Origin of the sequence: Agrobacterium sp. OT33 (genome assembly GCF_017313365.1) — a bacterium.
Lineage (GTDB): Bacteria > Pseudomonadota > Alphaproteobacteria > Rhizobiales > Rhizobiaceae > Agrobacterium > Agrobacterium rhizogenes_A.
Genome location: NZ_JAFLMZ010000003.1, coordinates 168397 through 225573, shown reverse-complemented (window position 1 = coordinate 225573; position 57177 = coordinate 168397). Strand labels below are relative to the sequence as shown.

The 57177-nt window shown below is 59.6% G+C and carries 49 protein-coding genes and 1 tRNA gene (1 of these 50 only partly in view); 22 read left to right on the top strand and 28 right to left on the bottom strand.

Translation table 11 applies throughout. The annotated features are described in order from the left end of the window. Positions 1–35: 35 nt before the first annotated feature. Both JZX88_RS08615 and JZX88_RS08610 read right to left on the bottom strand, forming a co-directional pair. Positions 36–347: a hypothetical protein gene (locus JZX88_RS08615; RefSeq protein ID WP_110756035.1), complete on the bottom strand. Its 312-nt coding sequence runs from the start codon at positions 345–347 to the stop codon at positions 36–38. A 144-nt stretch (positions 348–491) separates the two neighbouring features. Beyond that, complete coding sequence (locus tag JZX88_RS08610) at positions 492–1421, bottom strand: EAL domain-containing protein (protein ID WP_110756033.1); 930 nt, start codon at positions 1419–1421, stop codon at positions 492–494. A 211-nt stretch (positions 1422–1632) separates the two neighbouring features. On the opposite strand from JZX88_RS08610, the gene JZX88_RS08605 reads away from it, so the two are divergent. Further along, positions 1633–2835, top strand: a complete 1203-nt coding sequence (locus JZX88_RS08605; protein ID WP_065113841.1) for a pyridoxal phosphate-dependent aminotransferase — start codon at positions 1633–1635, stop codon at positions 2833–2835. A 59-nt stretch (positions 2836–2894) separates the two neighbouring features. Here the strand turns inward: JZX88_RS08605 and JZX88_RS08600 are convergent, their stop codons facing one another. Then, positions 2895–4001 (bottom strand): calcium:proton antiporter, encoded by a 1107-nt coding sequence (locus tag JZX88_RS08600; RefSeq protein WP_065113840.1) that lies wholly within the window; start codon positions 3999–4001, stop codon positions 2895–2897. Positions 4002–4195: 194 nt separating this feature from the next. Here JZX88_RS08600 and JZX88_RS08595 point away from each other — a divergent pair, with 194 nt between their 5' ends. Further along, positions 4196–4462 carry a DUF2188 domain-containing protein gene (locus tag JZX88_RS08595; protein WP_065113839.1) on the top strand — a complete coding sequence of 89 codons (267 nt, stop codon included), beginning with the start codon at positions 4196–4198 and terminating at the stop codon, positions 4460–4462. A 104-nt stretch (positions 4463–4566) separates the two neighbouring features. Here the strand turns inward: JZX88_RS08595 and JZX88_RS08590 are convergent, their stop codons facing one another. After that, on the bottom strand, positions 4567–5511 hold the full coding sequence (locus JZX88_RS08590) for a LysR family transcriptional regulator (RefSeq protein WP_065113838.1): 945 nt from the start codon (positions 5509–5511) through the stop codon (positions 4567–4569). 88 nt (positions 5512–5599) lie between these two features. On the opposite strand from JZX88_RS08590, the gene JZX88_RS08585 reads away from it, so the two are divergent. Both JZX88_RS08585 and JZX88_RS08580 read left to right on the top strand, forming a co-directional pair. After that, a complete protein-coding gene (locus JZX88_RS08585; protein ID WP_206913277.1) occupies positions 5600–6637 on the top strand; it encodes an NAD(P)H-binding protein in 1038 nt (345 codons plus the stop codon). Continuing rightward, positions 6637–7026: a DUF6220 domain-containing protein gene (locus JZX88_RS08580; protein ID WP_206913276.1), complete on the top strand. Its 390-nt coding sequence runs from the start codon at positions 6637–6639 to the stop codon at positions 7024–7026. The genes JZX88_RS08585 and JZX88_RS08580 overlap by 1 nt, the downstream gene beginning before the upstream one ends. 53 nt (positions 7027–7079) lie before the next feature. On the opposite strand, the gene JZX88_RS08575 is transcribed toward JZX88_RS08580, so the two are convergent. The 4 genes from JZX88_RS08575 to trxB all read right to left on the bottom strand — a co-directional run bounded on the left by JZX88_RS08575 (position 7080) and on the right by trxB (position 11097). Next, complete coding sequence (locus JZX88_RS08575) at positions 7080–8192, bottom strand: alkene reductase (protein ID WP_110756025.1); 1113 nt, start codon at positions 8190–8192, stop codon at positions 7080–7082. Positions 8193–8317: 125 nt separating this feature from the next. Then, entirely contained in the window at positions 8318–8608 is a 291-nt protein-coding gene (locus JZX88_RS08570; RefSeq protein WP_003513408.1) for a helix-turn-helix transcriptional regulator, read from the bottom strand. Between the two features lie 593 nt (positions 8609–9201). After that, positions 9202–10098, bottom strand: coding sequence for a LysR family transcriptional regulator VtlR (locus JZX88_RS08565; RefSeq protein ID WP_034498849.1), 897 nt, complete (start codon positions 10096–10098; stop codon positions 9202–9204). 24 nt (positions 10099–10122) lie between these two features. Continuing rightward, entirely contained in the window at positions 10123–11097 is a 975-nt protein-coding gene (gene trxB, locus JZX88_RS08560; RefSeq protein WP_065113834.1) for a thioredoxin-disulfide reductase, read from the bottom strand. A gap of 251 nt (positions 11098–11348) precedes the next feature. On the opposite strand from trxB, the gene JZX88_RS08555 reads away from it, so the two are divergent. Further along, on the top strand, positions 11349–11816 hold the full coding sequence (locus tag JZX88_RS08555) for an Lrp/AsnC family transcriptional regulator (protein WP_020811379.1): 468 nt from the start codon (positions 11349–11351) through the stop codon (positions 11814–11816). Between the two features lie 21 nt (positions 11817–11837). On the opposite strand, the gene JZX88_RS08550 is transcribed toward JZX88_RS08555, so the two are convergent. Then, positions 11838–12893, bottom strand: coding sequence for a glycosyltransferase family 4 protein (locus tag JZX88_RS08550; protein WP_206913275.1), 1056 nt, complete (start codon positions 12891–12893; stop codon positions 11838–11840). Positions 12894–12981: 88 nt separating this feature from the next. Then, positions 12982–13458, bottom strand: a complete 477-nt coding sequence (gene greA / locus JZX88_RS08545) for a transcription elongation factor GreA (RefSeq protein WP_003522847.1) — start codon at positions 13456–13458, stop codon at positions 12982–12984. 221 nt (positions 13459–13679) lie between these two features. Between greA and JZX88_RS08540 the strand changes: the two genes are divergently transcribed. The 3 genes from JZX88_RS08540 to JZX88_RS08530 all read left to right on the top strand — a co-directional run bounded on the left by JZX88_RS08540 (position 13680) and on the right by JZX88_RS08530 (position 17652). Further along, positions 13680–14912 (top strand): putative DNA modification/repair radical SAM protein, encoded by a 1233-nt coding sequence (locus JZX88_RS08540; RefSeq protein ID WP_142857081.1) that lies wholly within the window; start codon positions 13680–13682, stop codon positions 14910–14912. Next, positions 14909–16363 carry a UdgX family uracil-DNA binding protein gene (locus JZX88_RS08535; protein ID WP_206913274.1) on the top strand — a complete coding sequence of 485 codons (1455 nt, stop codon included), beginning with the start codon at positions 14909–14911 and terminating at the stop codon, positions 16361–16363. The genes JZX88_RS08540 and JZX88_RS08535 overlap by 4 nt, the downstream gene beginning before the upstream one ends. A gap of 149 nt (positions 16364–16512) precedes the next feature. Next, complete coding sequence (locus JZX88_RS08530) at positions 16513–17652, top strand: GGDEF domain-containing protein (protein ID WP_206913523.1); 1140 nt, start codon at positions 16513–16515, stop codon at positions 17650–17652. Between the two features lie 76 nt (positions 17653–17728). On the opposite strand, the gene JZX88_RS08525 is transcribed toward JZX88_RS08530, so the two are convergent. The 4 genes from JZX88_RS08525 to JZX88_RS08510 form a co-directional block, all read right to left on the bottom strand. Then, positions 17729–17917, bottom strand: coding sequence for a hypothetical protein (locus JZX88_RS08525; protein ID WP_065113829.1), 189 nt, complete (start codon positions 17915–17917; stop codon positions 17729–17731). Positions 17918–17921: 4 nt separating this feature from the next. Beyond that, positions 17922–18059 (bottom strand): hypothetical protein, encoded by a 138-nt coding sequence (locus JZX88_RS08520; protein ID WP_206913273.1) that lies wholly within the window; start codon positions 18057–18059, stop codon positions 17922–17924. A 145-nt stretch (positions 18060–18204) separates the two neighbouring features. Next, on the bottom strand, positions 18205–21693 hold the full coding sequence (gene carB, locus JZX88_RS08515) for a carbamoyl-phosphate synthase large subunit (protein WP_065113828.1): 3489 nt from the start codon (positions 21691–21693) through the stop codon (positions 18205–18207). Between the two features lie 158 nt (positions 21694–21851). Next, complete coding sequence (locus tag JZX88_RS08510) at positions 21852–22673, bottom strand: LytTR family DNA-binding domain-containing protein (RefSeq protein WP_371741107.1); 822 nt, start codon at positions 22671–22673, stop codon at positions 21852–21854. Between the two features lie 92 nt (positions 22674–22765). Here JZX88_RS08510 and JZX88_RS08505 point away from each other — a divergent pair, with 92 nt between their 5' ends. Then, on the top strand, positions 22766–23254 hold the full coding sequence (locus tag JZX88_RS08505; protein ID WP_206913270.1) for a DUF2306 domain-containing protein: 489 nt from the start codon (positions 22766–22768) through the stop codon (positions 23252–23254). A gap of 98 nt (positions 23255–23352) precedes the next feature. Continuing rightward, complete coding sequence (locus tag JZX88_RS08500; protein WP_065113825.1) at positions 23353–24285, top strand: neutral zinc metallopeptidase; 933 nt, start codon at positions 23353–23355, stop codon at positions 24283–24285. A gap of 39 nt (positions 24286–24324) precedes the next feature. Here JZX88_RS08500 and JZX88_RS08495 read toward each other — a convergent pair whose 3' ends face one another. Both JZX88_RS08495 and JZX88_RS08490 read right to left on the bottom strand, forming a co-directional pair. Continuing rightward, on the bottom strand, positions 24325–24804 hold the full coding sequence (locus JZX88_RS08495) for a DUF2938 domain-containing protein (RefSeq protein ID WP_110756440.1): 480 nt from the start codon (positions 24802–24804) through the stop codon (positions 24325–24327). 291 nt (positions 24805–25095) lie between these two features. After that, positions 25096–27186, bottom strand: a complete 2091-nt coding sequence (locus tag JZX88_RS08490; RefSeq protein WP_206913269.1) for a methyl-accepting chemotaxis protein — start codon at positions 27184–27186, stop codon at positions 25096–25098. A 329-nt stretch (positions 27187–27515) separates the two neighbouring features. On the opposite strand from JZX88_RS08490, the gene JZX88_RS08485 reads away from it, so the two are divergent. Next, positions 27516–28913 carry an MATE family efflux transporter gene (locus JZX88_RS08485; protein ID WP_065113822.1) on the top strand — a complete coding sequence of 466 codons (1398 nt, stop codon included), beginning with the start codon at positions 27516–27518 and terminating at the stop codon, positions 28911–28913. A 38-nt stretch (positions 28914–28951) separates the two neighbouring features. Here the strand turns inward: JZX88_RS08485 and carA are convergent, their stop codons facing one another. Next, complete coding sequence (gene carA, locus JZX88_RS08480; RefSeq protein WP_206913268.1) at positions 28952–30157, bottom strand: glutamine-hydrolyzing carbamoyl-phosphate synthase small subunit; 1206 nt, start codon at positions 30155–30157, stop codon at positions 28952–28954. Between the two features lie 335 nt (positions 30158–30492). Here carA and JZX88_RS08475 point away from each other — a divergent pair, with 335 nt between their 5' ends. From JZX88_RS08475 to JZX88_RS08460, 4 genes are all read left to right on the top strand, one after another. Then, positions 30493–30945: a GatB/YqeY domain-containing protein gene (locus JZX88_RS08475; RefSeq protein WP_065113820.1), complete on the top strand. Its 453-nt coding sequence runs from the start codon at positions 30493–30495 to the stop codon at positions 30943–30945. A gap of 381 nt (positions 30946–31326) precedes the next feature. Continuing rightward, entirely contained in the window at positions 31327–33312 is a 1986-nt protein-coding gene (dnaG, locus tag JZX88_RS08470) for a DNA primase (RefSeq protein WP_142857069.1), read from the top strand. 393 nt (positions 33313–33705) lie between these two features. Continuing rightward, the gene (gene rpoD / locus JZX88_RS08465) at positions 33706–35760 is read left to right on the top strand and encodes an RNA polymerase sigma factor RpoD (RefSeq protein ID WP_065113818.1); all 2055 of its coding nucleotides are present in this window, start codon (positions 33706–33708) and stop codon (positions 35758–35760) included. A gap of 187 nt (positions 35761–35947) precedes the next feature. Continuing rightward, positions 35948–36868, top strand: a complete 921-nt coding sequence (locus JZX88_RS08460; protein WP_206913267.1) for a DUF930 domain-containing protein — start codon at positions 35948–35950, stop codon at positions 36866–36868. Between the two features lie 113 nt (positions 36869–36981). On the opposite strand, the gene JZX88_RS08455 is transcribed toward JZX88_RS08460, so the two are convergent. Next, a complete protein-coding gene (locus tag JZX88_RS08455) occupies positions 36982–39534 on the bottom strand; it encodes an HWE histidine kinase domain-containing protein (RefSeq protein ID WP_206913266.1) in 2553 nt (850 codons plus the stop codon). Between the two features lie 254 nt (positions 39535–39788). Between JZX88_RS08455 and JZX88_RS08450 the strand changes: the two genes are divergently transcribed. After that, entirely contained in the window at positions 39789–40211 is a 423-nt protein-coding gene (locus JZX88_RS08450) for a secondary thiamine-phosphate synthase enzyme YjbQ (RefSeq protein WP_174029898.1), read from the top strand. Between the two features lie 150 nt (positions 40212–40361). Beyond that, entirely contained in the window at positions 40362–40703 is a 342-nt protein-coding gene (locus JZX88_RS08445; protein ID WP_065113815.1) for a hypothetical protein, read from the top strand. A 166-nt stretch (positions 40704–40869) separates the two neighbouring features. Here JZX88_RS08445 and JZX88_RS08440 read toward each other — a convergent pair whose 3' ends face one another. Further along, positions 40870–41613: an SIMPL domain-containing protein gene (locus JZX88_RS08440; protein ID WP_065113814.1), complete on the bottom strand. Its 744-nt coding sequence runs from the start codon at positions 41611–41613 to the stop codon at positions 40870–40872. 180 nt (positions 41614–41793) lie between these two features. On the opposite strand from JZX88_RS08440, the gene JZX88_RS08435 reads away from it, so the two are divergent. Beyond that, positions 41794–41869, top strand: a tRNA-Ile gene (locus JZX88_RS08435). A gap of 148 nt (positions 41870–42017) precedes the next feature. Here JZX88_RS08435 and JZX88_RS08430 read toward each other — a convergent pair. Further along, positions 42018–42389: a hypothetical protein gene (locus JZX88_RS08430; RefSeq protein ID WP_065113813.1), complete on the bottom strand. Its 372-nt coding sequence runs from the start codon at positions 42387–42389 to the stop codon at positions 42018–42020. 214 nt (positions 42390–42603) lie between these two features. Next, positions 42604–43236, bottom strand: a complete 633-nt coding sequence (locus tag JZX88_RS08425; RefSeq protein WP_065113812.1) for an outer membrane protein — start codon at positions 43234–43236, stop codon at positions 42604–42606. 445 nt (positions 43237–43681) lie between these two features. Here JZX88_RS08425 and JZX88_RS08420 point away from each other — a divergent pair, with 445 nt between their 5' ends. Next, positions 43682–44134, top strand: coding sequence for a hypothetical protein (locus JZX88_RS08420; RefSeq protein WP_174029896.1), 453 nt, complete (start codon positions 43682–43684; stop codon positions 44132–44134). 200 nt (positions 44135–44334) lie between these two features. Continuing rightward, a complete protein-coding gene (locus JZX88_RS08415; RefSeq protein ID WP_065116018.1) occupies positions 44335–44895 on the top strand; it encodes a dual specificity protein phosphatase family protein in 561 nt (186 codons plus the stop codon). A 160-nt stretch (positions 44896–45055) separates the two neighbouring features. Here the strand turns inward: JZX88_RS08415 and JZX88_RS08410 are convergent, their stop codons facing one another. After that, complete coding sequence (locus tag JZX88_RS08410; RefSeq protein ID WP_206913265.1) at positions 45056–46303, bottom strand: AGE family epimerase/isomerase; 1248 nt, start codon at positions 46301–46303, stop codon at positions 45056–45058. A gap of 192 nt (positions 46304–46495) precedes the next feature. Between JZX88_RS08410 and metH the strand changes: the two genes are divergently transcribed. Further along, positions 46496–50269, top strand: a complete 3774-nt coding sequence (gene metH, locus JZX88_RS08405) for a methionine synthase (protein ID WP_206913264.1) — start codon at positions 46496–46498, stop codon at positions 50267–50269. 68 nt (positions 50270–50337) lie between these two features. Here metH and JZX88_RS08400 read toward each other — a convergent pair whose 3' ends face one another. Beyond that, the gene (locus tag JZX88_RS08400; RefSeq protein ID WP_142857053.1) at positions 50338–51669 is read right to left on the bottom strand and encodes an MFS transporter; all 1332 of its coding nucleotides are present in this window, start codon (positions 51667–51669) and stop codon (positions 50338–50340) included. Positions 51670–51747: 78 nt separating this feature from the next. Then, positions 51748–52524 carry an AAA family ATPase gene (locus JZX88_RS08395; protein ID WP_065113807.1) on the bottom strand — a complete coding sequence of 259 codons (777 nt, stop codon included), beginning with the start codon at positions 52522–52524 and terminating at the stop codon, positions 51748–51750. Between the two features lie 335 nt (positions 52525–52859). Here JZX88_RS08395 and JZX88_RS08390 point away from each other — a divergent pair, with 335 nt between their 5' ends. Beyond that, the gene (locus JZX88_RS08390; RefSeq protein ID WP_206913262.1) at positions 52860–53498 is read left to right on the top strand and encodes a hypothetical protein; all 639 of its coding nucleotides are present in this window, start codon (positions 52860–52862) and stop codon (positions 53496–53498) included. A 42-nt stretch (positions 53499–53540) separates the two neighbouring features. Here the strand turns inward: JZX88_RS08390 and JZX88_RS08385 are convergent, their stop codons facing one another. The 4 genes from JZX88_RS08385 to JZX88_RS08370 form a co-directional block, all read right to left on the bottom strand. After that, a complete protein-coding gene (locus JZX88_RS08385) occupies positions 53541–54584 on the bottom strand; it encodes a zinc-dependent alcohol dehydrogenase family protein (RefSeq protein ID WP_110760239.1) in 1044 nt (347 codons plus the stop codon). A gap of 406 nt (positions 54585–54990) precedes the next feature. Next, a complete protein-coding gene (locus tag JZX88_RS08380; protein ID WP_110760152.1) occupies positions 54991–56049 on the bottom strand; it encodes an ABC transporter ATP-binding protein in 1059 nt (352 codons plus the stop codon). 13 nt (positions 56050–56062) lie between these two features. Continuing rightward, positions 56063–56845 (bottom strand): iron ABC transporter permease, encoded by a 783-nt coding sequence (locus tag JZX88_RS08375; protein WP_206913260.1) that lies wholly within the window; start codon positions 56843–56845, stop codon positions 56063–56065. Then, positions 56842–57177, bottom strand: the 3' portion of a protein-coding gene (locus tag JZX88_RS08370; RefSeq protein ID WP_110760154.1) for an ABC transporter permease subunit. Its footprint extends 549 nt past the window's final position; the window shows 336 of its 885 coding nt (coding positions 550–885); its start codon lies beyond the right edge, outside the window; the stop codon is at positions 56842–56844. The genes JZX88_RS08375 and JZX88_RS08370 overlap by 4 nt, the downstream gene beginning before the upstream one ends.

The window sequence follows — 57177 nt, the reverse complement described above, 5'->3', positions numbered from 1 at the left end:
CGGTGGCCGGCAGGCATCGGCTGTCGGGCAACGGCCTATTTGTAGCGGCGGGCCTCATCCTTGAGGCTTCGCCGGGTGAGCGTGAGGCCGCCTATGCCGAGACCGATGAAGGCCGCGGCCGAAAGGATGATGAGCAGCAGCATGTGGCCGCCCGCCCGCGATGTCGCTGCTTGCGGGATTGCGGCGGTGTGCAGCGTATCGACGGCCTGCGTTGCCGCGTTGGCGGATGTCGCGATACCAGCGGCCATGGTGACGATGACAAGAAAGGCAGCCACTGCCATCCAGAGGGAAAACAGCGTTCTCTGCGCCCTTAACCTTTCAACGGAAGTCCGGTCGTTGGTAAACATGGCGATCGCCTCTTGTCCTTGCTCCTGAAGGATAAAAGGCTTCGAAATGGACGGCTTGGCGACCGAATTCTGGCGTTCCGCGGTATTTATTGCGGCAATATTGTGGCAGTGGTTACTGCGGAGCCTGCTTCGCCGGGAATGGCCTCAAAGACCGCGTTTTCCGAAGGTCCGGGTCTGGCGCAGGGGGTGGGGGTCGGCGGGGCGCTCTTCCCGGAAAAATGGCGGTATCGTGCCTGGCCTGTCGGTTCGCGGTGGGGCGTTGAAATAGGCGCTGCCGAGTTCGGGAAAGCGCGCGTCGAAACTTGTGGGGGCGAGTTCGGGCTTGGCCAGAACGTAGCCCTGCATCAGCAGGACGCCGAGTTCTTCGCACAGATCGACCTGCCAGCCTGTCTCCAGCCCTTCGAATACCGGTTCTATTCCATCCTCGCGGAACTGGCGGACGATGACGCGCAGAAGGGCGGCGCCTGCCGAATTCTGCATGAAATCGCGTACCCAGGCCGCTTCGAATTTCACATAATCCGGCTTGATGAGCTTTACCCGGTCGATGTCGGAATCACCGGCGCCATAATCGTCCAGCGCCACACGAAAGCCGATGTCGTGCATGTGGTAGGCGAAGTCGGCGACGATCTGCGTGTCGGATGCCTTTTTTTCCGAGATTTCGCAGACGATGCGCTCCGCCGTCATGCCGGCCTCGTGGGCGGCAAGCCGCATACGCTCCACTTCCTGCCGCATCTTGGCCGGTGTCTGGAACAGGCCCGGATGGAAGTTGACGAAGATGCGGGCGCGGGAACGGTTGAGCCTGCCGGTGTTGAGAATATGGATCGTGCGCAGGATGCTATCGATGTTTTCGATGTCTTCCGACGCCACCAGCGAGAAGAATTCACCGGGGGTCACCGGTTCGCCATTGCGATGGGGCCGCACCAGACCCTCGAAGGAATCGATATCGAGCGCGCCGCTTGCCGTTCGCCGGAAGATGGGTTGCAGGGCCGATTTCAGGTTGAAGGTTTGATAGGCCGTGGACCATGTGCCATCGACCTCGCGGACAAGACTGGAAAAGATGCTTTTGGGCGCCATTTTTCAACCAGCTATAGAGATACGACCCCTAGGCTCGCGAATGTAGCGTATCAAGCGTTACTTCCGGGTTAAGGAAGACTTAAATTCTCCGCTGCTGCACATAAGCCGGCTTTTGACCTTGAAAGAAGGCCTGTCTTTCGACATAGAAAGTGCCGCAGAAGACAAGTTTTCCAGCCTCTGCTGATGTCAACCCCAATAGGACCGATTAAAAATGGCCTTCCTTGCCGACATTCTCTCCCGCGTAAAGCCATCCGCCACCATCGCCGTTACCCAGAAAGCCCGTGAGCTGAAAGCGCAGGGCCGCGATGTGATCAGCCTTGGCGCCGGCGAGCCGGATTTCGATACGCCCGACAACATCAAGGAAGCGGCCATCGACGCGATCAAACGCGGCGAGACCAAATACACCCCCATTTCCGGCATTCCGGAACTGCGCAAGGCGATTGCCGACAAGTTCAAGCGTGAAAACGGCCTGGACTACAAGCCGGAACAGACGATTGTCGGCACCGGCGGCAAGCAGATCCTCTTCAACGCTTTCATGGCCACGCTGAACCCGGGTGATGAAGTCGTTATCCCGGCGCCTTACTGGGTCAGCTATCCGGAAATGGTGGCGATCTGCGGCGGCACGCCGGTTTTTGTCGACGCCACGCTCGAAGACAATTTCAAACTGAAGCCGGAAGCGCTGGAAAAGGCGATCACGCCGAAGACCAAGTGGTTCGTCTTCAACTCGCCGTCCAACCCCTCGGGTGCCGCCTATTCGCATGACGAGCTGAAGGCGCTGACCGACGTGCTGGTCAAGCACCCGCATGTCTGGGTGCTGACGGACGACATGTATGAGCACCTGACCTATGGCGATTTCAAATTCGTCACCCCGGTCGAAGTCGAGCCTGCGCTTTATGACCGCACGCTGACGATGAACGGCGTTTCCAAGGCCTATGCCATGACCGGCTGGCGTATCGGTTATGCTGCCGGCCCGCTGCCGCTGATCAAGGCCATGGACATGATTCAGGGCCAGCAGACTTCGGGCGCCAGCTCGATCGCGCAATGGGCCGCTGTCGAAGCCCTGAACGGTACGCAGGATTTCATTCCCGCCAACAAGAAGATCTTCGAAGGCCGCCGCGATCTCGTCGTTTCCATGCTCAACCAGGCCAAGGGCATCAGCTGCCCGGCTCCGGAAGGCGCGTTCTACGTCTATCCGTCCTGCGCCGGCCTGATCGGCAAGACCGCGCCTTCGGGCAAGGTCATCGAAACGGATGCGGATTTCGTCTCCGAGCTTCTGGAAGCCGAAGGCGTTGCCGTCGTGCAGGGATCGGCTTTCGGCCTTGGCCCGAACTTCCGCATTTCCTACGCCACGTCGGAAGCGCTTCTGGAAGAAGCCTGCAAGCGCATTCAGCGTTTCTGCGCTGATTGCCGCTGATCGGCCTGCGATCTTGAACGAGGAAGCCCGGCAGCGATGCCGGGCTTTTTTCATTTCGGCTAAAGCCCCAGAAACAGCAGCATGATGAAGGTGGCGAAGAGAATGAAATGCGTCATTCCCTCGATTGCGTTGGTCTCACCGTCATTGAGGTTGATGGCTGCGGCAATGAGGGTGATGAAGACCATGACGGTCTGAACCGGCGTCATCGCCATGATGAAGGGCTGGCCGGTATAGAGCGCGATACCCTCCATGACAGGCACGGTCAGGATCACCGTCGAGAGCGATGCGCCCATGGCGATATTGACCACGGCCTGCATGCGGTTGCGCAAGGCGGACCGGAGCGCGGTGAGGATTTCCGGCGATGCCGAGATCGTCGCCACCACCACCGCCATCAGCGCCGGCGGTGCGCTCGTGCCCTCGAGGCTTTCGCTGAGGAAGGCCGACATGAATTCGGCCAGTGCGCCGATCAGCACCACACCGGCGATGATGAGGCCGATGGAGAGCGGCACGCTGCCCTCGTCCTCCTCTTCCGCATGGCTGTCAGACGGCTGACCGGCCGGATGCGCCTTGCGGGGATAGGCGTAGCTGAAGAAGTAGCTGTGCGGGCCGACCTGCATTTTGAGGAAAAGCGCATATAGCGCGATCATCGCGACGATGGTGAAGGCGGAATAGACGTGCCAGCTCTGTTGCGGAATGAATTCCGGCACGATCATCGATATGCCCATCGCCGTCAGGATCATCACGCCGTAGGTCTTGCCGGAATCGTCATTATAGGGCTGCTCGCCGTGGCGAAGGCCACCGAGAAGCGCCGCAAGGCCGAGAATGCCGTTGATGTCGATCATCACGGCGGAATAGATCGTATCGCGCACCAGCGTGGGCGAACTGGATTCACTCATGATGATGGCGAGGATCAGCACTTCCACGGCGACCGCCGAGAGCGTCAGGATCATGGTGCCATAGGGGTCGCCGACCTTGGCGGCGAGAATCTCGGCATGATGGGCAACCCGCATCGAGACGAGAACGATAAGCCCGATGAGCACGACCGCGGCGATGAGTGCCGCCGTTTTTCCGGCTTCGAATATTGCATGTTCGGCCAAGTAGGCGACGATTGCCGCCGGTATCGCGAGCAGCAGCATCCGCTCCTGTTTCAGAATAGAACCCGCCATTGATTTCCCTTCCCCTGTCAGTCGCAGGCTGTGACGTATCGTCCTCCAGATCAAGCAGGATTTGCGCTTGAATGCTTTTGGTAGGATAGTGATGTCGCAGGACATGCTGCTCATGCCGCGGTGTCCCCGTCGGGTGCAATGCTTGAAGCGCGGTTGTGGTTGCCATGTCGCCTACCGAAACAGGAGGAACATGCATGACCAAAGTGGTGTATGAAATCGTCGAACATGACGGGGGCTTCGCTTACCGCATGAATGGTGCCTATTCCGAAACCTTCCCTTCCTATGCCGATGCCGTCGAAGCCGCACGCATCGTTGCCGCCGAACAGCAGGTGGGTGGCGATGACGAGGAAATCAGCTATCAGGACGAGCGCGGCCAATGGCACGAGGAATATAGCCAGGGCGGAGACCGGCCGGAAGCCGAGGTGGTGGACAAGACTTCGCAGCAGGCCGAACCGTTTTGACGGGAAGGTTGGAAATTCCCGGTGAAAACGGTATGGCCCTCCCTGTCCCGCCGGTTTGCTCTGCGCGATTGCGCGCGGCCGCGTGATCCAATGTCCGGACAGCCTCAGCGCCGCTGCGGCGGGGCGTTCGGGTCGGTTTCCTTGAGATGGGCTTTCAGGCCTTCGACCAGGGCGCTGAAAACGGCGCGACATCGCGGTGAGGTCTTGAGATTTTCATGCATCGCCACCCATGTGTGCAACGGAATGTCGATTTTCGGAAGAACCTGCACCAGCCGCGGGTCCTTGCGCGCCAGGCCGATCTGACAGACGCCGATGCCGGCGCTGGCGCGGATCATGGCAAGCTGGGCGAGATTGCTGTCCGCGCGGATTTCGAAGCAGATGTCTTCAACGTCAGGTATTTCCGGATCCAGGGCGCGCATCCGCTGGATGGCAGCCCTGATGAACGGCGTCTTGCGGTCGAAACCGACCATCCGGTGCCCGTTCAGTTCCTCCATGACCTTTGGGATGCCGGCTTTCGCCAGATAATCGCGCGTCGCGTGAAAGCCCAGACGGAAATTGCCGATGTAGCGCATGACAATCGCATCCTGCTGCGGTTCGGTCATGCGGATGGCGATATCGGCTTCGCGCCGCAGCAGGTCTTCCAGCGTATCGGACAGCGAAAGCTCTATTTCGAGCCGCGGGTGCACGTCCTGCAGTGTCGCGATGATGGGCGGAAGCATTTCCACGCCAATGATATCAGACGCGCTGATGCGCACCGTGCCTTCGATCTTGCCGACCTCGCCGGAGGCCGCGCGCATGAGGGCGGCGGCCGTTGCCGCCAGATTTTCCGCATAGGGCCGGAGCGCAAGCGCTGCTTCCGTCGGCATCAGCCCGTGCGGTGAGCGGATGAACAGCGGAAAGCCGACGGCCTCTTCCAGCGCGCCGATATGGCGCCCCGCGGTAGGTTGGGTGATGCCCAGTTCACGCGCGGCGGCGGACAGCGAGCCGTCACGCAGAACGCTGAGGAAGGTGCGATAAAAATCCCAACTGACATCCCGGCTTTTGATCATAAATTTTTGTATATCTGATCCACTCATTTCGACAATTTCGTATATTGCAGGACGGGACGATACTCCAGTCAGAAAAGGAGTTTCGGTGATGATATATGAAAACCACGCGAATACAGCAGAGAATGACAAACCTCTGGCCCTGATCGTCGGGGCAAACGGCGGCGTCGGCAGTCACGTGGCGAAGATGTTGCTGCAACGGGGCTGGCGGCTGAGGGCGCTGACACGCCATCTGGCATCGGCAGCCATGGCGGATGGCATGGAACGCGTGAAAGGCGATGCCATGAACCGGCAGGATGTGGCGGAGGCTGCAAAAGGCGCTTCGCTCATCGTCCATGCGGTCAATCCTCCCGGATATCGCGATTGGGACGGCCAGGTACTGCCGATGCTGGACAACACCATCGCCGCCGCCGAGGGCTGCGGAGCGCGGGTCGTCTTTCCCGGTAGCGTCTATAATTTCGGGGCCGACGCCTTTCCGCTTCTGACGGAGGATAGCCCGCAAAAGCCCTTTACCCGCAAGGGTGCCCTGCGCGTGGAAATGGAACGGCGGCTGAAAATGGCGTCGATGCGCGGTGTACCGGTCCTGATCGTCCGTGCCGGCGATTTCTTTGGGCCGGATGCGAAAAACAACTGGTTTTCACAGATGCTGGTGCGGCCGGGAAAGCCGGTCCGCAGTGTCCAGAATCCTGCGGCGCCCCATGCCGGGCATCAATGGGCCTATCTGCCTGATGTGGCTGAAACGATCGGGCGGTTGCTTGATCGTTCGGGCGAACTCCCCGCTTTCGCCGTTTATCACATGGAAGGTTTCTGGGATTTCGACGGGCTGCAACTGGTCGGGGCGATCGAGCGGGCCGCCGGTCGTCCGGTCAAGATGCGTCGGCTTTTCTGGCCGGGCATAAGGCTGGCCGCACCCTTCGTTCCGTTGTTCCGGGAAGTGCTGGAAATGCAATATCTCTGGCAGATGCCGATCCGCATGAGCAATCGCAAGCTTGTGGATTTTCTTGGGGCAGAGCCGAAAACCCCTGTTGATATTGCGGTATCGGCGACACTGGCAAGCCTTGGCTGCCTTGAGCAGACACGGGAGCCGGCCGGTCTTCACCGTTCGGCCGATACCGGGGGCAGGGTGTGATGGCGACGGTGGCGAATGGGCTATCTCCACGGCGTCGCGTGTTCGCTGTGATTTCGGCGGGTGTGCCGGTCCTGATTTTCGCGCAGGTGCTGCTGGCCGGGCTATCGATCTATTATGACGGGTCGCTGCTTTCGGTGCACAAGGGGCTCGGCATCTTTATCGCGGTTCCCGTTGCGTCGCTTGTGGTCCTCGCGTTGCGCCATGAAGAGGTGCGGCCGAACCTTGGCCGCGCGCTCGTGCTGCTCGCCCTCTATTGTCTGCAGGTGGCATTGATGAGCATCGGCCGGGAAACGGGCAACGGCTTTCTGCAGGCGCTTCATGTTGCCAATGCCTTTGTCATGGGCGCGTTTTCCGATTACGCCGCGCGGCAGGCCCGCGCCTTATCCTGAAACGGAAAACGCCGCACTGCGGAAAAGCAGCGCGGCGTCTGGTTTATCGACTATCAGCCAAGTGCCGGATAGTCGGTATAGCCCTCGGCGCCGCCGCCATAGAAGGTCGGCTGGTTCGGCTCGTTCAGCGGCGCGTCGTTTTTCAGGCGGCGCACCAGATCCGGATTGGCGATGAAGGCCTTGCCAAAGGCCACAGCGTCGACCTTGCCGCTTTCCACGGCTTCGATGGCGCTCCCACGGTCATAGCCATTATTGGCGATCCACAGGCCCTTGCCGCCGGCATTGCGATAAGCGCCCTTGAAAGCCGCGTAATCGAAGGGCTTGTCGCCCTGCTTGAAATCACGCGGGCCGCCCGTTGCCCCCTCCACAACGTGGATGAAGGCGAGATTGCGCTTGCCGAGCTGTTCGGCCACGTAATCATAAAGCGGCTGAGGATCGGCCTCGAAAATGTCGTTGGCAGGGGTGACCGGCGAAAGGCGGATGCCGGTGCGGCCTGCGCCGATCTCTTCCGCCACCGCATCGACAACTTCCAGCAGGAAGCGGGCGCGGTTTTCGATCGAGCCGCCGTAATCGTCTGTGCGCTGGTTGGTGCTGGATTTCAGGAACTGCTCGATCAGATAACCGTTGGCGGCATGGATTTCGACACCGTCGAAACCGGCCTCCAGCGCTGCGCGTGCGCCGCTGCGGTAATCCTCGAGGATGAGGCCGATATCGTCGATGGTGAGCGCGCGGGGCTCGGAGGTTTCGGCAAAGGCGCCGGTGCCGTCATCATTGATGATATAGGTCTTCGACTTGGCGGGGATGGCGGAAGGGGCAACCGGCTGGCCGCCATGTGGCTGCAGCGAGGTGTGGGAAATGCGGCCCACGTGCCAGATCTGCGCGACGATCTTGCCGCCTGCCGAATGCACGCCGTCGGTGACCTTTTTCCAGCCCTCGATCGCTTCCCGCTTATAGAGGCCGGGAACATCGGCATAACCCTGACCCTGCTGGGAAATCGGCGTGCCTTCGGTGACGATCAATCCCGCTGTGGCGCGCTGTTCGTAATAGGTGGCGTTGAGATTGTTGGGAATTGCACCCGGCGAACGGTTGCGGGTGAGGGGGGCCATGACGATACGGTTGGCGAGTGCGATATCGCCGGCCTGTGCCGGTTCGAAAAGACTGGTCATGCGACTTCACTTTCTGGTCGGTTGGCGAAATTGCGCGGCAGGCGCGCTGTCTTTTTGCGGGTGCCGGCCAGAAAACCGCCTTGCGGTTTCCGGTCCGGCACCCCGGGGCTCAAAGCTTGGGAGGCTCAGAGATTGGCTTGCAGATAATTGCGGAAAGCGTCGATGGTTTCTTCGTTCCGTTCGAAAAACACCCATTGCCCGACTTTCTTCGACCTTATCAGCCCGGCCGCCTGCAACACCGCCAGATGCGACGAGACGGTGGATTGGGACAGGCCGCTGATCTGGAACTGATTGGCGCATACCCCCATGCTCAGCGGATGGTCCTGGCAGAAATGGCTTTCGGGGCTTTTCAGCCATTCAAGAAACTTCAGCCTTGCGGGGTGCGAAAGGGCTTTGAGGATTTCCTCCGGGTTCATCGGTGCTTCTTCAATATCTGGCATGAGCGATATTTATATCGATGATTGTCGATATACAAGTCACGTATCCGTGAGGCTGCTTCGGCGGTAGCGGTAAAAAAGAAGGCCGCTGGATATTTCCGCGGCCTGATAAGTTTGAAGGTCAAAACCTCCAGAGGGGAACAGCTGTCGCGTGCCTTGGGCGAGCGTGACAGCCAATTGAAATATGGGAGGGGCGATAATGCAAAACAAGGTTGCATCATGCGATATTTCGCCAAAATGGAGAAAATTCTTGCGGGTAAAAAAAGAGGGCCGCCGGAAGGATCCAGGGCCCTTTAAGTGTGAAGGTCAAAAACCTCCAGAGGGGAACAGCTGATGCGGTGGAACTGGGAGGAAAAGCCACCGTGTGCATCAGCTGAGAGCGATATGGTGCTTTTTTGTGCAGGAAACAACTCTTTTTTGTGCAGGTCAGGCATGCAAGCCGCGCAGACCTCGATATTTCCGGTATATTTTATGTGCAATGCTGAAGAGGGGTGCCTGCGCGCCCCTCTTGCCTGTACCTTTATAAGTCTTTGAATTTAAATGATTGTCTCTGAGCGTCGATTATTTTTACGTCAGAAGTTCCAGTTGCGCGCCTTGGCGACGATGAAGTCGCGGAAGGCTTTCAGCTTTGCGGCGTTTTTCATCTCGTCCGGATAACAGAAGTAGGTATCGAATGACGGAATATCTGCGGCGAGCGACAGCTGGATGAGGCCGGGATCGCGGCCGACGATATAATCCGGCAAGCAGGCAATGCCGATTCCCAGCAGGCAGGCGCGCTTGATCGAGGTCTGGCTGTTGATCTGCAGATGCGGCGTGCGCGTATTGTCTGAGGAACGCCCGGCGTTTTCCAGCCAGTTGACATCCAGCAGATAGTTGGGCGCCGGTTCGCCGAAGGAGATGATGCGGTGATTGTCGAGATCTTCGACCGACTGCGGCTCACCATGGCGGTTGATATAGGACGGCGCGGCATAGACGTGCATGTGCACCGTGAACAGCTTGCGCTGGATGAGGTCCGACTGCTGCGGCTGGCGCAGGCGGATGGCGCAATCGGCGTGGCGCATGTTCACGTCCAGCTCCTCGTTGTCGAGGATGAGCTGGATCGACATTTCCGGGTAGAGCTGCAGGAATTCCTGCACCTTGTCCGTCAGCCAGCCCTGGCCGAGACCGACCGTCGTTGTCACGCGCAGCTTGCCGCTCGGCTTCTCCGTCGTTTCGGTGAGCTGCATCTTGACGGTTTCGAGCTTCAGCAGCACGTCATGGGCGGTGCGATAAAGCAATTCGCCCTGTTCGGTCAGGATCAGGCCGCGGGCATGGCGATGGAACAGCTTGACGCCGACATCCTGCTCCAGCGCGCTGACCTGACGGCTGATGGCCGACTGGGACAAATGCAGCTTGTCGGCGGCATGGGTGAAAGACCCTGCTTCGGCGGCGGCATGAAAAATGCGCAGTTTATCCCAGTCCAATGGCATTGCCATGCCCACCCTGCCTTTCGGTTATTCGGCTGCTACCGCAAGCGGCTGCTGCGCGGTCAGATAACGTTCTGCTTCGAGGGCGGCCATGCAGCCCATGCCGGCGGCGGTGATCGCCTGGCGGTAAATGTCGTCGGTGACGTCGCCGGCCGCGAAGATGCCTTCCACGTCGGTTGCCGTGGAATCGGGAGCGGTCCACATATAGCCGTTGTCTTTCAGCTTCACCTTGCCCTTGAAGAGCTCGACCGCCGGCGCATGGCCGATGGCGACAAAGACGCCGTCGATGGGCATGTCGCTGATCGCGCCGGTCTTGGTGTCACGCAGCTTCACGCCCGAGACGGAAGGCGGCATTGGCGGCTTTGCGGGTGCGCCGGTGATTTCGGCGACTTCGGTGTTCCAGAGAATCTTGACGTTTTCCTTGGCAAACAGCCGTTCCTGCAGGATTTTTTCCGAACGGAAGCTGTCGCGGCGATGCACGACTGTCACGGATCTGGCGATATGGGCGAGATAAAGCGCTTCTTCCACGGCGGAATTGCCGCCGCCGACCACGATCACATCCTTGTTGCGATAGAAGAAACCGTCGCAGGTGGCGCAGGCGGAAACGCCGAAGCCCTGGAAATGCTGCTCGCTTTCGATGCCGAGCCACTTGGCCTTGGCGCCGGTGGCGATGATCAGCGTGTCGGCTGTCCAGACCTGGCCGGAATCGGTCTTGACCACGAAAGGCCGGGTCGTGGTGTCAACTTCGGTGACGAGGTCGCTGACGATTTCCGCGCCCACATGGGTTGCCTGCTTCAGCATCTGGTCCATCAGCCACGGGCCCTGAATCGGATCGGCAAAGCCCGGATAGTTTTCGACATCGGTGGTGATCATCAGCTGGCCGCCCTGTTCCATGCCGGCAATCAGCACGGGTTTCAGCATTGCGCGGGCCGCGTAGATCGCCGCCGTATAGCCGGCGGGACCGGAGCCGATGATCAATACCTTCGTGTGGCGGGCAGACATGGAAACATTCCTTCTCAATAGCGGGGTCTCTTGGTCGGGGGCCTTCCAGCCGCAGGACGGCGGACGGGCCACAACCCCTTCGTTGGCAGGTATTTAAGGTTGTCTAGTGCCTTTATTCAAGGGCAGCCTTGCGTTACCAACAAGGCAGTTGTGGATGCGCGCGCAATTTTGTGACCCGCTGGCGGCATATTGTTGCGAATCCCGTGCCGAATAGTACAAGGAACTTCTACGGCTTAACGAGGAACTTCTCCGTGACCAGCGTCGAACTCGATGCCATCGATCTGAAAATCCTGCGCGAATTGCAGCGCGACGGGCGCATGACCAATGTGGAACTGGCCGAAAGGGTCGGTATTTCCGCTCCGCCCTGCCTCAGGCGCGTCCGCAAGCTGGAAGAGGCGGGTGTGATCGAGGGTTATCACGCCATGTTGAACGCGCCGAAGCTGGGTTTTGATCTCGTCGCCTTCTGCATGGTCGGCCTCAAGCGCCAGTCGGACAGCAACCTGAAGGCCTTTGCGGCGGCGACCGCCGGCTGGTCGCTGGTGCGTCAGGCCTGGATGGTCTCGGGCGAAAGCGATTTCCTGCTGCATTGTGTGGCGAAAAACCTGACCGAATTTCAGGATTTCGTCATCGAGGTTCTGACGGCGGATGAGAATGTCGATACGGTGCGCACCATGCTCACCATCCGTCAGGTGAAACGCGTTGGTCTGGTGGAAATCTGAACGGCGGCAGCCTTGCGCGCCCTATCCGCGCCGTAGCGCGTCATAGACCGCACCGAGGCTTGTCGCCTCTTTTTCCAGCGGGAATAGGGTGCGCACATGCGCAAGTCCGGCACGGGCATGGTTCAACGCCAGAGCCGGGTCGGCCAGATAGGTCTCTATCGCATCTTTCAGCGACGCATAGTCACCCGCTTCAACAACCGCACCGGTCTCACCCTTGACGATCATTTCCTCGTAAGCGCCGGCAGTGCTGGCGACGACGGCGGTTTCCGACGCCATGGCCTCAAGCGGCGTCAAACCGAAACCCTCATTGCGCGACGGCGCGACATAAAGCGTCAGCCGCCGGTACCAGGGCTTGATGTCATCGACTTCGCCCTGAAACACGATGCGGTCGGAAAGGCCGGCGGCGGCGACATCGGCCTTGAGCGCGTCACCAAAGGCCTTGTGTTCCGCCGTCACGCGGCCGGAAACCACGGCCGTCCATTGCGGGTGGCGGGGCAGAAGTTCGATCATGGCGCGCACGAAGAGATCGGTGCCCTTCTGGTGGCGCACCCGCCCGAAGCAGCCGATCAGATATTGTCCCGGCAGTCCTGTCGCCGCGATTGTATCTTCCGGGCCAGTTGCCGGGTGAAACAGGTCCGTATCGACGCCATGCATGACGACGCCATGGGGCACTTCCAGAAACGAGCCGGAGCGGGTGCTGGTCGCAACCACGGCATCCATCTTCGAAATCAGAAAACGGGTATAGGCGGAATGCCGCCTCTGTGCCGCCGAGGTGAACAGCAGCTTCACCTTCATGCGCAGCACATCGCGCATGAAAATGCCCGGCAGCATTTCCAGATTGCGGCGGGCGTGCCAGATGCGCGGGCCGCCGAGCGGGCCGTTTTGCCACAGATGCCACAGATCGCGAAAGCGCACATGCGGCAGATGCGGCGGCAGGCCGGGGCCGATAACGGCTACCTTCTGTCCCAGCCGGTTCTGCACCGGGATGAGCTGAACGATGGTGGAGGTAACGCCGGAAAGCCTGCGCTTGAAGTTCGGTGCAAGCACCTGCACATCTTTCAGACTGATGTGGGACAAGATGGGCTTCCGTCTCTGCGGCTGGATTGGCAGTTCTATATGTCAGAGAGCAATGCGCCCGCGTGGGGCGCATTGCTGGCGAAGGCAATCAGCCCCACTGTACCGCGAGGATTTCGTAACCCTTGGCACCGCCCGGGGCGTTGACTTCGATGCTGTCGCCGACTTCCTTGCCGATCAGGGCACGGGCAATGGGCGAGGAAATGGAAATGCGGCCGGCTTTCACATCGGCTTCCTGGTCGCCGACGATCTGATAGGTCTTTTCCTCGTCGCTGTCCTCGTCCACCAGCTTCACGGTGGCGCCGAACTTGATCTTTGAGCCCGACATCTTGGAAAGGTCGATGACTTCCGCGCGCGCGGTCAGGTCTTCGAGTTCGGTGATGCGGCCTTCATTGTGGCTCTGGGCTTCCTTGGCAGCATGGTACTCGGCGTTTTCCGAAAGGTCGCCATGGGCGCGCGCTTCGGCAATCGCCTCGATGATACGGGGGCGTTCCTCCTGCTGACGCCAGCGCAGCTCCTCCTGCAGCTTGACGAATCCACCCTGAGTCATCGGTACTTTTTCTACCATTTTTTTATCCTTCGCATTCCGGTCGCTTTACTTGCAGACACAAAAAGAAACAGGTTCCGGAGAGGAACTCCGGAACCATGCCAAAATCATAACTGAGCCGACTATATCAGAAGACGACAGCGAAATGCCAGCAAATTTGAGGAGGGCATATTCCCGTGTCTATTCATTGACTTAAGCGATATGATTGACATTTTTCAATGGAACATATAGTGAACATTATTATGAAGAAGTCAATCAGGCAGCGACTGGCCATTCTCTCTGACGCGGCGAAATACGATGCGTCCTGTGCGTCGAGCGGCACGGTGAAACGCGACTCCGCAGCGTCAGGCGGGCTGGGCTCCACGGAGGGTTCGGGCATATGCCACGCCTATGCGCCGGATGGGCGCTGCATTTCGCTCCTGAAAATCCTGCTCACCAATTTCTGCATTTACGATTGCGCCTATTGCATCAACCGCTCCTCCAGCAATGTGGAGAGGGCACGGTTTACCGCCGAGGAGGTGGTGTGGCTGACGCTGGAATTTTATCGGCGCAACTATATCGAGGGACTGTTTTTGTCCTCCGGCATCATCCGTTCCTCAGATCACACGATGGAAGAGATGGTGCGTGTGGCGCGGGAGTTGCGTGTCACGCATGGTTTTCGGGGCTATATCCACCTGAAATCCATTCCCGAAGCATCGCCGAAACTCATAGAGGAGGCGGGGCTTTACGCGGACCGGCTGTCGATCAATATCGAATTGCCCACCGATAGCGGCATCGGCCGTTTCGCGCCGGAAAAGCAGCCCGCCAATATTCGCCGCTCCATGGCCGATATACGCCTGAAGATCGAGGAGGCGGGGGAGCCGACGGTACGCACGCGCCGGACCAAGCGCTTCGCGCCCGCCGGGCAGAGCACGCAGATGATCGTCGGCGCGGACGGTGCTGATGACAGCACCATTCTCTCCACCAGCGCCCGGCTTTATGGCAGTTACGGTTTGCGGCGCGTCTATTATTCGGCCTTCAGCCCCATTCCGGATTCCTCAAAGAACCTGCCGCTGATCAAGCCGCCCCTGATGCGCGAGCACAGGCTTTATCAGGCCGACTGGCTTTACCGTTTTTACGGTTTCGACATTGGCGAGATAACCGCGACTGGCGGTGATGGCATGCTCGATCTCGATATCGATCCGAAGCTTGCCTGGGCGCTGAAACATCGCGAGCGTTTCCCGGTGGATGTCAACGTGGCGGATCGGGAGATGCTGCTGCGCGTGCCGGGTTTCGGTACGAAGACGGTCGCCTCCATCCTGTCGTCGCGGCGCTTCCGCCGGTTGCGGCTGGAGGATATTGCCCGCTTCGGCGTGTCCCTCAAGAAGGTGAAAGCCTTTATCGTGGCGGAGGGCTGGACACCCGGCAAGCTGACCGAACGACCGGATCTGCGGGCGATGTTTGCGCCGCAGCCCGAACAATTGTCGCTGTTGTGACATATGGCCCGGTTCTCGAAGGGCGGGGTGATTTCGGCGAGTGGCGCGATGCCGCGCGCGCGGCGCTTGCCGCCAGCATACCGCCCGAGGCAATTGACTGGCGGTTGCGCGATGACGGGGCCGGACTTCTGGATTGTACCGGCGAGCCCTTGCCGGTGGCGCCCGCGGATGCTGCCCGGGTTTCTGTTCCCGCCTCTTTCGTGGCACTGGCGCAGGCTGTGATCTGCCACGGTGATCGGGGTCGTTTCGCGCTGCTTTACCGGCTGTTGTGGCGGCTGGGACAGGATCGCGCCCTGCTGCAGTTCAAGTCCGATGCGGATGTTTCGCAGGCGCGACTGCTCGAAAAATCCGTTCGCCGCGATTGTCACAAGATGACGGCCTTCGTTCGTTTCAAGGAATTGCCGTTGCCACAGGGGCAGGGCGGGCGACGGCGCTTTGTCGCCTGGTTCGAGCCGGATCATTTCATCGTCGAGCGTGCGGCGCCGTTTTTCCAGCGGCGCTTCACCGACATGGACTGGTTGATCGCGACGCCGAAAGGGTCGGCGCGATGGGACGGAAGCGTGCTGCAGACGTCGCGGGAGACGGCAGTCAAACCCGATCTGACGGATGAAACGGATGATCTCTGGCGGACCTATTATGCCAATATTTTCAATCCGGCTCGCCTGAAAATCAAGGCGATGACGGCGGAGATGCCGAAGAAATACTGGAAGAACCTGCCTGAAGCGGAACTCATTCCCGGCCTTGTTCTCGGCGCGGAAGCACGGGTGCTCGACATGGCGGCCAGGCAGGCAAGCCAGCCGCAGCCGTTTCACCATCGTTTGCAGGCCGTGGCGGCCGCGGCGCGGGAAGTGCCTCCGCCAGCGCCGGCCGACGGGCTTTCCTCATTGAAGCGGCAGGCTGACCAATGTACGCGATGCCCCCTGCATTGCAGGGCGACGCAGACGGTTTTCGGCGAGGGGCCGGAAAATGCGGATGTCATGATCGTCGGCGAACAGCCCGGTGACCACGAGGATCTTGCCGGGCAACCTTTCGTCGGTCCCTCAGGCCGGCTGTTTGACCGGACGCTTGGTGAGATCGGGGTGGAACGCAGACAGCTTTACGTCACCAATGCCGTCAAGCATTTCAAATATGAGACACGCGGCAAGCGGCGCATCCACCGGAGGCCGGATGCGGGCGAAGTGCAGCAATGCCGCTGGTGGCTCAATCAGGAAATCGCGCTGGTTCAACCGAAGCTCATCGTCGCCATGGGTGCGACCGCGCTCTATGCGCTGACCGGCGGCAAGGAGAAGCTCACCGAGCTTCGTGGTCGTCCTCTTCCCTTGCAGGAGGGGCGGACGCTTTTTGTCACGGTGCATCCATCCTATCTGTTGCGCCTGCCGGATGCGCTGGCGAAGGAGCAGGAAATTCTCCGATTCAAAAAAGATATGGAGTTTATAAGATTATTCGAATAAGTTACATTTCGAATTCATACATTATAATTTATTGATATTTTAAATTTTGATGATTTAATTTACAATTTGTTGATTTTTTATTTTTATTGAAATTTTATACTTAAGATTATAATTGATGCGGTTAGATTTATTTATTGCGTGGGCCTATTATGCTGGGTGAACTCGATCTCGCGACAGTCATATTGATGCAGAAATGCTCTTATGTCGTGGGTCTCATGAGTTTTGTTTATCTGAAGATGACCAATCGCGGTTTGCGGGGGGCGATCCCCTTGGCAGGCGGCTTTGCGGCCATGGCGATAGGCTCCACGCTTGCCGGTTACGGTGAATGGGGAATCGTTTCGCCGGTCTTGTGGCAACTCGGCAGCGTCGTCTTCGGCATTGCGGGCTATTCGCTGATCTGGCTCGGTCTGAAGGTTCTGAGCGACGGCCGCTCCACGGGGCGGGGCACCATTGTCCCCCTCTGTCTCGTCGCGTTGATGGCGGTCATTACCGCATTTCAGGTTGCGGATAACAATGCCTATCGCGCCGCCCTGTTCAATGGCTGCGCGGCGCTCGCCTATCTTGCGGGCGCGGGCGTGCTTCTCGCCAGATGGCGCAGGGAACCGTTATTGTCCCGTCTGGCGCTGGCCGCGATTACCGGTATTTCCGGCCTGATCTCGCTGTCAGTGCTGAAAAGCATGCTTTTCCCCGATTACGCCACCATCAATCTGGTCAACGCATTTTTCTTTATCATCATGCTCAACTTCGCCATTGCGCTGTTCGTGATGATGCTGGTGGCCGAGCGCTCCGAGCGGAAACTGCTGGTTCTCGCCAATACCGATCCGCTGACAGGGGTGAAAAACCGGCGGTTCTTTTTCCAGGCCATGCCGGCGGTGCCTGATCCCGCCGATGCGGCCATGTTGCTCGATATCGATCACTTCAAATCGATCAATGACCGTTTCGGGCACGCTGTCGGCGACAGCGTTCTTCAGGAAGTCGCAAAGCGCATTGGCGGTAGTATCCGTGGTGGCGATGTGCTGGCGCGTTATGGCGGCGAGGAATTCATCATCTACCTGCCGGGTGCGGGTGTGCAGAAAGCCTCCATGATCGGCGAACGTATCCGTAATGCCGTGGCGCTGAACGAAGTCGATTGCGGTGGCCTGCGCGTTGGCGTGACGATCAGTATCGGCGTTGCGACCAGCGGCGAGATGCGTTGCGATCTCCTGACCTTGGCCGACATGGCGGATCGCGCCCTCTACCGTGCCAAGAGCGAGGGCCGCAATTGTGTGCGCGAGGCGCTGGCGGCTTGAGGTCAGCCGCTGGTTCCTGCGATCTTCGGTAAGCCCGCACCGCATTGTTCTTCAGGCCATGGGCAGGTTTTCGGGTCTAGTCCTGCCGCGCGTTTACCTCATCCGCTGCGGCGCGGTGGTGCAGGGCTTCTTTCAGCAGAATCTCGATCTGGGCATTGATGCTGCGCAGTTCTCCATTCGCGGTGTGACGGATCACGTTCAATATTGCGGGTTCGATACGCAGCGGAAAAGCCACCCGCTCTGGTCCCGGCGGACGTCCAGCCATGGCTTCAACTCCGCAAGATGGTGGTGTTGGCCACCGGAGTTGCATCGACGGGAGCATGAATCCTGATGATCGGGATGACGCGCGCCGGCGCGATGTAACCGCCATTGGCTGAGGATGGTTTTTCGGTGGTGGACAGGGACATCACGGGCCTCATGTGGGAATGACGTCTTCCCGATATCGGAAACGGATTGCAGCGGGATTACGCAATGCAAAACGCCGCGGGCATGGCGGGCCGCGGCGTTTCGTTTTCATTCAGCACATGATGGCGCGGATTTTCCGCGGCGCGCTTACTGGAAGTAGCTTTGCAGCGGCTTCACTTCCAGATTGCCGGCCTTCAGCGCCTTGATGGCAAGCGCTGCCGCTTCCGCGCCGGCCATCGTCGTGTAGTAAGGCACCTTCTGCATCAGCGTCGCGCGGCGCAGCGACTTGCTGTCCGAAATCGCCTTGTTGCTGTCGGTGGTGTTGATGACGAGCTGGACCTGACGGTTGCGGATGGCGTCTTCGATATGCGGACGGCCTTCCTGCACCTTGTTGATCTTTTCGGCGTTGATGCCCTTTTCAGCGAGGAAACGCTGGGTGCCGCCGGTGGCCAGCACCTTGAAGCCGCTTTCCACGAGAATGCGGATGGCGGGCAGAACGCCTTCCTTGTCCTCATCACGCACCGAGACGAAGACCGCGCCGGAGCGGGGCAGGTCGACGCCGGCGCCGAGCTGGCTCTTGGCGAAGGCCAGCGCGAAATCCGTATCGAGGCCGATGACTTCGCCGGTCGAGCGCATTTCCGGTCCGAGCAGGATATCGACGCCGGGGAAGCGGGCGAAGGGGAAGACGGCTTCCTTGACAGCAATGTGCTTCAGGTTGCGCGGATCAGGCTTTTCGCCATAGGCGGCAATCGCCGTATTGAGCTTTTCACCGGCCATGACGCGGGCAGCGATCTTGGCGATCGGCGCGCCGATGGTCTTGGCAACGAATGGCACGGTGCGCGAGGCGCGCGGGTTGACTTCGAGAACGTAGATCGTGCCGTCCTTGATGGCATATTGCACATTCATCAGGCCGCCGACATTCAGCGCTTTTGCAAGTGCCGTTGTCTGACGCTCCAGCTCGTCAAGGGTTTCCTTGCTCAACGAACGGGACGGCAGCGAGCAGGCCGAGTCGCCCGAATGGATACCGGCTTCTTCGATATGCTCCATGATGCCTGACACGAAGACGTTTTCACCATCGCAGAGCGCATCGACGTCGACTTCGACGGCGTTGGTCAGGTAGCTGTCGAAAAGCAGCGGGTTCTTGCCGAGCAGGGTGTTGATCTGGCCGGTCTTGTCGTTCGGGTAACGCTGCTTGATGTCTTCGGGTACGAGGCCCGGAACCGTGTCGAGCAGGTAAGTCTGCAGCTGGCCTTCCGAATGGATGATCTGCATGGCGCGGCCACCCAGAACGTAAGACGGGCGAACGACCAGCGGGAAGCCGATTTCCGAGGCTACGAGGCGCGCCTGCTCGACCGAATAGGCGATGCCGTTATTCGGCTGGGCGAGATCCAGCTTCATCAACAGCTTCTGGAAGCGGTCACGGTCTTCGGCAAGGTCGATCATGTCAGGCGCGGTGCCGAGGATCGGGATACCGTTCTTTTCCAGCGCTTCGGCGAGCTTCAGCGGCGTCTGGCCGCCGAACTGCACGATGACGCCGACCAGCTCGCCCTTTTCCTGTTCGGCACGCATGATCTCGATCACGTCTTCGGCCGTCAGCGGCTCGAAATAGAGGCGGTCGGAGGTGTCGTAGTCGGTGGAAACCGTTTCCGGGTTGCAGTTGATCATGATCGCTTCGAAGCCGGCATCCTTCAGCGCAAAGGCGGCGTGGCAGCAGCAATAATCGAACTCAATGCCCTGGCCGATACGGTTCGGGCCGCCACCGAGGATGACCACCTTCTTGCGGTCGGAAACCTGCGCTTCCGAGCGGGCCGCGCCGACGAAGGGAATTTCATAGGTCGAATACATGTAAGCGGTCGGCGAGGCGAATTCGGCAGCGCAGGTGTCGATGCGCTTGAAGACCGGGCGAACGTTCAGGCTGTTGCGCAGCTCGGCCACTTCTTTCGGGCGCTTGGACGTCAGGCTGGCGAGGCGGGCGTCGGAGAAGCCCATGGCTTTGAGCATGCGCAGGTTTTCGGCATCCTGCGGCAGGCCATGCTCGCGGATGCGGGCTTCCATGTCGACAATGGCCTTGAACTGGGCGATGAACCACGGGTCGATCTTCGAGTTTTCGTGGACTTCCTCTTCGCTCATGCCCATACGCAGCGCCTGGGCGACCATGCGCAGGCGATCGGGCGTCGGCGTGCCGATGGCGGCACGGATGGCGTTCTTGGAGCCTTCGCCTTCCTCGTAGCCGGGGATTTCGATTTCATCGAGACCGGTAAGGCCGGTTTCCATGCCGCGCAGCGCCTTCTGCAGCGATTCCGCGAAGGTGCGGCCAATCGCCATGACTTCGCCGACCGACTTCATGGCGGTGGTGAGGATCGGGGACGCGCCGGGGAACTTTTCGAAGGCGAAACGCGGGATCTTGGTGACGACGTAGTCGATCGACGGTTCGAAGGAAGCAGGTGTCGCGCCGCCAGTGATGTCGTTCTCAAGCTCATCCAGCGTGTAGCCGATGGCGAGCTTGGCGGCGATCTTGGCGATGGGGAAGCCGGTTGCCTTGGAGGCCAGAGCAGAGGAGCGCGACACGCGCGGGTTCATTTCGATGACGACGAGGCGGCCGTCCTTCGGGTTGACGGCGAACTGCACGTTCGAGCCGCCGGTTTCCACGCCGATCTCGCGCAGCACCGCAATCGAGGCGTTGCGCATGATCTGGTATTCCTTGTCGGTCAAGGTCAGCGCCGGCGCGACGGTGATCGAGTCACCCGTGTGGACACCCATCGGATCGATGTTTTCGATGGAGCAGATGATGATGCAATTGTCCGCCTTGTCGCGGACGACTTCCATCTCATATTCCTTCCAGCCGAGAACCGATTCTTCGACCAGAACTTCCGTCGTCGGCGAGGCGTCGAGACCGCCCGAGACGATATCGAAGAATTCCGAGCGGTTATAGGCAATGCCGCCGCCGGTGCCGCCGAGCGTAAACGACGGGCGGATGATGGCGGGCAGGCCGACATGATCGATTGCCTGGGCGGCAATCGCCATGGCATGGGCCATGTAACGCTGCTTGCGGTCGGTTTCGCCGAGGTTCCACTGGTTTTCGAGATCGTCCAGCGCCTTGTCGAGTTCAGGGCCGGAAAGCTTGCCCTTCAGTTCGGTGCGGGCGGCCTCGTGCTTCTTGCGGTCGGCGTCCTTGATTTCTGTGGCGTTGGCGAGCATCGAGCGCGGGGTTTCAAGGCCGATGCGGGCCATGGCTTCGCGGAAGAGGGCGCGGTCCTCGGCCATGTCGATGGCTTCCGGCTTGGCGCCGATCATTTCGACATTGTAGCGGTCGAGAACGCCCATGCGCTTGAGAGAGAGCGCGGTGTTGAGCGCGGTCTGGCCGCCCATGGTCGGCAGCAGCGCATCCGGGCGCTCCTTGGCGATGATCTTGGCCACGACCTCAGGGGTGATCGGCTCGACGTAAGTGGCGTCGGCAAGGCCCGGATCGGTCATGATCGTTGCCGGGTTGGAGTTGACCAGAATGACCCGGTAACCCTCTTCCTTCAGCGCCTTGCAGGCCTGCGTGCCGGAATAGTCGAATTCACATGCCTGACCGATGACGATCGGTCCCGCGCCGATGATGAGGATGGACTTGATATCTTGGCGCTTCGGCATGGGCTCTCTCGTTCCGCTTTTTGGTTGCGCAAAACACCGGCCAGGGTGGAAGATCACCGGCCGGGGAGCGCAATTCAAATGTTTTCAGGCTAGAAGCGGCTTATAGGCAAATGTTTTTGAGAACGGAACCCCATAAATTCCGGAATCGACAGAAACTCTTAACGGGCAGGGGCAAGGGCCGCAAAACGGGCCTGTACCGCTGCATTATAGGAGCGGCTGACGGGGATTTCCGTGCCGTCTCTTGTAATGACATGCAGACGACCGGCCTGTTTGCGCAGCGAGACGGCGTCGGCATCGGCAATCCAGTGCGACCGGTGCACCTGCAAGCCTTCCGTCTGGCCGACTTCCTTCAGCGCATCGGAAAAACGCAGCAGAACGAGCTGATGCCCGCGCGTGGTGACGATTTCAGTATAGTGGTCCTGCACTGACAGCCGCAGCAATTCTCCGCGCTTTTGCGGTGGTAGCCGCTCCAGCAGCGGCGCGGTGCTTTTCACTTCGCATGCGGTGTTTTTGCCTATGTCCGTTGCGGCGATTGGCGCTGTTTCAAGCGACTGGCTGGCGGTGAGATAGCTCAGTAGGCAAAAGATGGCGCAAAGAGGCAGGGACGACAGGCTGCTCTGCACAAAGGGTCCGAAACCCATTTCCGCGCCTGAAAAGACCCGGTTGGTGATAGTCAGCAGCAATCCGATCGGCAGGGCTGCCGCCAGCGAGCCGATCATCATGCGCGCCAGCATATTCCTGATGCTATCGGCGAAGACGCGGTTGGCGATGATGGAAAAGGATATGGCAAAGGTCCAGGCGCCAGCCTGTATGATTGTCCAGTAAAGCAGTCGGTCGGCGAAACTCATGGTTTCGCTCGTCCCGAAAGGCCCGGTCACGATGAAGATCGCCAGCACGGCAAGAAATGTCAGCCACAGCCTGCGCGATTGCAGGATGGCGTGCATTTCACGAAGCGTGGATTGCAGATACGGGTGATCCACGAAATTTTCCTGCTGATGGCGCCAATCGGTTTTTCCTGAGCGCATGTTTTGCCGAAATTGCCGGTGATTTCAACAGAGCAGAAACAGCACCCATGTCACTCCAGCCATTGTTAGACGCACCGCTTGCCGTGCAATTCCATGTCGCCACCGTTGTGCCCGCAGCCATTCTCGGGGCCTTCATTTTCCTGCGCCCCAAGGGCACCGCCATCCACCGGCTGCTGGGCAAGATCTGGGTGGTGCTGATGGTCACGACATCAGTTTCGACCTTCTTCATCCATGAATTGAAGGTGTTTTACGGTTTCAGCCCGATCCACCTGCTCTCCATCTTCACCCTCTATGGCTGTCTGCAATCGGTCTATTTTGCGCGGCGCGGCGATATCGCACGTCATATGCGGATCATGCAGAGCGTTTATCTCGGCGGTATCGTGATTGCAGGCGGCTTCACCTTTGTTCCGGGACGCATCATGCATGAAGTTGCTTTCGGAGACGGCAAGGCTGGTTTTGCGGCCCTTTCCGCCGGCGCCCTCGTGTTTGCCTTCCTGTTTCTGGCCGTGCTGAAACAAAGACGCAGAGCCGCATGACAGACTCCGTTTACCACCTCTGCTTCCTTCCGGAACAAGATGTATTATAGTGCCGTTATAAGGCAGCTTGTTAAGGCGATATCCGCCGGGAGAATAGCATGGAATGGAGAGGGCGCCGCCAGTCGGACAATATCGAGGACCGGCGCGGCATGTCGGCGGGATCGGGGCCGTCGGGCAACGATCCTTTTTCCCGTGGTGGAATGCGTGTGCCGATCGGGCGGCGCGGCGGCGGTATCGGCATTGGCGGCATTCTTGTCATCCTGCTGATAAGCTGGGTGCTCGGTATCAATCCGCTGACGCTGCTTTCGGGCGGCGATATTTCACTGGATGGCGGCGGTACGACGCAGCAATCCGGCGGCCAGCAGGCGGGCACGCGTCCGCAGGGCCAGTCGTCGGACGAGACGACGGCTTTCGTGCGCACCGTGCTGGCCGAGACGGAAGATACGTGGAGTGGCATTTTCCAGTCCGCCGGTCAGACCTATCAGAAGCCGACGCTGGTTCTGTTCTCCGGACAGGTGTCTTCCGCCTGCGGTTATGCTTCCGCCGCCAGCGGCCCGTTTTATTGCCCGGGTGACCGCAAGGTCTATCTCGACACCAGCTTCTTCAAGGAGTTGGACCAGCGCTTCGGCGCGGCCGGCGATTTCGCGCAGGCTTACGTGATTGCGCATGAGGTCGGCCACCACATCCAGAACCTGACCGGCGTCCTGCCGGAGTTCAACCGCCGCCGCCAGTCGATGAGCCAGGTGGATGCCAACAAAATGTCCGTGCGTGTCGAGCTTCAGGCGGATTGTTATGCCGGCATCTGGGGCAAGTTCACCGAACAGAAGGGCATTCTCGAAACCGGCGACCTCGAGGAAGCGCTGAATGCCGCCCACCAGATCGGCGACGATACGCTGCAGAAGCAGACGCAGGGCTATGTGGTGCCTGACAGCTTCAACCACGGTACCTCGGCGCAGCGCATGGAATGGTTCAAGCGCGGTTTCCAGAGCGGCCGTGTCGAGGATTGCGACACCTTCTCGGCAAATATCTGAGAACCGGACAGGAGAGGGGCTTTTCAGCCCCCTTTTTCATTAGCGCATCAAAAGCGCCACGGCATACATGCCGAGGGCGAAAACCGTGTGGGCAACAAGGTTGAGAAAGCGGACCTTGTTCGGGTTGGGCGTCTTCGACGCCGCCCAGCCAATGCCGAGCCCCGGCTGCAACAGGAACCAGCCCGCGCCGACCGTTATGATGCCGACGATCCACGGCTCAATGAAGGAGGGATTGGCAAACCACGCGGCCGGGACCACCAGTGCGAGAATGACGCCATAAACAATGCCGACGGCGTAATGCGAAATCCAGCCGAGCGCCAGTTCATGCTCATAGGGCTCCGCCGTAGCAATGCTGTCGTGGAATATCCGGCCTTTCGGCACATGCCAGAACCAGCGGCCGACCGGCGCCCAGTTTGGCGCGGACTGGCCGAAGAACCGGTGCAGCACGATTGCCCATATATCCATAAACACGGTGCCGCCAATGCCCATGGCAATGCCGCGCCAAATCAGTTCCAGCATGAATCCCTCCGCATGATCATGATCGATCAAGCTCTAGCGGATCGTGGGAGTGGCGGGAACCGACTATTATGAGGGTGGACAAAAAAATGGCCGGATCGCTCCAGCCATGAGGGTGAGAAAGGCGCAAGACCTCGCCTCCGTCATGCTCGGGCTTGTCCCGAGCATCTGCGACGTATCTTTTAAACGAGACGTGGTTGGATCCTCGGGACAAGCCCGAGGATGACGTCGAGAGTGGGTGACTGTCGGCCGTGATCTGGTTGCAGTAGCGATCCGGCCAATATTGTTCTGTCCCTAAGCAGCCCGCCCATATTCCGCCTTCCGCCGCGTGGCCGTAGCGAGCTGGAATTGTGCCAGCAGCTCGTTGAGCGCCGCCGCTTCCGAGGCGAGCCCGTGGCTTGCGGCCGTCTGTTCCTCGACCATGGCGGCATTCTGCTGCGTGCCCTGATCGATGGTGTTGATGGCGGTGTTGATTTCCTGAAGGCCGGTCGACTGTTCGCGCGACGAGGTCACGATGGCGTCGATGTGGCGATTGATCTCCTGCACTTCGCGGACGATGGTTTCCAGCGCCTTGCCGGCATTGCCGACGAGATCGACACCGGATTGCACCTGCGATGTCGAGGCGTTGATCAGTGTCTTGATCTCCTTGGCCGCATTGGCGGAACGCTGGGCAAGCTCGCGCACTTCCTGTGCGACGACGGCAAAACCCTTGCCGGCTTCACCGGCACGCGCAGCTTCCACGCCGGCATTCAGTGCCAGAAGGTTGGTCTGGAAGGCGATCTCGTCGATCACGCCGATGATGTTGCCGATCTCGGACGATGATTTTTCGATGCCCTCCATGGCGCGAACCGCATCTTCGACGATGATGCCGGACTGTTCGGCATTGCTGCGGGCGCGGTCGACCAGACGACCGACTTCTTCCGCGCGGCGGGCGGAATCCTTGACCGTCGTGGTGATCTCCTCAAGCGCCGCTGCGGTCTCTTCCACGGAGGCCGCCTGCTGCTCGGTGCGTCGCGCCAGATCGTCCGCCGACTGGCGGATTTCGCCGGCGCCGGCGTCGATGGCGCGGGCGTTCTGGCCGACGGTGCTGAGCGCTGCGTTCAGCTTGGCGACGGAATTGTTGAAGTCGTCGCGCAGGCGGTCGATGCGGGTTACGAAGGGCGTATCGATGCGGTAATTGAGATCGCCTTCCGAAAGATGCGCCAGTCCCAGGGCAAGCGAATCGACCGCGAACTGGATGTCCGCCGCGTCTTTTGCCGCCAGTTTTTCGCGTTCGTTGCGCTCCTGTTCGGAGAGCGTGCGGTTTTCTTCGGCATCGCCCTCAAGGCGCAGGCGTTCCATGGCATTCGACCGGAATACGGCAACGGCCGCGGCCATCGAGCCGATCTGGTCGGTGCGTTCCTGACCGGGAATGGCGACATCGAGATTGCCGGCTGCAAGGCCTTCCATGGCCGACGTCATCTGCGTGACGGGGCGGACGATGAAGCGCGAGAGCACGGTTGCCAGCAGGGCGATCATGATTGCGGCTGCAAGGACAGTGGCAATGGTTGCCGCCAGCCGGAACTGGCCGACCGCGCTGTAGGCGACATCGGAATCGACAACGAATCCGAGATACCAGTCGACCGAAGGCAGGCCGGCAACCGGGATGAAGCTGGTGATCTTGCCTTTGCCGTCGATTTGGGTCTGCGAGATTGCCGAGGAAATCGCCGGTGTATCGACCTTGAAGAGATCGGTCAGCGGCTTGTCGACGAATTTCGGATCGGGATGGATGAGAATCTTGCCGTCCTTGCTGACGAGGAAGGCATATCCGTCCTGGCCGGCATCCACCGACTTGATCATCGTCACCAGCGAATCCAGCGAGAAGTCGCTTCCCGTTACGCCGGCCAGCTTGCCGTCGACAGAAACCGGAATGGCGGCGGTGATGATGAGGCCGCCGGTCGATGCATCGTTGTAAGGTTCGGTCAGAACCGTCTTGCCGGCCTTGACCGCGTCCAGATACCAGGGACGCTTGCGCGGGTCATAATCTTCCGGCAGCGATGTTTTCGGGAATGTGGTGAAGACGCCGTTTTCGGCATTGCCGAAATAGGTGGACATGAACTGTGCGGTCAGCACATCGTTCTGCAGGAACTGCACCTTCGCATCGTCATCGGAAAGCTTGGCGAGCGTTTTTGCTACCGTGTCGGTCAGCATGATGCGACCGTTCAGCCAGTTGGCGATGCTCTGTGCCGCCTGCTTGCCGGACGAATCGATGTTCTCCGCCACCGCTTCCGTCGTGACCCGGTGCTGAAGGCTGTCGATATAGAAGGAAAAGCCGGCAAAGGCGGCAACGACCAGTGATGACGCGGCAAACAGAATGCGCGTCATGAGGTTTGATTTTTTTTGCAAGCTACACGTCCTTGAAACCAGATATGCCCGGTTGGGTTATCTTGGAAGATGGTGGGAAAGACATGCCTCAAAGGCGGGAATATTCTGCGTCATGCAGCTTATGATTTAAAAGAACTAAGCGATGTTCTAATTGATAAGGTGAAATGGTAAAATTCGGCTAAATTTGTTCAATTCCACGCCGTTTCGCCCGATCCGGAAATGTTTTGCCTGCCTGCGCAAATTTTGATCATTCATGCGCAAAGGTTGCGTGCAGGAAGGGAATATTTTATTCATCACCGGGCTGCCGTTGCGCAATTCGCGGGCAACGGCCAAGGTTCAGGTGAATTACAATGTCTTCGTCGGTTGTTGCAGGAACCGTTCCGTCCGGATCGGGGTCGTGGTTTTCGCATTTCAAGGCTACGCTTGCGCTGGGAATTCCGCTTATCGGCGCGCAACTCGCGCAGCTTGGCATCCATACCACGGATATGGTCATCGTCGGCCAGCTGGGCGCGGAAAAGCTGGCGGCCATGGTGCTGGCCGGACAGTTCTTCTTTGTCGTTTTCATTTTCGGTTCCGGATTTTCCGTGGCTGTGGTGCCGATGGTGGCCCAGGCCTACGGGCAGGGGGATGCGACGTCGGCCCGCCGCTCGCTGCGCATGGGCATGTGGGTGGCTATCGCCTATTGGGTGCTCGCCCTGCCGATCTTCTTCAACGCCGAGCGCATTCTCATTTCTCTCGGGCAGAACCCCAATGTGGCGGCGCTGACAGGCCATTATCTCGCCATTGCCAAGTTCGGCCTTTTGCCGGCGTTGCTGTTTTATGTCCTGCGCGGGCTTGTCAGCGCCATCGGGCGCGCCGGCATCATTCTTTATGTCACCATCATCATGCTTGTCATGAACGGTGTGCTTGCCTATGCGCTGGTGTTCGGCCATTTCGGATTGCCGGCGATGGGCATGAATGGCGCGGCCGTCGTTGCCGTCATCGTTAATGCCTTCAGCTTCATCTTCATCGTCGCTTATGTGCAGACGCGGGAGGAAACGAAGAAATATGAGCTGTTCGTGCGTTTCTGGCGGCCCGACTGGCATGCGCTCTTTGAAGTGCTGCGCCTTGGCCTGCCGATCAGCATCACCATTCTTGCCGAAGTGACGCTGTTTGCCGCCGCCTCGATCCTGATGGGGCAGATCGGCACCGTGCAGCTTGCGGCGCATGGCATTGCCCTGCAGCTTGCCTCCATCGCCTTCATGATCCCGCTCGGCCTGTCGCAGGCAGCGACGGTGCGCGTGGGCATCGCCCGCGGTCAGGGTGATTTCAAAAACCTCATTCGCGCTTCGATCATGATCTACGCCATCGCCTGTGGCATTGCCCTTTGCGGCGGCATCCTGTTTGCGGTCGTTCCGGACTTTCTGGCGAAATGGTTCCTCGATCCAAAATTGCCGGAAGCGGCGGAAGTGCTCGCCTATGCCAGCAGCCTCGTGGTGATCGCTGGCGTCTTCCAGCTGGTGGATGGTATTCAGGCTGTGACGGCAGGGCTGCTGCGCGGACTGAAGGATGCGCGCATTCCAGCAATGCTGGCGCTGATTTCCTATTGGCCGATCGGCCTGGCGCTTGCCTGGACCATGGCCTTTCCGCTCGGTTTTGGCGGGCGCGGCGTCTGGTTCGGTTTCGTGATCGGCCTTTCGACGGCCGCGGTCCTGCTGACCGCGCGCTTCGTCCTTCTGGTGAAGCGTGAAATGCAAACGGCCCGCTGAGAGGCGGGCCGCATAATCTTTCCTGATTTTACGAGGTATCAGCGCTCGGCGAGCGCTGCCTCACCTTGTCTTTCGCGCAGCAGGTTGACGAAGCGGCGGAAGAGATAGTGGCTGTCCTGCGGGCCGGGCGATGCTTCCGGATGGTGCTGGACGGAGAAGACCGGCTTGCCGACGATGCGCAGGCCGCAATTGGTGCCATCGAACAGCGAGATATGGGTCTCCTCGACGCCCTCGGGCAGCGATTTGGTATCGACGGCAAAACCGTGGTTCATCGAGACGATTTCCACCTTGCCGGTCGTGAAGTCCTTGACCGGATGGTTGGCGCCGTGGTGGCCCTGATGCATCTTTTCGGTCTTTGCGCCAACGGCGAGACCGAGCATCTGGTGGCCGAGGCAGATGCCGAAGATCGGCAGCTCGCTCTTGATGAGGTTCTGGATGACCGGCACGGCATATTCGCCGGTCGCGGCCGGGTCTCCCGGACCGTTGGAGAGGAACACGCCATCCGGCTTCAGCGCCAGGATATCTTCGGCCGACGTCTGGGCCGGAACCACCGTCACCTTGCAATCGAGACCCGCGAAGAGGCGCAGGATGTTGCGCTTGACGCCGAAATCGACGCAGACGACGTGGTACTTGGCATTGGCTTCGCCGAGCGTGCCGTAACCCTTGTTCCAGACCCACGGCGTTTCAGCCCAGGTGGAGGACTGGCCGGAGGTGGCTTCGATGGCGAGGTCGAGGCCGACGAGGCCGCTCCAGGCCTTGGCTTCCGCCTTCAGCGCCTCGATGTCGAAGACGCCGTTCGGATCATGGGCGATCACCGCGTTCGGTGCGCCGTTTTCGCGGATCCATGCCGTCAGCGCGCGCGTATCGATGCCGCAAAGGCCGATGACGCCGCGAGCCTTCAGCCAGGCATCCAGATGCTTGACGGCGCGGAAGTTCGAAGGGTCGGTGATATCGGCCTTGAAGATGACGCCGACGGCGCCGCGGCGGGCGGCGGGTGTCAGGTCTTCGATGTCTTCCTCATTGGTGCCGACATTGCCGATATGCGGGAAGGTGAAGGTGACGATCTGGCCGAGATAGGATGGGTCGGTGAGGATTTCCTCGTAACCCGTCAGTGCCGTATTGAAGCAGACTTCGGCCTGAACCTTGCCGGTTGCGCCAATGCCCGTTCCTTCAATGACCGTGCCATCGGCAAGAACAAGCATTGCGGTCGATTTGCGGGTAGTCCAGGGCGCTGTCTCGGTCATCTCGTTCCGTTTCTGCCGCTTCGCACCCCGCCTCTTGAAAGGCAGGGGGTAAGGGGCCATTTTTGTCGCAGGCTTCGTGACATAAAGGGGCGCGCGATAAAGCTCGCGTTCCGACCCTTCGTTAAAATCTCGTGCAGGTGCCGGAAAATAACGAAAGCAGCCCAAGCGGTCAACCGCAGGGCCAAGATTTACGCGGAATTAAACCACCGTATTTTCAAGGTCTTATGCATTTGATTTGCTTGAGTGTGTCTGCTCGTTTATGTCGTTTCGCAAAATGAGGTGGAAAGTTTCCGTATCAGGACGCTGCGGAAAGCGCTTTCCCAAGGAGAAGAAAAATGATGCGCGACACGTTCGCAAACGCTTTGAAGGACGCATTGAAGGCTCGTGATGCACGCCGCACCTCGACCGTGCGTCTCATCCAGACGGCCATCAAGGATCGCGATATCGCCAATCGCGGCGTGGGCAAGGACCCCGTCAGCGATGAGGATATCATGCAGATCCTGACCAAGATGGTGAAGCAGCGGGAAGAATCCGCCAGCATCTATGAAGGTGCCGGCCGTCCCGAGCTTGCCGCGCAGGAGCGCGAGGAAATCGTCATCATCAAGGAATTCATGCCGGAAGAAATCCCGGCCGAGAAGGTGCGCGAACTGTGCCAGGCCGTCATCGCCGAGACCGGCGCCTCTGGCCTGCGTGACATGGGCAAGTGCATGAACACGCTGAAGGAGCGTTATCCCGGCCAGATCGATTTCGCCAAGGCCTCCGGCGTCGTCAAGGATTTGCTGAAGTAGGTTCGGGCATCCTTAAAAAAGTAAAGGCAGGGCAGATGTGGGCTGCCCTGCCTTTTTTCTGCCGACGAAAACGCATTCCGGCGGATCAAAATGCGATCCTTCACAGGCTTTTTTCGGGGGACGTGCCTGCGGGCGTCGGCAGATTATACGGAGGTCAATTGCTGCCTTCGTTTATGTTTTTACATCGCCGCTGCGGCCGGCTCAAATTACAAAAACATAATTTTCGGTGATGCTGCGGTGCCATAAATTTGCCCGAAGCGAGCGCAATGGCGATGTGATTTCGCCGTCGTGGCCTGTGAATATCGGGTATTCCTGTTCTTTAAGTTTTGTGCTGGCCTCTTTCCGCGCTTATATGAAAGACTGGCCTCGAATAGGTAACCCATGCGCTTTTCCAATTCTTTCCTCGATGAGATACGCGACCGCGTGCACATCTCCGATGTGATCGGTCGACGTGTGTCCTGGGACAAGAAGAAGACCAACACGTCGCGCGGGGATTATTGGGCCTGCTGCCCGTTCCATGGCGAAAAAAGTCCGAGCTTCCACTGCGAGGATCGCAAGGGGCGGTATCATTGTTTCGGTTGCGGTGTTTCCGGCGATCACTTCCGCTTTCTGACCGAGCTTGAGGGCCTGAGTTTTCCGGAAGCCGTGCAGCAGATCGCCGATATGGCCGGCATTTCCATGCCCCAGCCGGATCCGCAGGCGGAGAAGCGCGAGCGGGAGAGGACTTCGCTTCAGGACGTCATGGAAATGGCGACGCTGTTCTTTCAGGATCAGTTGCAGACGGCGCTTGGTGCGCGGGCGCGGGCTTACCTGCGCGATCGCGGGCTGACCGGGCGCACCATCGAGACCTTCCGGCTGGGTTATGCGCCTGACAGCCGCAACGCGCTGAAGGAACATTTGGCGAGCAAGGGCGTGTCCAGGGAGCAGATGGAAGCCTGCGGGCTGGTGGTGCATGAAAACGTGCCCGTCTCCTATGACCGGTTCCGCGACCGCATCATGTTCCCGATCCTGTCTTCGCGGGAAAAGGTGATCGCTTTCGGCGGCCGCGCCATGGCGGCGGATGCAGTGGCGAAATATCTGAACTCCAACGAAACAGAGCTCTTTCACAAGGGCAATGTTCTCTATAATTTCGCTCGCGCCCGCCGCGCCTCGCAGGCTGCTGGCGGTTCGGTCATCGCCGTCGAAGGTTATATGGATGTCATCGCGCTCTATCAGGCGGGTGTGGAAAATGCCGTCGCACCGCTCGGCACGGCGCTGACGGAAAGCCAGCTCGATCTCCTCTGGAAAATGTCACCGCAGCCGATCCTCTGCTTTGATGGCGACGGTGCCGGCATTCGCGCCGCCAACCGCGCGGCCGATCTCGCCTTGCCGCATATCAAGCCGGATCGCTCCGTCAGCTTCGCGCTCCTGCCCGACGGCAAGGACCCGGACGATCTCGTGCGGCTGGAGGGGCGTGCGCCGTTTGATCGGGTGCTTTCCGAAGCCAAGCCGCTTGCGGCGATGATCTGGAGCCGCGAGACATCGGGCGTCACTTTCGATACGCCGGAAAAACGTGCGCAGCTTGAAAGCCGGCTGCGGCAGATCGTTGCCGTGATCGGCGACGAGGGGGTGCGCCGTTTTTACCAGCAGGATATGCGCGACAGGCTGAACGGCTTTTTCCAGCCGCGTTTTCAGCAGGGCGGGCCACAGGGCGGTAACTTCCGCCGTAATGGTGCGCAGGCCACGGGCCGTGGTTTTCAGCGCAATGCGCCGGGACGTGGTGGGGCCATGGCGGCGCCGGCCAGCAGTATTTCCGACCGGCTGGCGCAATCGGGTCTCGTCAGGGGCTATCAGACCAAGCCTTCGCTCCGGGAAAGCGTTCTCGCCATCACTATCGTCAACCACCCCGAATTGCTGCTTGAGGAATATGACGAGATCGCCGCCATCGATTACGAGAACCGTGATCTGCAGCGTCTGTGGTCGACGGTGCTGACCTATGCGGCGGAAAGTGCAGCGGAGATTTCGCGGGCAGGCCTCATCGAGCGGCTGTCGCAACAGGGGTTCGAGGCACTTTTGAAGGCCATGGACCAGCAGGTGCGTAACGCCCGTTTGTGGACCGCGACGGAGCAGGCGGCGATGGAGGATGCGCGTGAGGGTTACGTGCAGGCTCTTTCGTTGCACAAGAGAACGAAATCCCTGCTCTGGCAGAAACGCGAACTGGAGCGGGAAATCGCCGAGGCGACGGATGACGAACGCGGCACGCTTCTGGTGCGGGCATTGGCCGAAGTGCAGCTGGAAATCGGCCGGATGGAAAATCAGGAGGCAATCATCGACGGTTTCGGGGTCATGTCCGGCCGGGTGAAGGGGCCGGCCTTTGGTCATGGCTGAGGATGGTCGGCAGAATTGAAAGGTGTCTGGGGTTGCCTTTTGCGGCAGGCGTCCTAAATAGGGGATAGTCTGGTGATAACCCGCAAATTGCGGCTCTTTTTAAGAATTTCCTTGGCTGTCTCGCCCTCAAAGGCTTGACGGGAGGGGAAATAGCGGGAATCACCATTTCAGGAAAAGTAAGGTGGAATGAGCCTTGGCGGATAGAAATTGCATGAGCAAGCATTTCCGGGTGCACTGTCTTTGCATTCTGCCTGAGGCTGCCGTGGTTAATCGGCAATTAAAGATCACTCCGTTAGGTGTCTGACAGTGATTCGCGGCAAACCGCTGGATGCTCAAGGGGCGGACGGCGATGCGGCGGAACAGGTGTTAGCGTCAGGGAAAGCGACGAGATAAATGGCAACCAAAGTCAAAGAAAACGAAGAAGCAGAAAACGAACGCGACGGTGCGACGGACGGCCCGCTTCTCGACCTTTCGGATGACGCGGTCAAGAAAATGATCAAGGCCGCCAAGAAGCGCGGCTATGTGACGATGGACGAGCTGAATTCCGTCCTGCCGTCCGAAGAGGTGACCTCCGAGCAGATCGAAGACACGATGGCGATGCTGTCCGATATGGGCATCAACGTGATCGAGGACGAGGACGCCGAGGAAGCAGCGGCAAGCGACGACGACAGCGATTCCGACGGTGACGATTCCGAGGGCGGCGAACTTGCCCCTTCCGGCGGCACCGCGCTTGCGACCGCCAAGAAGAAAGAACCGACCGACCGTACCGACGACCCGGTGCGCATGTATCTGCGCGAAATGGGTTCCGTCGAGCTTCTGTCGCGCGAAGGCGAAATCGCCATTGCCAAGCGCATCGAGGCCGGCCGCGAAACGATGATTTCGGGCCTGTGCGAAAGCCCGCTGACGTTCCAGGCGCTGATCATCTGGCGCGACGAACTGAACGAAGGCACGACGCTGCTGCGCGAGATCATCGATCTCGAAACCACCTATTCCGGCCCGGAAGCCAAGGCCGCGCCGCAGTTCCAGAGCCCGGAAAAGATCGAGGCCGACCGCAAGGCCGCCGAAGAAAAGGAAAAGACCCGCAAGCTGCGCGCGCCGACCGGTGACGACGATGTGACCGATGTGGGTGGTGACGGCCTGCCGCCGGAAGAGGAAGAAGAGGACGACGACGAGTCCAATCTTTCGCTTGCCGCGATGGAAGCCGAACTGCGCCCGCAGGTCATGGAAACGCTCGACACCATTGCCGACACCTACAAGAAGCTGCGCAAGCTTCAGGACCAGCAGGTGGAAGCGCGTCTGGCCTGCACGGGTACGCTGTCCTCCGGTCAGGAGCGTCGGTACAAGGAACTGAAGGATCAGCTGATCACGGCCGTCAAGTCGCTGTCGCTGAACCAGAACCGTATCGACAGCCTCGTCGAGCAGCTTTACGACATTTCCAAGCGCCTGATGCAGAATGAAGGCCGCTTGCTGCGTCTTGCCGAATCCTATGGCGTCAAGCGCGACAGCTTCCTTGAGCAGTACCACGGTGCGGAACTCGATCCGAACTGGATGAAGTCGATTGCCAATCTGGCCGCCCGCGGCTGGAAGGAATTCGCCCGCGAAGAAAGCAACACGATCCGCGAAATCCGTCAGGAAATCCAGAACCTCTCGACGGAAACCGGCATTTCCATCGCCGAATTCCGCCGCATCGTTTCGATGGTGCAGAAGGGCGAGCGCGAAGCGCGTATCGCCAAGAAGGAGATGGTCGAGGCCAACCTGCGTCTGGTGATCTCGATTGCGAAGAAATACACCAACCGCGGTCTGCAGTTCCTCGATCTCATTCAGGAAGGCAATATCGGCCTGATGAAGGCGGTCGACAAGTTCGAATACCGTCGCGGTTACAAGTTCTCGACCTATGCGACCTGGTGGATCAGGCAGGCAATCACCCGTTCGATCGCCGACCAGGCCCGCACGATCCGTATTCCGGTGCACATGATCGAGACGATCAACAAGATCGTCCGCACCTCGCGCCAGATGCTGCACGAGATCGGCCGCGAGCCGACCCCGGAAGAGCTGGCCGAGAAGCTGGCCATGCCGCTGGAAAAGGTGCGCAAGGTTCTGAAAATCGCCAAGGAGCCGATCTCGCTCGAAACCCCCGTGGGTGACGAAGAGGATTCGCATCTCGGTGACTTCATCGAGGACAAGAACGCGCTGCTGCCGATCGACGCCGCCATTCAGGCGAACCTGCGCGAGACGACGACCCGCGTTCTGGCGTCGCTGACGCCGCGTGAAGAGCGCGTTCTGCGCATGCGCTTCGGCATTGGCATGAACACCGACCATACGCTGGAAGAAGTCGGCCAGCAGTTCTCGGTCACGCGCGAACGTATCCGCCAGATCGAGGCGAAGGCGCTGCGCAAGCTGAAGCATCCCAGCCGCTCGAGAAAGCTGCGCAGCTTCCTCGACAGCTAAGCGTTCCGCTTCCTTTAAAATTGAACCCGGTCAGTTCGCTCTGGCCGGGTTTTTTGTTTCCCGCACTGGCGAACTCTGCGACAAGCCTTATGTGTGAAAACAAAGCATTCCGCTTTTTCGGGAAATGCTCAGGTTCGATGAGATGCAACAGGTTTCGGCAAACGGATGGCGGTGGAAGGGGTGGGCTGTGCCCGTCTCCGTGCTGTTGCACCTTGCCGTCGTCGCGCTTTTCTTGTTCGAGCTGCCGGCGACAATAGCCGAACCGCAGGAACCGGAAAGCATCAGCGTCGATCTTGTGCCGCCGCCCGAAGAGAAAAAGGCGGAAGAAGCAAAGCCGCCCGCTGCGGAGGAAGCAAAAAAGGAAGAACCGCAACCTCCGCTACCACCACCCACCCCGCCGGTGGAGGAAGCAAAACCGACACAGCAGCCGCAGGCGACGCTGCACGCCATCGCCATGCGGCCGGAAGAGGCCCAGGCGGACGCAGCGGACAAGCCGGGGAAGACGGAGGAGGCGGAAAAGACCGAACCCTCCGAGGAACCGGCAAGCCCGCCTGAAGAGACGGTTGAGGACAAGCCCGCCCCTTCCGCCGCCAACAGTGATCTTCAGGCTTCCGCCGAGCAGGGGGAAATCGCGGTTTCACCGGCCAGGGAGGAGGCTGAGCCGGACCAGGCGCCCGTGCCGCAGGCAAAACCTGCCGAGGAAAAGCCTACCGAAGTGGCGGAAGAGAAACCCGTCAAACTTCCGGCGGCCAAACACCTGTTGTCTTCGTCCATGCTCTCTCCGGCCCAGAGGCGCCAGATGTTCGGCGACCTGCCGCCCCGCCGCCGCATCGTGCAGCTTTGCAGCACGGAAGCTCTGGCCCAAATTCAGGGTGCGGGCTTTGCCGCCAGGGGCATGATTCCCTATTCGGATACGGGAGGCAGGATTTCCGGGAACTCGATTGACGCTTCCGGCGGTGCGTTCAATACGGGTGACGGCTGGCATGACGTCTCGTTCCAGTGCGAAGTCGATCTGGAAAACTACGCCGTGACGGAATTCCGCTTCAAGATCGGGAACGTCGTCAGTCCGGGAGAGGCCAAAAAGCGGGGCTTTACGAGGTTTCAGTAAGGGCGGGGCTTCTCAATTTGCGGCAGGCCGCCGGTGAAGGCTGCCCGCATCGCGCTTGATCCGAGAAGATGGGTGGTGCGAGGGGTACTAAACCCTGCCGCAATTCCTGCTGCCTATACCCGCTCGGCATCACCCACCAAAATCCCAATCCCGGCCATCAGCGCATCTTCATCATAGGGCTTCCTGATCACCGGTACCTCGCCGAATTCATTTGGCACCATGCTGCCATCCGCATAACCGGTGGCGAAGAGGAAGGGGATGCCGCGGCGGTGGAGTTCCCGGGCGACGGGGATCGACGTATCGGAGCCGAGATTGATGTCGAGAATGGCGACGTCAGGCACATAGGTCTTCAGCTTTTCGATCGCCATTGCCGACGAAGTTGCCGTTTCGATTGCCTTGATGCCGTTGTCTTCCAGCATGTTCTCGACATCCATGGCGATCAGCATCTGGTCTTCGACGAGTAATACTTTCAACGGCTCCTCCCGGTTATAGCGTCTGGGCTGCGGCGCGGTTTCGTCTTCGGTTTGTGTGTCGGCGACTGCCGTGGCCGAGGAAACGTGACGGGAGGGCAGGAGAATCTCCGCCTCCAGCCCATCAGGCAAATAGTGTATCGTGCTGCGTCCGCCGAGATCGTATGGGATGCTGCGGCTGATGAGCGCCGTGCCGAAGCCCGCGCGCGATGGCGGGGGCAGTTTGGTAGGCAGGATTTCGCGCCACTCAATCTCGCAATCGCGGTTCTCGTTGATGGTCCAGCGCACATGCAATTGCCCGCCATTTTGCGAAAGCGCGCCGTATTTGGCGGCGTTCGTCGCCAGCTCATGCAGAACAAGAGCCATGACGGAGAAAGCGCGCGAATCGAGCGTCACCTGCGGGCCGGTCAGTTTCACAACCGTTTCCGGCGAGCGATGCGGCGACAGCTCGGCATCCAGAAGATCGCGAAGCGCACCGCCGCCTTCACCGCGAATGATCTGGTCATGGGCAAAGGACAATGCCTGAATACGGCCTTTCAGTGCGGTGACATATTCCCGCAGGGTCTTGCCCTCCTGCGAGGGATTGCCGACCAGCGATTTGATGATGGCCAGAACATTCTTGACGCGGTGGTTGAGTTCCTCGTTCAGCATGCGCTGGCGCACTTCCGCGCGTTCCCTTTCGCCCGCCATCAGCTCGCTGTGATGGAAAGCGACCTCCACGAGCGCGATTCTGGCTGCTTCGGCAATTTCCCGGTCGGCTTCCGACCAGGGCTGCGCCTGCTGGCGAACGGTTTCCTTCCAGATCGCAAAGCTCTTTCGCGGGGTGAGGCGGTCGCCCAGCGGACCGGCCACATAGGATTTTTCCGGATTGCCGGCCCAGTTCAGATTCTGCACGATCTCCCGGCGGAAAAACAGCAGATAGTCGTTCTTGACCTGGGAGAGGGGAATGGCGAGCATTCCGGCTGCGGTGCCAGCATAAATTTCCGCTTCCGGTATTGCCTGCGAAAGGGCATGGGTGGCCCAGACCTTTCCTTCCGAAGCCGAGGCGACGAAACGCGTCAGCCTTGGAATGGCGTCATGCGGCGGCGTTGCCCCATGGCCGTGCCAATTGTCTCCGACCCAGAGCCCGACGCCATCGCAGGGCATGAGATCGGAGAAGTCCTGGAAGCTGTCGATCAGCAATTCTTCGATGTTGGCGTGATGGGCGGCAAGCCGCAGAAAGCGGTCGAGTGCGGCATGGGCCTGGTTGACGGTATCGAGCCGGCGTTTCTGCTTGAGAACCTGCAAATGCATGGAGAAAAACTCTCCGAACATTTCGGCGGCGATCCTGACCGGCATGGTCAGGATGCGCGGTGAATAGTGGTGACAGGCGATCAGCCCCCACAGGGCGCCATCGACAATCACTGAAATCGACATCGAAGCGGCAACCCCCATGTTGCGAAGATATTCGCAATGGATGGGCGAGACGCTGCGCAGATGCGCGAAGGACAGATCGAGGGGTTCTCCGGAAGCGTCGAGGGCGGGCAGCACGGGAACACGCGCGCCGCTGGCATCGGAGATGATGCGCAGCGTATTTCTGAGATAAAGCGCGCGGGCCTGCTGGGGAATGTCGCTGGCCGGGAAATATTGCCCGAGAAAACTCTCCAGCTCCGGCTGCTTTGCTTCCGACACGACCTTGCCTGCACCGTCATCCTCGAAACGGTAGATCATCACCCGGTCGTATCCCAAAGTCGCCTTTATCAGTCGGGTCGTTCTTGAAATCAGGCTTTCGACGCTGTCCGCCTCGCGGATGCGGTCCACCATCTTGCGCGCGGTACCCAGCGGTTGCGTTTCGCTTCGCGACGGCTCGAATTCGATGATCGTGGTGGATTTGTAGCGGTGGAGCGAAATATCGACTTTGCGGCCATCGCTCGTTTCCATGCCCGGCAGCATGGCCGGACGTGTGGTTCGCCCGGTCACGGTCAGCGCATTGCGAAGCTCGTGGACCAGATCCTTGCCGAGCACATCCTCGGCAGTCCTGCCGTTGATATCGCCCTCCATGCCCAACAGGTCGCGGCAGTTTTGCGAATGCCTGAGAACCATGCGCATGGCATTATCGCAGGCGATGAGACAGCCGTGCGGTTGAATATAACCTGGAATGTGAATGGGTTCGCGATCGCAATTGGTCAGGTCGACGTTGTCGTCAATGGATGCCATGAATTAGTCTTTCGCACCCTGTGCCTGTCTTGCGCTGAAAATATTCTGTTTGTGGGGGAATGGGAAAACCTGAATAATTCATTCTGAGATTGCCAATCCTTCCCCGTTTTTTGCAACCGGGACGCCGGTTTTCCGTTTCAATATTACGGGCCGCCGTCACGTTATTGTCTTGTCTCTATCGCCATCAGATAGAATTTGACACGGTGTAACGATTGTTGCGCCGATTTTGTTCCGGATTGTCTGAAAGAAAAACTGTGCCACAGAAAAAGATAACCATCGCCACCCACGGGCAGGGGCTTTACGAATTCACATCCGAAGCCACGGGCTTCGTGAGGCAGGCGGGCGTGGAGGAAGGTCTGTTGACCGTCTTCGTCCGTCACACATCCTGTTCCCTGCTTATCCAGGAAAATGCCGATCCGGATGTGCGGCGCGATCTCATGACGTTTTTCTCCCGCCTCGTGCCGCCCTCCGACGACGCCGCGATGCGCTGGGTCACCCACACGCTGGAAGGCCCCGACGATATGCCCGCCCATATCAAGTCGGCGCTGACGACGGTTTCGATCGGCGTGCCGATCGGCCAAGGCAGGCTTGCGCTTGGCACGTGGCAGGGGCTTTATCTTTTCGAACATCGCGACCGACCGCATCGCCGTGAAATCGTGCTACATATTTCGGCCTGATCTTTCGTCAGGCAGGGGGTGTTTTCCCGTTAATATCCATGAACCTCGGCTGAACATGCGGTTCGGTCGGTGTTCAGGCGGGCGGGGATAGGGTCTCGTCAATCGCCGGGGGACATTCCCTGCCGGCGAAGAAACAAACGGAGTGAGTTCATGTTCAACACCTTCGCAAAAGCCGGTCTGGCCGCCCTCATCGCTCTCGGCGGAATTTCCGCCACCGCTGTCACTGCCTCCGCCGGTTCGGATGTTCAGTTCAGGGTTCAGGTTCAGGATGGATACGGCCATGACAGGGGCCGAGGCTGGGGACGTCCGGATCGCCCGCGTTTTGGCTGCTCGCCGCGATTTGCGGAAGAAAAGGCAAGCCGCATGGGTCTTCGCCGTGCCCGCGTGGTTGATGTGTCGCCGCGCCGCGTCGTGGTCGCCGGTTTTGACCGTCGCGGTCGCGACCGCATCGTCTTCGCCAATGAGCGCGGCTGCCCTGTAATCCGCCGCTAAAGCGGACAATATTCGGTCCGGTGACATCCCCGTCCGCCGGATGGATAAAAATGCCCCTCGCTTGTCCCGCAAAGACAGGCGAGGGGCATTTCATTTTGCATGGATGCCGATGGTGGAAAACCCCGGATGAGGTGAAGGCGGCACCGAGGTGCCGCCCCCGCCGGTCTTACTGATCGAGCGCGAAGGTGACGTTGACCACGACGCTGTAGCTGTTCTCACCCGAAGCGATCGGAACGCTGTCGGCTTCCTTCATCATCGAGGCGCGCATCATGCCCTGCGGCACCGGCATCGGGCGCTGCATGTTTTCGCTGATCTGGATGACGCGGCCGAGTTTTACGCCAGCTGCTTCCGTAAGCGTCTTCGCCTTGGCAAGAGCATCGGCGACAGCCTGCTTGCGGGCCTCGGTCACCGTGGCTTCCGGCTTGTCATTGGTGAAGGTGATATCGCCACCCTGATTGATGCCGAGCTTAACGGAGGTATCGAGGATGGTGCCGAGCTTCTTCAGGTCGCGCACCCGCACGGTCAGGCCGTTGGAAACCTGATAGCCGGTGATCTCGGGGGCGACATAGACACCGTCCTTGGGTTCATAATGCTTGTAGAGCGGCTGCACCGAGAAGTTGCTGGTCTGCAGGTCGCGGTCTTCGATGGCCGCCTCCTTCAGCGCTTTGAGAACATCGGCGAGTGCCTTGGAGTTTTCCGTAAGCGCCGCAGCCGCCGTCTCCGCCTGTTTGACGACGCTGAACGACAGGATCGCCATGTCAGGGGCGATGGCCGCCTGGCCTTCACCGGAAACACTGATGGTGGCTTCGCGCGGGGTAGCCTCCTGTGCGGACACCTGGGCGGCAAGCGGCATCATAGCTGCTGCGGTCATTGCGGTGAGTGCGAAAAGGCGGGCCGTTTTTGTCTTCATGGTGTTTCCTCGTTGATTGTGTCCCTTTGGAGGGTATTGCCTTAGATTGTGTAGCTAATACGGCGGCGGCGCCTTGCGAAAGCATCAATGGCTTGTCGGGCTCAAAAAATTACGTTAGAGCGTGACCCACCGGATTCGAACCATTGCGAAGCCGGTGTTTCGGATCACCTGTTCCGATAAGGGCCTGTAGCTCAATGGTTAGAGCCGGCGGCTCATAACCGCTTGGTTGGGAGTTCGAGTCTCTCCAGGCCCACCATTTTTCTTTTTTAATCAGATTGTTAGGCTGTTTTTTACAATGCAGCTGTGCCGCTCGGCGTGCGGTCTGCGCTCACGCGCAGAATATCGGGACGCTGTCGCGCGATCTGGTCTGCTTCCATGGCAAACCAGATCGGCGAATTTTGGGATCAGTTGCAGACCCGCATGCTTTCGGTGTGCCAGCCACCGTCATAGGAATTGGGAACGCGGCGGTCTTCGAACCAGCAGCGCGGGCGTGGCGGCGGCGGGGGCTCGTAGTAGCGGGGACCGTTGTTGCTGTTGGCGATGGCGCCGCCGATCAGGCCGCCGATGACGCCTGCGGCGAGGCCGCCGGCGATTGCTGCACCGTCATTGTGGCGGCGGTGTTCGCGGTAGGGCGGCGGGGGCGGGCCGCCACGATCATAACCACGGTCGTAGCGCGGACGATAGGGATAATCCTGTGCGGCGGCGGTGCCGTAGGATGCGAAGACGCTGCCGGTGGCAACCAGCGCGGCAAGGGTGGAAAGAATGATCTTTTTCATCGGGGCTACTCCATAAGCCTGCTTTGGGAGATAGAGGCTCATTATGCCCGGATGATGGCACGGGACGGCTGAACGGTTTGTGAATGTTTCGTTTTTGAGCGGTTCATATTGTTCGCGCGCCGTTTGTTTCGGTGGGTCCGGAGCGGCGGGGTTTTCAGATATGAAAAAGCCCGGTTGTCGGCCGGGCTTTTCCGCTGAAACCGGTTGGGTGGGGTCAGAATTTCACGCCGAGGCCGACCTTGACGGTATGCTGGTCGAAGTCGGTGTTGACGCCGAAAATGTCCTTGTCGCCATAATCGTTGTAACGATATTCCAGCCTGCCGAAGACATTGTCCGTGAAGGCATAATCGAGACCCGCACCGACGGTGTAGCCGTTAAAGGTGGTACTGTCCTTGCCGGCCGCCGGTGTTTCTATGAAGCCGCGTGTGGCGGTCCAGCCAGCCGTCGCATAAATCAGGGCGCGGTCGAAGGCGTAACCGACGCGACCGCGAACCGAACCCTGCCAGTCGGTGCCGATCTGCACGCCGGCATAATCATTGTCATTCCAGTTATAGTCGACATCGCCCTCGATGCCGAGAACCATGTTATTGTCGAACTGGTAATTGTAACCGGCGAAGGCGCCGAGAATGCCGCCGTCGAAATTATCCGAGGCAACGGGGCCGCCCGCCGAAAAATCACCATTCGCCCAGCCGGCGCCGCCCTGAATACCGAGATAGGGACCCGACCAGGTAAAGACCGGCAGGGTTTCCTGTGCGACAGGAGGTGCCGGGTTTTCGTAGACGGCATCCGCAGCCATTGCGGTGCTGGCCGAAAGGGCCAGGAGTGACGTTACGATCAGCGTTTTCATCGTTATTCTCCCTGAGCTACTGGCGTCTATAGCATATATTAGTCTCGTTTAATATGGTCGCGGGCGCGGCGATTCCAAGAGGCGACCCGTCTTCACGGGTTCGCGGCTGTCGTGCCCTGATCGCGGCGTTTCTGTCGCCCTGTCATGCTGTTGTGATGCGGCGAACGTCTTTGGCGGCGTTTGGTTCCCTTGGCATTTGCCCCGTAGCGCCGGCGGATTGGTCATTCGCTGTCACGCTTGGTTGTCTTGACAGCGGGGGGTGCGACCATAGAGTTGTGCTGCCCGAGGCAGGTCGCTGCTTCGGCGCCCGGTCGACTTCGTCGGTGAGGATGTGACGTTTCGTTGAAACGCTCCGTTACATCGCGACGCGCAGGTTCGGTGGGCAGGAATGGGTCAAAGGAGGGCGGGAACGCATGAGGGTTCGATTTTATGAGGGAGGAGCGACGTGATCGTCGGAGCGGTTCTCAGTGCCATTCTTCTTCTCACCCTCATCGCATTTCCACGGCATCTCAAACCCGTCGTCATCTGCCTGCTGCTGGTCTGGGCAACCACCGCGGCCTTTGTCATCTATGACTGGCAACGCGGCAATCAGCGGCTTGCTCACGTCGTTGCGACAGCAAGTTTCGATACGGCCTGCCCCGACCCCGCCTTGCCCATTCGGGTCAGCTTTCGCAACGACAATGATGTCGCGGTGCAGCGCCTGACTTATACGCTGGAGGGCTTCGAACCGGCTTTCCGCGCTTCCGTTGCCTTCGATCCCTATCAGGTCAGCGAAAGGCGGATCGAGGCCGGCGAGACTTTCGCCGCATGCCGCGCGTTCCGGCTGCGCAACAATGAAAGGGTGGAACCGCAACGCCTGGAATGGCGGGTTACGGTCATTTCAGCGGAATTCGACTGAGCGGTTCATTCGCTCGCCGGCCATCACGGTATTTTGAAAATTCCCGCGCCGTTGCGAAACGCCTTTTATTCCAGAGGATTCATGAATCCGCTGCGCCGGCGCCAGTCGCACCGATGCCGGTTCGTGCCTGGCATGACTTGTTTTCGCCCGTTTGCGATGCCATCTCCCCACCCGTCCGATGAATGTCGCGGGTTGACGGTTTGCGTATAGTTCTGAAGTTTTTGAAAATCACGGCCATCGGCCTTGTTGCCCTGCCGGTTCTGGCGGGCGCGCATATGGGTATCGGTCAGCTGACCGGAAATTTTCACGAGGTCATCCCCGGAGAGCTTTATCGTTCGGCGCAGCCGAGTGGCAAGGACATCACCGCTTATGCCAAGACCTACGGCATCAAGACGATCATCAACCTGCGCGATGAAAAACGCGAGGGCTGGTATGATGCGGAAAGCAAGGCGGCGAAAAACAATGGCATCCGGCTTGTCGATTATCCGATGAGCTCGAGTGAAAAGCTATCGCCGCAGGATGCGGAAACGCTGGTGGCGGTGCTGCGCAATGCGGAAAAGCCGATCCTCATCCATTGCGAACACGGTGCCAACCGCACCGGGCTTGCCTCCGCCATCTATGTCGGGGCCGTGGCCGGCAAGAGCGAGGCGGCCGCCGAATTCCAGCTTTCGCCCTATTACGGGCATGTGCCGATCCCCGGTATTGGGCGCTATGAAATGTACCAGTCCTGGGATGATTTCGAGGAAACCATCGGCTTTTGAGTGTTACCTTATACGCGGGGGCATCCTCGGCCCTGTGCCGAGGATCGAACCACGTTGCGTCCGGCAGATAGGTTGCAGATGCTGTGGACAAGCCCGAGCATGACGGAAGAGAAGCCTTCGAACGTTGTCGTCAGCCGTCCTCCGTTGCCTGCAAGGCTGCTCAATAATTCCCGCCACTTTCCGCGATCACCTTCGTCAGGCTTCCCGAGGCCGGGAAAAGCGGGATGAGGCAGGCCTGGAGCGCGTGGTAGATATCGCCCTTGCCGGGGAACAGCGTATGCGCCGGAACCAGGTTTTCCGTCAGTTCCTCATGCCAGCCGCCATTGCCGTGATCGATGAAGTTGTTGGCGATGGTGCTCCAGATGCGGCGGTAGCTGTCTTCGTAGAACGGGTCCGCCGGCAGGTTTTCGTTGAGGAAGTGGGCAGCCCCCGCCGCCTCGCACATGGGCCACCAGAGCTTTGCCCGCTTGTCGGGATTGTCGTTCCAGTCAAGCGTATAAAAGAAGCCGCCCTTGTCCCGGTCCCAGCCGAGCGCCATGGATTGTACGAACAGCGATTTTGCGGCCACCGGCATCCAGTCGTGGCGGCGCTCGCCCAGAACCCATAATTGCAGGATGAGGCGGGCCCATTCCAGCCAGTGGCCGGGGGTGGAACCGGAGGGGCGGAACATTTCGTTGCCGCGATAATCCTTGTCGAGCGTCCAGTTGTCGTCGAAATGCTCCGGCACGCGGAAATCCAGCTCGCCGGCGCGGCGGCGGATGACGAGATCGGCGATACGTTCTGCCTTGTTGAGGTAATGGCTGTCGCCGGTCACCTCATAGGCCGCCATCAGCGCTTCGGTGAGGTGCATGTTGGAATTCTGGCCGCGGTAATTATCGATGGGCGACCAGTCGCGGTTGAATTCCTCGGCGATCGCACCGTGTTTTTCTTCCCAGAAGCGGGTTTCCAGCACTTCGGTAATATCGGCCAGCATCTTGTCTGCGAGAGGGTGGCCGACGGTCCTGGCAGAGGAGGCGGCCAGAAGCACGAAGGCATGGCCGTAACCCTGCTTGGTGGCGTCTACCGGGCCGGCATCGTTCACCTGCCAGAAATAACCGCCATGTTCGCCATCACGATGATGGTTCCAGAGATAGGTCATGCCGTGGTCGACGATATCGCCGCAGCCGGGGCGGCCGAGCAGGTGGCCGATGGAGAAGCAATGCACCATGCGGGCGGAGGCGTGGATGCCGCGCACGGGATCGTTTGCCTGCAGCGGCGCGCCCTTGCTATCGAGATCGAAGAAGCCGCCGGCAGGGTTAAGGGCGCGATACTGGAAGAAATCGAAAAGTCCCTCGGCCTGTTTTACCAGCCATTGGCGGTGCCAGGGCAGGGCGTTCCAGTTGCGGCTGTTGTGATCGTCCTCGGGCATTCTCGTCCTCCATGCGGTTTGCTGCTTCGGCTTATATCCTTGCCGTATAAACCTGTCATCTGTCAGTGAAATTTCGTAACCTGCCGCAATGACGCAAAGCCATGCCTGTCCCTTGAAGATATATTGACATAAACATATCTTTATGTGACTTGACGGCTTGCGATCTTGCAAATCGAAATGAGGAGTGTGCCCGTGTTTGACGATCTGTTTGGCCCTGAAGGGGCAAAGCGCGACGGCGCGGAAATTTTCAAGGCGTTGCGCGACGCCGCGAGTGAACGCATCCTCATTCTCGACGGCGCCATGGGCACGCAGATCCAGGGTCTCGGTTTTGACGAAGACCATTTTCGCGGCGACCGTTTTATCGGCTGTGCCTGTCACCAGAAGGGCAATAACGACCTTCTGATCCTGACCCAGCCGGATGCCATCGAAGACATCCACTATCGTTACGCCATGGCGGGTGCGGATATTCTCGAAACCAACACGTTTTCGTCCACACGCATTGCGCAGGCCGATTACGAGATGGAAAATGCCGTCTACGATCTCAACCGTGAAGGGGCGCAGATCGTCCGCCGCGCCGCCCAGCGCGCCGAGCGGGAGGACGGACGCCGCCGTTTCGTGGCCGGCGCCATCGGCCCGACCAACCGCACGGCCTCGATTTCGCCTGACGTCAACAATCCCGGTTTCCGCGCCGTCAGCTTCGACGACCTGCGTATCGCCTATGGCGAGCAGATCGACGGCCTGATCGACGGCGGCGCCGACATCATCCTCATCGAGACGATTTTCGATACGCTGAACGCGAAGGCGGCGATCTTTGCCTGCGAGGAGCGTTTCGAGGCCAAGGGCATCCGCCTGCCTGTCATGATCTCCGGCACGATTACCGACCTTTCCGGCCGCACGCTGTCCGGCCAGACGCCGTCGGCCTTCTGGAACTCGGTGCGCCACGCCAACCCCTTCACCATCGGGCTGAACTGCGCGCTGGGCGCCGATGCCATGCGTCCGCATCTGCAGGAACTGTCCGATGTGGCTGACACCTTCGTCTGCGCCTATCCGAATGCCGGCCTGCCGAATGAATTCGGGCAATATGACGAAACGCCTGAAATGATGGCGCGCCAGGTGGAAGGTTTCGTCCGCGACGGTCTCGTCAACATCGTCGGCGGCTGCTGCGGCTCGACGCCGGAGCATATCCGGGCGATTGCCGAAGCGGTCAAGGATTACAAGCCGCGTCCGATCCCCGAGCACAAGCCGTTCATGTCGCTTTCGGGCCTTGAGCCTTTCGTGCTGACCAAGGATATTCCTTTCGTCAATGTCGGCGAACGCACCAACGTCACCGGTTCGGCCCGCTTCCGCAAGCTCATCACGGCTGGCGATTACGCGGCGGCGCTGGCGGTTGCCCGCGATCAGGTGGAAAACGGCGCGCAGATCATCGACATCAACATGGATGAAGGCCTGATCGATTCCGAAAAGGCGATGGTGGAGTTTCTGAACCTCATCGCCGCCGAGCCGGATATCGCCCGCGTGCCTGTCATGATCGATTCCTCGAAATTCGAGATCATCGAGGCCGGTCTGAAATGCGTTCAGGGCAAGCCGATCGTCAACTCCATTTCGCTGAAGGAAGGCGAGGAGAAATTCCTCCAGCAGGCGCGGCTCATCCATCATTACGGCGCGGCGGTTGTCGTCATGGCCTTCGATGAGGTCGGGCAGGCGGACACCTATCAGCGCAAGGTGGAGATATGCTCACGCGCCTACAAGATCCTGACCGAGAAGGCCGGGCTTGCGCCTGAGGACATCATCTTCGATCCGAATGTCTTCGCCGTGGCGACAGGTATCGAAGAGCACAATAATTACGGCGTGGACTTCATCGAAGCCACCAAGACCATCCGCGAAACCATGCCGCTCACGCATATTTCCGGTGGCGTTTCCAACCTGTCCTTCTCCTTCCGCGGCAACGAGCCGGTGCGCGAGGCGATGCATGCCGTGTTCCTCTACCACGCCATTCAGGTTGGCATGGATATGGGCATCGTCAATGCCGGGCAGCTTGCGGTTTACGACAATATCGACCCCGAGCTGCGCGAGGCCTGCGAGGACGTGGTTCTGAACCGCCGCGATGACGCGACGGAACGGCTGCTGGAGGTCGCGGAGCGTTTCCGTGGCACGGGCGCCAAGGACACCAAGGTGCAGGACCTCTCCTGGCGCGAACTTCCCGTCGAGAAGCGGCTGGAACACGCGCTGGTCAACGGTATCACCGAATTTATCGAAGCCGATACGGAAGAGGCGCGCCAGAAGGCGGAGCGTCCGCTGCACGTCATCGAGGGGCCGCTGATGGCCGGCATGAATGTGGTCGGTGACCTCTTCGGTTCCGGCAAGATGTTCCTGCCGCAGGTGGTGAAATCCGCCCGCGTGATGAAGCAGGCCGTGGCCGTGCTGCTTCCTTACATGGAAGAGGAAAAGCGCCTGAATGGCGGCGAAGAGAAGAAGGCGGCCGGCAAGGTGCTGATGGCGACCGTCAAGGGCGACGTGCACGATATCGGCAAGAACATTGTCGGCGTCGTGCTGGCCTGCAACAATTACGAGATCATCGATCTCGGCGTGATGGTGCCGACGACGAAGATTCTCGAAACGGCAATTGCGGAGAAGGTGGACGTGATCGGCCTTTCCGGCCTCATCACCCCGTCGCTGGACGAGATGGTGCATGTGGCGGCCGAGATGGAGCGTCAGGGTTTCGACATTCCGTTGCTGATCGGCGGCGCGACGACGAGCCGCGTGCATACGGCGGTGAAAATCCATCCGCGCTATGAGGCGGGGCAGGCGATCTATGTCACCGACGCCTCACGTGCGGTCGGCGTCGTTTCGGCACTTCTTTCCGAAGAGCAGAAGCCCGCTTATATCGATAACATCCGCACGGAATATAAGAAGGTAGCGGAGGCCCATGCCCGCAATGAGCGGGAAAAGCAGCGCCTGCCGCTTTCCCGCGCCCGGGAAAATGCCCAGAAGGTCGACTGGTCGGACTATAAGCCCGTCAAGCCGCAATTTTTCGGCACCAGGGTATTCGAGACCTATGATCTGGAGGAGCTTTCCCGTTACATCGACTGGACGCCATTCTTCCAGACCTGGGAATTGAAGGGGCGCTTCCCGGCGATCCTCGATGACGAGAAGCAGGGCGAGGCAGCACGGCAGCTTTACAGCGATGCGCAGGCGATGCTGAAGAAGATTATCGACGAAAAGTGGTTCCGGCCACGGGCGGTGATCGGTTTCTGGCCGGCCAATGCCGTGGGCGACGATATCAGGCTGTTTACGGATGAAAACCGTCAGGAAGAGTTGGCCACCTTCTTCACGCTGCGCCAGCAGCTTTCCAAGCGCGATGGTCGCCCCAATGTGGCGCTGTCCGACTTTGTGGCGCCCGTTGACAGCGGTGTCGCCGATTATGTCGGCGGTTTCGTGGTGACGGCGGGTATCGAGGAAGTGGCGATTGCCGAGCGTTTCGAGCGGGCGAATGACGATTATTCGTCCATTCTCGTCAAGGCGCTGGCCGACCGTTTCGCGGAAGCCTTCGCCGAGTGCATGCATGAGCGGGTACGCAAGGAATTCTGGGGTTATGCGCCGGACGAGGCTCTTGGCGGCGATGATCTGATTGGCGAGGCCTATGCCGGTATCCGCCCTGCGCCGGGTTATCCGGCGCAGCCCGACCATACCGAAAAGAAGACGTTGTTTGCCCTGCTCGATGCCACCAATGCGGCGGGTGTGGAACTGACGGAAAGCTACGCCATGTGGCCGGGCTCTTCCGTCTCCGGTATTTATATCGGCCATCCCGAGAGTTATTATTTCGGCGTCGCCAAGGTGGAACGCGATCAGGTTCTCGATTATGCGCGCCGCAAGGATATGCCGGTCACGGAGGTGGAGCGCTGGCTCGGGCCTGTACTCAACTACGTTCCGACAAATGGTGCTGAGGAAATCGACAGCGCGGCCTGATGTTTCGGGCGTCGTTGCTGCAAAAAAAAGCGCGGGTCCTGCCCGCGCTTTTTTGTTGGCCGTTGCGCTTACGATCTTAGCGCCGCCAGTTCCTCGATGCCGACATGGCTCTCAACCTCGCTGCCGCGCAGATAGAGGTAAAGGCCAATGCAGAAGGCGAGCACGGCGATGAAGACCAGATACCAGGCATGGGCCATGGGATTGACGGCAAGCGCGGTCGTCACTCCGATCGGCGTCAGCCCGCCGAAGACGGCATAAGAGACGTTGTAGGCGAAGGAGAGGCCGGAGAAGCGGACCGATGCCGGGAAGGCGCGGACCATGACATAGGGCACGGCCCCCGCCATGCCGACTGAAAGGCCCATCACGCCGTAAAGAATGAACATGGTTTCGAGCGAGGTGCCGGCATAGCTGTAGAAGGCGAAGGTGGCGATGCCGAAGAAGATGCTGGCGCCCATGAAGAAGACGCCGGAGCCGACACGGTCGATCAGTGCGCCGGCGATGATGACGCCGAAAATGAGGAACAGCGTGCCGAAGCTGGTGCCGGCCAGAGCCTGAGTCGGGCTATAGCCATAAAGCTTCTGCAGGAAGGTGGCCGTCATCAGCGTGGTCACCACGATGGCGGCCGAGAGAACCCAGGTGAGCAGGGCGGAGATGATCACGCCGCGCATATGGTGCTTCAGGACCAGCCCGAGCGGCAGCTTGTCCGTCAGCGATTTCGATTTCTTCATCTCGGTGAAGATCGGCGTCTCTTCCAGCCAGCGGCGCAGATAAACGGCGATCAGGCCGAAAATGCCGCCGAGCAGGAAGGGAATACGCCAGGCATAACCGGCAACATCTTCCGGCGAAAAGAGCGAGTTGATGGCGAAGGCGATCAGCGATCCCAGCATGATGCCGAAGGAAAGGCCCGATGTGAGGAAACCGCAGGCGAGGCCGACGCGTCGGAAGGGCACGTGTTCGGCAACGAAGGTCCAGGCGCCCGGCACTTCCCCGCCGATGGCTGCGCCCTGCAGCATGCGCAGGATGATGAGCAGGATGGGTGCCGCCACGCCGATGGTGGCATAGGTTGGCATCAGCGCCATGCCCAGCGTGGAAAGCGCCATCAGGAGGATGGAGAAGGCGAAGACGCGCTTGCGGCCATACCGGTCGCCATAGTGGGCGAGCACGATGCCGCCCAGCGGCCGCACCAGATAACCGGCGGCGAAGATGCCGAAGGTCTGGATCATGACCAGCCAGTCGGGCATTTCCGGCGGGAAGAACAGATGGCCGATGACGGTGGCGAAAAATACGAAAATGATGAAATCGTAAAATTCGAGCGCACCGCCGAGGGCCGAAAGACCGAGAGTTCTGTAATCCTGACCATTGAGGGGCCGGGCTGCCGCCGGTGTGGTGGTGGGAGACATGAGCCTGCTTCTTTTTCTAATTACATATTACTTATGGGCATGGGCCAAGCGCGGCGTGATTTCAAGCCTTATCGATGCTCAATCGCTGAGGTATTTCGATGGACGATCGAGAAAACGCCGCAGAAAAGAGATATTCTCCAGTTCGTCATACAGGCGTTCGGTGATGCCGTTCTCATCGAAATAATAGATTGTCGCTTCGGGAATGGCCAAAAGGACCGGCGAATGGGTGGCGATGATCAATTGCCCGCCGCCATCGGCCGCATGACGGATAATGGCCGCCAGTTCCAGCTGCTTCTGTGGCGAAAGCGGGCTTTCGGGTTCGTCGAGAAAATAGAGGCCGGCACCGTGCAGCCGCTGCTGCATGATGTCGAGAAACCCTTCACCATGCGATCGTTGGTCGATGGCATTGTTTCTGACGATGGTGCGAAACGTCTCCGGGGTTTCCTCGGGAAAGTCCTCGCCTTTTTTCTCGGCCTTTTCCCGCTCCCAGCGAAAATCGTCCAGCGTCTCCTCGTTCAGCCGGCGTATATAGCCGAGCACATCTTCCGCACGCATGAACATGCGGATTTTCGGATATTTCCTGCGGGCGAAATAGAAGGCCTTTGCCACGGTCCCGGCGTGCTGAAGGTAGATATCGCCTGAAACCTGACCATGGTTGCCGATGGCATAGGCCGTCATTCCCGCCGCCAGCCCTTCCAGAAGCGTCGACTTGCCGGAGCCGTTATTGCCGGCAAAAAAGGTGATCGGCGTCTTGAATTCAAGGCGCTCCAGATGGCGCAGCGCCGGAACCGAGAAGGGATATTCGTCCCTGCCGCCCGGGGTTTCCTTCATGGTCACGCTGTCGAGAAACAGCATCTTTGCGGTCCTTGCATCTAATCCGTCATGTTCACCGACGTCGCGCTCTGTCGCATCATCGTGGCCCGAGTCTCAAAGCAATTGCGTGTGATTGCAGCTTAACGTGGGGCACTGTTCGCGCCAATGGTTTGCGGTGGTGGCGGAAATACGCCATGTCGCCTCGTTAGAAATCAATGTTATTATAATTTAGCATGGCATAAATTGAGCAATGATTCTAAAATATACTATTTATCTTCAATAAATTATCTAATATTAAGATGTTACCTTGAGTATAAACTTCAAATTAATTCAACAATGCCAGTTGTCATCATTCTCGTTGTTTTTGGAGAGGATGAATGAAGCATATTGCGCTTTTTTCGGTCGCGGTTCTATTTTCCGCGATATTCGTGAGCGAAGCTGAGGCGCGGAAGTCTCGTTTTTTTGCCATACCCGGATTTGGCGGCGGCGAGACCATCGATCTCGTTTATGACCTGCCGGACAACGAGCCTTTTCTTCGCGACAGGGAAGCATTCGACGTTGGTTATCTCAACAGCGGGGATAGGAGCGGTTATGTGCTGTATCGTGGCGAGCGGTACAGCAGGCTCAGCGATGCGGATATTGCCAGGCTGAAGGCGACGCTTGGTTTTGATCCGACGACAAAAGACCGCATGGAGAGGGCGGCAAGGGGCAGCGACGCGCCCTGGAACCTCGTGATTATTGTAGCGGTCGCGATTGTTGGTATTTTTGTGCTTGTTCACAAGGGCATACAAGTTGCCCGGTGGATTTCGCGATCGGCGACAACCTCCGCAGCCACGGAAAATAAGCAGCAGGAGGAGGTCCCCGACCCGCTGGAGGTCCGCAAGAAACAGCTGCTGAACCGTCAATGGCGTGATAGCCAGACGGATCACGCAGCGCGTATCCCGGCAGCATCGTCGGTCCATGTGTCTTCTCGGGCAGACGCCCCGGTCCGGGTGTTCGGACGCAGGGGTGCATGAACAAGACGAAATCCCTGGACCTCAGATGGTTGAGGGATGGTGCTATTCGAACCGGTCGATGATGCTGATGCCGCTTTCCGTGAAGCTGTCCATGGCGGGCAGGGCGGTTGCAGCCTCGGTGAGGGTGATGTGGCGGCCGATCAGTTTTTCCGGCGCAAGTTTACCGCTTTCGATCATGGCCAGCATGTCCTCGTAACGCCATGCCTGCATGCCGTGGCTGCCATAGATCTCCAGTTCGTGGGCGATGACCCGCGCCATGGGGATGGCGGGCATGGCGTGATCGGCCAGCATCAGGCCCACCTGCACGTGGCGTCCGCGCCGGCGCAGGTTGCTGATGGAATTGCAGCAGGTCTGCGGGTGGCCGAGCGCGTCGATTGACACATGCGCGCCGCCGCCCGTCACTTCGCGTACTGCTTCCGAAACATCGGCGACCGTGCGGCTGTTGATCGTCGCGATCGCGCCGAGCTGGCGGGCGAGTTCAAGCTTGTCTTCGGCAATGTCGATGGCGACGATCTGCGCGCCAAGGCCCGCGCCGATCATGATGGCGGAGAGACCGACGCCGCCACAGCCATGGACGGCCAGCCATTCGCCACCCTTCAGGCGTCCCTGATCGGTCACGGCCCGGAAGGAGGTGGCGAAACGGCAACCGAGGCCGGCGGCGGTGGCGTAACTCATCGTATCCGGCAGATGCACGAGGTTCTGGTCGGCATAATCGATGGCGACATATTCGGCAAACGAACCCCAGTGGGTGAAGCCGGGCTGGAATTGCGCTTCGCAGACCTGCTGGTTGCCGGAGCGGCATTCATGGCAACGGCCGCAGCCGGAAACGAAAGGCACGGTGACACGGTCGCCGGTCTTGAAGCGGGTGACGTTCTTGCCGACTGCGGCGATGACGCCGGCGAATTCGTGGCCGGGAACGTGCGGCAGGCGGATATCCGGATCATGCCCCATCCAGCCGTGCCAGTCACTGCGGCAGAGGCCGGTCGCCTTTACCTCGATGACCACGCCGCCATCGGCCGGTTCCGGATCGGGCAGGGATGCGACAACAGGGGTCTCGCCGAACAGTTCGTAAAAAAGCGCGCGCATCATGGCCTCATATCGCTGGAAGGCGGGTTCTAACCTGTACCTGCTCTTAGAATATTTCCAGAAAAAGTGCGAAGCGGTTTTGCGTCTGGAAGAGCGAAAAACAGATAGAGAGAGTTCTTGCTTTTTGGGGACACAGTACACAACAGTTATGTTGGACCCGTAAAACAGGCTCGACTATCGTCGGGGTTCGTGACGCTTCCCTCTTCCGTCATACCGGCCTCGAGCCGGTATCCAGCCAGCCCAAGTCCTTGGGCTGAAAGGGCTCTTCCCGCCGCACAGACGTGCGTCGACTGGATACCGGCTCAAGGCCGGTATGACGGATAGGGCGGTACCCCGGTGCAGGTAATCTTCGCGTCGTATACTATGTTTGGGCAAAGCGGAAATGCCCTCTTTCGCCAATAGCGCTTTAATCCTTGATCACCATAAGATCGCCCGCTGCGAATTTGAGCGTCACCTGCTCACCAAGGGCAGGCGGCGCGGTGCCGGGATCATTGAACATGTCGAAAGACAGGGTCGAACCACCGAGATCGAGACGGGTGCGGATGACGGAACCGAGGAACTGGCTGGAGGTGACGGTGCCGGAAATGGCGACATCGCCTTTCGCGTCGCTGCCAAGCGAACCCGCTTCCGGGCGAAGCGCGAGGGTGACTTTTTCGCCGTTTGCCGCATCGACCGGCTTGTGCAGGGTGATCTGCTGCTCACCGACACGGATGGTGTTGGACGAGGAATCGACGACGGTGGCATCGATAAGGTTGAGCGTACCGACGAAGGAGGCGACGAAACGGGTTGCGGGCTTATTGTAGATATCGAAGGGCGAGCCGATCTGGTCGGCGCGGCCGGCATTCATGACGACGATGCGGTCGGAAATCGACAGGGCCTCTTCCTGATCGTGGGTCACGAAAATGGTGGTGATGCCGAGTTTCTGCTGGATCTGGCGGATTTCCTCGCGCAGCGAGACGCGGATCTTGGCGTCGAGCGCGGAGAGCGGTTCATCCAGCAACAGCACTTCCGGTTTCGGCGCCAGAGCGCGGGCCAGCGCCACGCGCTGCTGCTGGCCGCCCGACATCTGATAGGGGTAGCGGTCGGCCAGATGTTCCAGATGGATGAGCTGGAGCATTTCCTTCACGCGGGCGTCGATCTCGGCTTTCGGCTTGCCGGCGACTTTCAGACCAAAGGCGACGTTTTCATAGACATTCATGTTCGGGAACAGCGCATAGGCCTGGAACACCATGCCGATATTGCGCTGGTTGGGCCGCAGCGCCGTCTGGTCCTTGCCATTGATGACGATCGATCCGCCGCTCGGGGTCTCGAAGCCGGCGATCATGCGCAGCACGGTGGTCTTGCCGCAGCCCGACGGCCCGAGGAAGGAGACGAACTCGCCCTTTTCGATGGCCATGTTGAAATCATGCACGACCTGCACGGAGCCGAAGGATTTCTTGATGTTGCTAAGTGTCAAAAAGCTCATGAAAATATTGTCCTCAGGCCTTGGGAGGCGCGCCCTTCTGGTAGCGTGAAACGAGTTGGATCAGACCCAGGCAACCCCAGGTGATGCCGAAGGAAATCACGGCAAGTGCGGCCGGTTCATAGGCGCGGTTGGCGCCGAGCAGCTGCATGTAGGGGCCAAAGGCCGGGCGGTTCAAAAGGGCCGCCATGGTGAATTCACCGATGACGATGGCGAAGGTCAAGAACGCGCCTGACAGCACGGCGACCAGAACATTGGGCAGGATGATGCGGGACAGGATGGTCGCCCAGCCCGCGCCGAGGCTCTGCGCCGCTTCCGTCAGCGTCGCGACATCGATGGTTCTGAGGCCCGTATCGACGGCACGGTACATATAGGGCAGGGCAAGCGTGGCATAACCGAACATCAAGAGCAGGTTGGTGCCGAAGCTCGTGCCGGTCAGCGGCAACCAGCTGGAGGTGTTGTAAAGCCGGATATAACCGAAAACGATGACGATGGCCGGAATGACCAGAGGCAAAAGCGTGATGAATTCGATATAGGGCCGCAGGCCGGGCAGTTTCAGCCGTACCCAATAGGCGGTGGGGACGACAAGCAGAACCCCGAAAACGATGGTGAACAGCGCCATCACCACCGAATAGCTGAAGGTTTCCTGGAATCGCGGATCGGTCAGCACCTTGCCATAGGCGTCGAAGGAATATTCGCCGCGCCGCATTTTCAGCGAGAAGTTGGTCATGCCGATCAGCGGCAGGGCGAAATAGAGCAGGCCGAAGATCAGTGCGCCCCAGGCGAATAACCGCTTCATTTCAGCCACCTTTCGCTGCGGGCGCGCAGCCAGATATAAAGCGCATTGGCAATGCCGGTAACGACGATCATGCCGAAGGCGAGTGCGTAACCAAGATGCGGATTGCCGAGAACGTCGCCGCGAATTTGCGCGAAGAGCAGGATCGGCACGATGTTGAGCGAGGAGCCGGTGAGCGCGATTGCGGTTGCCACGGCGCCAAAGGCGTTGGCGAAGAGCAGCGACATGGTGCCGAGCAGCGACGGCAGCAGGATGGGAAAGGCCACCATGCGCCAATATTGCAGGCCGGTGGCGCCAAGAATTTCCGCAGCCTCGCGCCATTCGCGCTTCAGCCC

What these genes read in the sequence shown, in the direction of transcription:
- JZX88_RS08390 (WP_206913262.1), top strand. Translation starts at nt 52,860, where the DNA reads ATGAAGCATATTGCGCTTTTTTCGGTCGCGGTTCTATTTTCCGCGATA.
- JZX88_RS08520 (WP_206913273.1), bottom strand. Translation starts at nt 18,059, where the DNA reads ATGTCCCTGTCCACCACCGAAAAACCATCCTCAGCCAATGGCGGTTAC.
- JZX88_RS08425 (WP_065113812.1), bottom strand. Translation starts at nt 43,236, where the DNA reads ATGAAAACGCTGATCGTAACGTCACTCCTGGCCCTTTCGGCCAGCACC.
- JZX88_RS08505 (WP_206913270.1), top strand. Translation starts at nt 22,766, where the DNA reads ATGTCACTCCAGCCATTGTTAGACGCACCGCTTGCCGTGCAATTCCAT.
- greA (WP_003522847.1), bottom strand. Translation starts at nt 13,458, where the DNA reads ATGGTAGAAAAAGTACCGATGACTCAGGGTGGATTCGTCAAGCTGCAG.
- JZX88_RS08430 (WP_065113813.1), bottom strand. Translation starts at nt 42,389, where the DNA reads ATGAAAAAGATCATTCTTTCCACCCTTGCCGCGCTGGTTGCCACCGGC.
- JZX88_RS08455 (WP_206913266.1), bottom strand. Translation starts at nt 39,534, where the DNA reads ATGGCATCCATTGACGACAACGTCGACCTGACCAATTGCGATCGCGAA.
- JZX88_RS08410 (WP_206913265.1), bottom strand. Translation starts at nt 46,303, where the DNA reads ATGCCCGAGGACGATCACAACAGCCGCAACTGGAACGCCCTGCCCTGG.
- JZX88_RS08585 (WP_206913277.1), top strand. Translation starts at nt 5,600, where the DNA reads ATGATATATGAAAACCACGCGAATACAGCAGAGAATGACAAACCTCTG.
- JZX88_RS08580 (WP_206913276.1), top strand. Translation starts at nt 6,637, where the DNA reads ATGGCGACGGTGGCGAATGGGCTATCTCCACGGCGTCGCGTGTTCGCT.
- trxB (WP_065113834.1), bottom strand. Translation starts at nt 11,097, where the DNA reads ATGTCTGCCCGCCACACGAAGGTATTGATCATCGGCTCCGGTCCCGCC.
- rpoD (WP_065113818.1), top strand. Translation starts at nt 33,706, where the DNA reads ATGGCAACCAAAGTCAAAGAAAACGAAGAAGCAGAAAACGAACGCGAC.
- JZX88_RS08395 (WP_065113807.1), bottom strand. Translation starts at nt 52,524, where the DNA reads ATGCTGTTTCTCGACAGCGTGACCATGAAGGAAACCCCGGGCGGCAGG.
- JZX88_RS08495 (WP_110756440.1), bottom strand. Translation starts at nt 24,804, where the DNA reads ATGCTGGAACTGATTTGGCGCGGCATTGCCATGGGCATTGGCGGCACC.
- JZX88_RS08575 (WP_110756025.1), bottom strand. Translation starts at nt 8,192, where the DNA reads ATGACCAGTCTTTTCGAACCGGCACAGGCCGGCGATATCGCACTCGCC.
- JZX88_RS08530 (WP_206913523.1), top strand. Translation starts at nt 16,513, where the DNA reads ATGCTGGGTGAACTCGATCTCGCGACAGTCATATTGATGCAGAAATGC.
- JZX88_RS08440 (WP_065113814.1), bottom strand. Translation starts at nt 41,613, where the DNA reads ATGAAGACAAAAACGGCCCGCCTTTTCGCACTCACCGCAATGACCGCA.
- carA (WP_206913268.1), bottom strand. Translation starts at nt 30,157, where the DNA reads ATGACCGAGACAGCGCCCTGGACTACCCGCAAATCGACCGCAATGCTT.
- JZX88_RS08385 (WP_110760239.1), bottom strand. Translation starts at nt 54,584, where the DNA reads ATGCGCGCGCTTTTTTACGAACTGTTCGGCGAGACCCCTGTTGTCGCA.
- JZX88_RS08600 (WP_065113840.1), bottom strand. Translation starts at nt 4,001, where the DNA reads ATGGCGGGTTCTATTCTGAAACAGGAGCGGATGCTGCTGCTCGCGATA.
- carB (WP_065113828.1), bottom strand. Translation starts at nt 21,693, where the DNA reads ATGCCGAAGCGCCAAGATATCAAGTCCATCCTCATCATCGGCGCGGGA.
- JZX88_RS08590 (WP_065113838.1), bottom strand. Translation starts at nt 5,511, where the DNA reads ATGATCAAAAGCCGGGATGTCAGTTGGGATTTTTATCGCACCTTCCTC.
- JZX88_RS08570 (WP_003513408.1), bottom strand. Translation starts at nt 8,608, where the DNA reads ATGAACCCGGAGGAAATCCTCAAAGCCCTTTCGCACCCCGCAAGGCTG.
- dnaG (WP_142857069.1), top strand. Translation starts at nt 31,327, where the DNA reads ATGCGCTTTTCCAATTCTTTCCTCGATGAGATACGCGACCGCGTGCAC.
- JZX88_RS08610 (WP_110756033.1), bottom strand. Translation starts at nt 1,421, where the DNA reads ATGGCGCCCAAAAGCATCTTTTCCAGTCTTGTCCGCGAGGTCGATGGC.
- JZX88_RS08475 (WP_065113820.1), top strand. Translation starts at nt 30,493, where the DNA reads ATGATGCGCGACACGTTCGCAAACGCTTTGAAGGACGCATTGAAGGCT.
- JZX88_RS08595 (WP_065113839.1), top strand. Translation starts at nt 4,196, where the DNA reads ATGACCAAAGTGGTGTATGAAATCGTCGAACATGACGGGGGCTTCGCT.
- JZX88_RS08400 (WP_142857053.1), bottom strand. Translation starts at nt 51,669, where the DNA reads ATGTCTCCCACCACCACACCGGCGGCAGCCCGGCCCCTCAATGGTCAG.
- JZX88_RS08605 (WP_065113841.1), top strand. Translation starts at nt 1,633, where the DNA reads ATGGCCTTCCTTGCCGACATTCTCTCCCGCGTAAAGCCATCCGCCACC.
- JZX88_RS08540 (WP_142857081.1), top strand. Translation starts at nt 13,680, where the DNA reads ATGAAGAAGTCAATCAGGCAGCGACTGGCCATTCTCTCTGACGCGGCG.
- JZX88_RS08615 (WP_110756035.1), bottom strand. Translation starts at nt 347, where the DNA reads ATGTTTACCAACGACCGGACTTCCGTTGAAAGGTTAAGGGCGCAGAGA.
- JZX88_RS08485 (WP_065113822.1), top strand. Translation starts at nt 27,516, where the DNA reads ATGTCTTCGTCGGTTGTTGCAGGAACCGTTCCGTCCGGATCGGGGTCG.
- JZX88_RS08445 (WP_065113815.1), top strand. Translation starts at nt 40,362, where the DNA reads ATGTTCAACACCTTCGCAAAAGCCGGTCTGGCCGCCCTCATCGCTCTC.
- JZX88_RS08500 (WP_065113825.1), top strand. Translation starts at nt 23,353, where the DNA reads ATGGAATGGAGAGGGCGCCGCCAGTCGGACAATATCGAGGACCGGCGC.
- JZX88_RS08525 (WP_065113829.1), bottom strand. Translation starts at nt 17,917, where the DNA reads ATGGCTGGACGTCCGCCGGGACCAGAGCGGGTGGCTTTTCCGCTGCGT.
- JZX88_RS08565 (WP_034498849.1), bottom strand. Translation starts at nt 10,098, where the DNA reads ATGCCATTGGACTGGGATAAACTGCGCATTTTTCATGCCGCCGCCGAA.
- JZX88_RS08375 (WP_206913260.1), bottom strand. Translation starts at nt 56,845, where the DNA reads ATGAAGCGGTTATTCGCCTGGGGCGCACTGATCTTCGGCCTGCTCTAT.
- JZX88_RS08380 (WP_110760152.1), bottom strand. Translation starts at nt 56,049, where the DNA reads ATGAGCTTTTTGACACTTAGCAACATCAAGAAATCCTTCGGCTCCGTG.